Source organism: Runella sp. R5_40 (assembly GCF_057652295.1).
In genome coordinates, this window is record NZ_JBYFCH010000011.1 from 1 (window position 1) to 57,671 (window position 57,671).

At 46.0% G+C, this 57,671-nt stretch carries 41 protein-coding genes (1 of these 41 running past the window's edge); 25 read left to right on the forward strand and 16 right to left on the reverse strand.

Annotated elements, in window-relative coordinates; translation table 11 throughout:
• Positions 1-279 precede the first annotated feature (279 nt).
• A complete protein-coding gene (locus tag AC23N5_RS18620; protein ID WP_487756741.1) occupies positions 280-1,128 on the forward strand; it encodes an SdiA-regulated/phytase-like domain-containing protein in 849 nt (282 codons plus the stop codon).
• A gap of 212 nt (positions 1,129-1,340) precedes the next feature.
• Here the strand turns inward: AC23N5_RS18620 and AC23N5_RS18625 are convergent, their stop codons facing one another.
• Complete coding sequence (locus tag AC23N5_RS18625; protein WP_183974716.1) at positions 1,341-2,870, reverse strand: flotillin family protein; 1,530 nt, start codon at positions 2,868-2,870, stop codon at positions 1,341-1,343.
• A 57-nt stretch (positions 2,871-2,927) separates the two neighbouring features.
• Entirely contained in the window at positions 2,928-3,497 is a 570-nt protein-coding gene (locus AC23N5_RS18630) for a serine protease (protein ID WP_487756742.1), read from the reverse strand.
• A gap of 203 nt (positions 3,498-3,700) precedes the next feature.
• Between AC23N5_RS18630 and AC23N5_RS18635 the strand changes: the two genes are divergently transcribed.
• The gene (locus tag AC23N5_RS18635) at positions 3,701-4,723 is read left to right on the forward strand and encodes a sterol desaturase family protein (RefSeq protein ID WP_487756743.1); all 1,023 of its coding nucleotides are present in this window, start codon (positions 3,701-3,703) and stop codon (positions 4,721-4,723) included.
• 474 nt (positions 4,724-5,197) lie between these two features.
• On the opposite strand, the gene alaS is transcribed toward AC23N5_RS18635, so the two are convergent.
• On the reverse strand, positions 5,198-7,849 hold the full coding sequence (gene alaS, locus AC23N5_RS18640) for an alanine--tRNA ligase (RefSeq protein WP_487756744.1): 2,652 nt from the start codon (positions 7,847-7,849) through the stop codon (positions 5,198-5,200).
• A gap of 166 nt (positions 7,850-8,015) precedes the next feature.
• On the opposite strand from alaS, the gene AC23N5_RS18645 reads away from it, so the two are divergent.
• Together AC23N5_RS18645 and AC23N5_RS18650 are read left to right on the forward strand one after the other, a co-directional pair.
• Positions 8,016-8,324 (forward strand): hypothetical protein, encoded by a 309-nt coding sequence (locus AC23N5_RS18645; RefSeq protein WP_487756745.1) that lies wholly within the window; start codon positions 8,016-8,018, stop codon positions 8,322-8,324.
• A 142-nt stretch (positions 8,325-8,466) separates the two neighbouring features.
• On the forward strand, positions 8,467-8,880 hold the full coding sequence (locus AC23N5_RS18650; RefSeq protein ID WP_487756746.1) for a DUF3592 domain-containing protein: 414 nt from the start codon (positions 8,467-8,469) through the stop codon (positions 8,878-8,880).
• Positions 8,881-9,127: 247 nt separating this feature from the next.
• Here the strand turns inward: AC23N5_RS18650 and AC23N5_RS18655 are convergent, their stop codons facing one another.
• The 3 genes from AC23N5_RS18655 to AC23N5_RS18665 all read right to left on the reverse strand — a co-directional run bounded on the left by AC23N5_RS18655 (position 9,128) and on the right by AC23N5_RS18665 (position 13,321).
• Positions 9,128-10,294: an AIR synthase related protein gene (locus tag AC23N5_RS18655; RefSeq protein ID WP_487756747.1), complete on the reverse strand. Its 1,167-nt coding sequence runs from the start codon at positions 10,292-10,294 to the stop codon at positions 9,128-9,130.
• A 69-nt stretch (positions 10,295-10,363) separates the two neighbouring features.
• Positions 10,364-11,707, reverse strand: a complete 1,344-nt coding sequence (locus AC23N5_RS18660) for a Gfo/Idh/MocA family protein (protein ID WP_487756748.1) — start codon at positions 11,705-11,707, stop codon at positions 10,364-10,366.
• Between the two features lie 72 nt (positions 11,708-11,779).
• Positions 11,780-13,321 carry a serine hydrolase domain-containing protein gene (locus AC23N5_RS18665; RefSeq protein WP_487756749.1) on the reverse strand — a complete coding sequence of 514 codons (1,542 nt, stop codon included), beginning with the start codon at positions 13,319-13,321 and terminating at the stop codon, positions 11,780-11,782.
• 226 nt (positions 13,322-13,547) lie between these two features.
• Between AC23N5_RS18665 and AC23N5_RS18670 the strand changes: the two genes are divergently transcribed.
• Positions 13,548-14,135: a methyltransferase family protein gene (locus AC23N5_RS18670; protein ID WP_487756750.1), complete on the forward strand. Its 588-nt coding sequence runs from the start codon at positions 13,548-13,550 to the stop codon at positions 14,133-14,135.
• Between the two features lie 64 nt (positions 14,136-14,199).
• Positions 14,200-17,463, forward strand: coding sequence for an ELWxxDGT repeat protein (locus tag AC23N5_RS18675; protein WP_487756751.1), 3,264 nt, complete (start codon positions 14,200-14,202; stop codon positions 17,461-17,463).
• On the opposite strand, the gene AC23N5_RS18680 is transcribed toward AC23N5_RS18675, so the two are convergent.
• Positions 17,460-18,968, reverse strand: a complete 1,509-nt coding sequence (locus AC23N5_RS18680; RefSeq protein ID WP_487756752.1) for a sulfatase family protein — start codon at positions 18,966-18,968, stop codon at positions 17,460-17,462. The genes AC23N5_RS18675 and AC23N5_RS18680 overlap by 4 nt on opposite strands.
• A 63-nt stretch (positions 18,969-19,031) precedes the next feature.
• Between AC23N5_RS18680 and AC23N5_RS18685 the strand changes: the two genes are divergently transcribed.
• Together AC23N5_RS18685 and AC23N5_RS18690 are read left to right on the forward strand one after the other, a co-directional pair.
• Positions 19,032-19,742 (forward strand): SDR family oxidoreductase, encoded by a 711-nt coding sequence (locus AC23N5_RS18685; protein WP_183974695.1) that lies wholly within the window; start codon positions 19,032-19,034, stop codon positions 19,740-19,742.
• A gap of 252 nt (positions 19,743-19,994) precedes the next feature.
• A complete protein-coding gene (locus AC23N5_RS18690) occupies positions 19,995-20,633 on the forward strand; it encodes a porin family protein (RefSeq protein ID WP_487756753.1) in 639 nt (212 codons plus the stop codon).
• A 67-nt stretch (positions 20,634-20,700) separates the two neighbouring features.
• On the opposite strand, the gene AC23N5_RS18695 is transcribed toward AC23N5_RS18690, so the two are convergent.
• Complete coding sequence (locus AC23N5_RS18695; RefSeq protein WP_487756754.1) at positions 20,701-22,557, reverse strand: vWA domain-containing protein; 1,857 nt, start codon at positions 22,555-22,557, stop codon at positions 20,701-20,703.
• Positions 22,558-22,820: 263 nt separating this feature from the next.
• Here AC23N5_RS18695 and AC23N5_RS18700 point away from each other — a divergent pair, with 263 nt between their 5' ends.
• Positions 22,821-23,402: an RNA polymerase sigma factor gene (locus tag AC23N5_RS18700; protein ID WP_487756755.1), complete on the forward strand. Its 582-nt coding sequence runs from the start codon at positions 22,821-22,823 to the stop codon at positions 23,400-23,402.
• Positions 23,395-24,612, forward strand: coding sequence for a carboxypeptidase-like regulatory domain-containing protein (locus AC23N5_RS18705; protein WP_487756756.1), 1,218 nt, complete (start codon positions 23,395-23,397; stop codon positions 24,610-24,612). Before AC23N5_RS18700 ends, AC23N5_RS18705 begins: the two co-directional genes overlap by 8 nt.
• 14 nt (positions 24,613-24,626) lie before the next feature.
• On the opposite strand, the gene AC23N5_RS18710 is transcribed toward AC23N5_RS18705, so the two are convergent.
• The gene (locus tag AC23N5_RS18710) at positions 24,627-25,331 is read right to left on the reverse strand and encodes an SDR family NAD(P)-dependent oxidoreductase (protein WP_487756757.1); all 705 of its coding nucleotides are present in this window, start codon (positions 25,329-25,331) and stop codon (positions 24,627-24,629) included.
• Between the two features lie 69 nt (positions 25,332-25,400).
• Here AC23N5_RS18710 and AC23N5_RS18715 point away from each other — a divergent pair, with 69 nt between their 5' ends.
• A complete protein-coding gene (locus AC23N5_RS18715) occupies positions 25,401-26,354 on the forward strand; it encodes an aldo/keto reductase (RefSeq protein WP_183974685.1) in 954 nt (317 codons plus the stop codon).
• Here the strand turns inward: AC23N5_RS18715 and AC23N5_RS18720 are convergent.
• The 3 genes from AC23N5_RS18720 to AC23N5_RS18730 all read right to left on the reverse strand — a co-directional run bounded on the left by AC23N5_RS18720 (position 26,324) and on the right by AC23N5_RS18730 (position 29,117).
• Positions 26,324-27,592 carry a sterol desaturase family protein gene (locus AC23N5_RS18720; RefSeq protein WP_487756758.1) on the reverse strand — a complete coding sequence of 423 codons (1,269 nt, stop codon included), beginning with the start codon at positions 27,590-27,592 and terminating at the stop codon, positions 26,324-26,326. The two genes, AC23N5_RS18715 and AC23N5_RS18720, sit on opposite strands and share 31 nt — an antisense overlap.
• A 98-nt stretch (positions 27,593-27,690) precedes the next feature.
• Positions 27,691-28,752, reverse strand: a complete 1,062-nt coding sequence (gene arsS, locus AC23N5_RS18725; protein WP_487756759.1) for an arsenosugar biosynthesis radical SAM (seleno)protein ArsS — start codon at positions 28,750-28,752, stop codon at positions 27,691-27,693.
• 29 nt (positions 28,753-28,781) lie between these two features.
• Positions 28,782-29,117, reverse strand: coding sequence for an arsenosugar biosynthesis-associated peroxidase-like protein (locus AC23N5_RS18730; protein ID WP_028525823.1), 336 nt, complete (start codon positions 29,115-29,117; stop codon positions 28,782-28,784).
• A 112-nt stretch (positions 29,118-29,229) separates the two neighbouring features.
• Between AC23N5_RS18730 and rnr the strand changes: the two genes are divergently transcribed.
• Positions 29,230-31,566, forward strand: a complete 2,337-nt coding sequence (gene rnr / locus AC23N5_RS18735; RefSeq protein ID WP_487756760.1) for a ribonuclease R — start codon at positions 29,230-29,232, stop codon at positions 31,564-31,566.
• 392 nt (positions 31,567-31,958) lie between these two features.
• Here the strand turns inward: rnr and AC23N5_RS18740 are convergent, their stop codons facing one another.
• Positions 31,959-36,932, reverse strand: a complete 4,974-nt coding sequence (locus AC23N5_RS18740; RefSeq protein WP_487756761.1) for a hypothetical protein — start codon at positions 36,930-36,932, stop codon at positions 31,959-31,961.
• Between the two features lie 96 nt (positions 36,933-37,028).
• Between AC23N5_RS18740 and AC23N5_RS18745 the strand changes: the two genes are divergently transcribed.
• A complete protein-coding gene (locus AC23N5_RS18745) occupies positions 37,029-38,303 on the forward strand; it encodes a DUF2851 family protein (RefSeq protein ID WP_487756762.1) in 1,275 nt (424 codons plus the stop codon).
• 85 nt (positions 38,304-38,388) lie between these two features.
• A complete protein-coding gene (locus AC23N5_RS18750; protein ID WP_183974672.1) occupies positions 38,389-39,855 on the forward strand; it encodes a M20/M25/M40 family metallo-hydrolase in 1,467 nt (488 codons plus the stop codon).
• 55 nt (positions 39,856-39,910) lie between these two features.
• Here AC23N5_RS18750 and AC23N5_RS18755 read toward each other — a convergent pair whose 3' ends face one another.
• Positions 39,911-40,546 (reverse strand): DUF1361 domain-containing protein, encoded by a 636-nt coding sequence (locus AC23N5_RS18755; RefSeq protein WP_028525827.1) that lies wholly within the window; start codon positions 40,544-40,546, stop codon positions 39,911-39,913.
• Between the two features lie 409 nt (positions 40,547-40,955).
• Between AC23N5_RS18755 and AC23N5_RS18760 the strand changes: the two genes are divergently transcribed.
• From AC23N5_RS18760 to AC23N5_RS18770, 3 genes are all read left to right on the forward strand, one after another.
• Complete coding sequence (locus tag AC23N5_RS18760) at positions 40,956-44,132, forward strand: SusC/RagA family TonB-linked outer membrane protein (RefSeq protein WP_487756763.1); 3,177 nt, start codon at positions 40,956-40,958, stop codon at positions 44,130-44,132.
• Positions 44,133-44,188: 56 nt separating this feature from the next.
• Positions 44,189-45,613 (forward strand): SusD/RagB family nutrient-binding outer membrane lipoprotein, encoded by a 1,425-nt coding sequence (locus AC23N5_RS18765; RefSeq protein WP_487756764.1) that lies wholly within the window; start codon positions 44,189-44,191, stop codon positions 45,611-45,613.
• Between the two features lie 114 nt (positions 45,614-45,727).
• Positions 45,728-46,627, forward strand: a complete 900-nt coding sequence (locus tag AC23N5_RS18770) for a DMT family transporter (protein ID WP_183974665.1) — start codon at positions 45,728-45,730, stop codon at positions 46,625-46,627.
• Between the two features lie 13 nt (positions 46,628-46,640).
• Here AC23N5_RS18770 and AC23N5_RS18775 read toward each other — a convergent pair whose 3' ends face one another.
• A complete protein-coding gene (locus tag AC23N5_RS18775) occupies positions 46,641-48,356 on the reverse strand; it encodes a hypothetical protein (protein WP_487756765.1) in 1,716 nt (571 codons plus the stop codon).
• Positions 48,357-48,402: 46 nt separating this feature from the next.
• Positions 48,403-49,584, reverse strand: coding sequence for a GlmU family protein (locus AC23N5_RS18780; protein WP_487756766.1), 1,182 nt, complete (start codon positions 49,582-49,584; stop codon positions 48,403-48,405).
• 126 nt (positions 49,585-49,710) lie between these two features.
• On the opposite strand from AC23N5_RS18780, the gene AC23N5_RS18785 reads away from it, so the two are divergent.
• The 8 genes from AC23N5_RS18785 to nqrF all read left to right on the forward strand — a co-directional run.
• Positions 49,711-51,201 carry a tagaturonate reductase gene (locus tag AC23N5_RS18785; RefSeq protein ID WP_487756767.1) on the forward strand — a complete coding sequence of 497 codons (1,491 nt, stop codon included), beginning with the start codon at positions 49,711-49,713 and terminating at the stop codon, positions 51,199-51,201.
• Positions 51,202-51,282: 81 nt separating this feature from the next.
• The gene (locus AC23N5_RS18790) at positions 51,283-51,927 is read left to right on the forward strand and encodes a DUF1684 domain-containing protein (RefSeq protein WP_487756768.1); all 645 of its coding nucleotides are present in this window, start codon (positions 51,283-51,285) and stop codon (positions 51,925-51,927) included.
• Between the two features lie 100 nt (positions 51,928-52,027).
• Positions 52,028-53,380 carry a Na(+)-translocating NADH-quinone reductase subunit A gene (locus AC23N5_RS18795; protein WP_487756769.1) on the forward strand — a complete coding sequence of 451 codons (1,353 nt, stop codon included), beginning with the start codon at positions 52,028-52,030 and terminating at the stop codon, positions 53,378-53,380.
• Positions 53,381-53,411: 31 nt separating this feature from the next.
• Entirely contained in the window at positions 53,412-54,569 is a 1,158-nt protein-coding gene (locus AC23N5_RS18800) for an NADH:ubiquinone reductase (Na(+)-transporting) subunit B (RefSeq protein WP_487756770.1), read from the forward strand.
• Positions 54,562-55,263, forward strand: a complete 702-nt coding sequence (nqrC, locus tag AC23N5_RS18805; protein WP_487756771.1) for an NADH:ubiquinone reductase (Na(+)-transporting) subunit C — start codon at positions 54,562-54,564, stop codon at positions 55,261-55,263. The genes AC23N5_RS18800 and nqrC overlap by 8 nt, the downstream gene beginning before the upstream one ends.
• Before the next feature lie 14 nt (positions 55,264-55,277).
• Positions 55,278-55,961, forward strand: coding sequence for an NADH:ubiquinone reductase (Na(+)-transporting) subunit D (locus tag AC23N5_RS18810; RefSeq protein ID WP_487756772.1), 684 nt, complete (start codon positions 55,278-55,280; stop codon positions 55,959-55,961).
• A 30-nt stretch (positions 55,962-55,991) separates the two neighbouring features.
• Complete coding sequence (nqrE, locus tag AC23N5_RS18815) at positions 55,992-56,606, forward strand: NADH:ubiquinone reductase (Na(+)-transporting) subunit E (protein ID WP_487756773.1); 615 nt, start codon at positions 55,992-55,994, stop codon at positions 56,604-56,606.
• Between the two features lie 6 nt (positions 56,607-56,612).
• Positions 56,613-57,671, forward strand: partial view of an NADH:ubiquinone reductase (Na(+)-transporting) subunit F gene (gene nqrF, locus AC23N5_RS18820; RefSeq protein ID WP_487756774.1) — the 5' portion only. It continues 192 nt past the right edge of the window; 1,059 of the gene's 1,251 nt are visible here — the first part of the coding sequence; it begins with the start codon at positions 56,613-56,615; its stop codon lies off the right edge, out of view.

Genomic DNA, 57,671 nt, shown 5'->3' on the forward strand with positions numbered 1-57,671 from the left:
CCCCAAAAAAATGTGTCTTCTTGCGCATTTACAATATTAAAAATAAATTACGTACACTTATGGGGTTAAGGTAGGTTGCTCACAACCCGCCCGAGGAAAGCAAGAAGTAAAAAGCAAAGGACAAACGTGCTAAGGGTTGCTCACAACCCGCCCGAAGAAGGCAAGAGGCAAAAAGCAAAGGGCAAACGTGCGCTCGTGCCAAGGGTTGCTCACAACCCGCCCGAAGAAGAACAAAGACCCGAAACTCCAAACAGGAAACAGTAAACCGAAAAAGAGAAAATGTTTCAAAAACTATTTTGGCTGGCATTTACGTTGCGCGTGGCGATGTGCGACTGTCACCACGAAAGACGAAAAGAAGGCTTCAAACGGGCAAACTCCCGTTATAAAGTAACGCAAGTAGGGCAATTGCCGCCACAAATTCACGAAACTTCGGGGCTGGTGTTAGGGGAAAAAGAAGGGACGTTTTGGACGCACAACGACGGTGGAAACCCCGCCGAAATTTATGAAGTTGACCCAAAAGGAACGTTACTCCGCACGCTTCCGCTGTCACCTTTGGTCAATAAAGACTGGGAAGACATCGCCAAAGACGACCGAGGCAACCTCTACCTCGCCGACGTGGGCAATAACGCCAACAATCGTCGCGATTTGGTCATTTATAAATTTCACCCGCTCACACCCGAGCGCGTAGAGAGTATTCGGGTTAGGTACGCCGACCAACGCGCGTATCCACCCGCCGCCGACTCGCTCAATTTTGATTGTGAAGCGGTGGTTTGGCACCAAAACAAACTCTATTTGTTTTCCAAAAATCGCAGTAAAACCGACCGAATGGTGAAAATGTATGCCGTGCCCGACGCGGCAGGCAGCTACGAGGCCAGCCCCCAAGACAGCGTGTATAGCCACGCGATGGTAACGGGAGCCGATGTGAGTCCCGACGGGAAAACGTTGGCATTGCTCACCTACGGGAAAGTGCTGCTTTTTGACATTGCCCAAGGCATGAATTTAGAACACCCGACGCATTGCCTCAAAATAGCCCGTGCTCAGACCGAAGCCATCGTTTTTGTCAACAACACCGATTTTGTAGTTTCCAACGAACGAAAGGGACAACTGTGGAAAGTGACGAAAAAATAGTCCCTTTTGTCATTCCGTAGGAATTTAAAACGTGGTAGAAGATTCCTACGGAATGACAAAAAGCGTAAATATTACCTCAGATAGCGCGAACGTCTCGTTCGTGATCTTCATTATTAGGCTTCTAGCCTTTTCAATTATTGACTAAAACTCAAAGGCTGGAAGCCTTTGAATAGTCATCACGAGTGAGACACTCGCGCTATCGGACTTTGTCATTACGACTTAGAATCCGTTGGGAGCTGAATCGTTGGAGTTTCGCCCGATTCTTTGCCTTTTAAATAATCAGGAAGGTTCAAGCCTGCCATGTTGAAAAGGTCATTGAGGGGAGGAACCGATTTCATCATGCCAGAGATAAAATTGGCGGTAGATGAGTTCTCACCGTTGCTTCCGCCATTGTCCCAAACCGTCACTTTGTCGATTTTGATATTTTTCACGGCCTCTACTTGAATTTGTATCAACTCAGGAAGTTTTTCAATCAACAACAACTGGAAGGCTTTCGACGGGTCGCCACCTGCGGCTTGCACTACTTCTTTGTACCCTTCTGCCTGTTTGGTCAGGATTTCGTACAACCCTTTTGCTTCGGCCTCCATTTTGGCATAAATCGCGTCGGCTTCCCCTTTGGCTTTTTCGCGGATGCGTTCGGCTTCGGCCTGAGCTTCGATAATGGCGCGTTGTTTGGCGATTTCCGCAGGGACAATCGTGTTGGCCAACTGTGACGAACGTTCGCGTTCGGCGCGGGCGGTTTCTGCTTTTTGTTCAGCCAGATACGATTCCTCCAAAGCCATTGCTTGTTGTACTTTTTCGGCGGCGTTGGCGCGGCGGTTGGCTTCCGCTTCGCGCTCACGGCGGAGGGCTTCGGAGTTGGCGATGGTGATTCGAGCTTCGTTTTCACCCCGAACGGCGATGGAGTTGGCCTCCGAAATTTTAATACGCGTGTCTTTTTCGGCTTCGGCTTTTCCGATGGCTTCGTCGCGGAGGGTGGCCGCAATGACCACTTCTTTGTCCTTTTTGGTTTGCGCAATTTGAATATCGCGTTCGCGCTGGGTTTCAGCAATGCGGGTGTCGCGGTCGCGGTCGGCGAGGGCTTTTCCGATTTCCCCCACTTTTTCTTGTTCGGCCACGCTGATTTTGGCTTCGTTGATGGCCTTCGCAGCGGCTTCTTTACCAAGGGCTTCGATGTACCCCGACTCATCGCGCAAGTCGGTAACGTTGACGTTAATCAATTTTAAGCCTATTTTTTTCAACTCGGCTTCTACGTTTTGGGTAATATTGGTCAAAAACTTGTCGCGGTCTGAGTTGATTTCCTCGATGGTCATGGTGGCAATCACCAAACGAAGTTGTCCAAACAAAATATCCTTGGCCAATTCCTGAATGTCCTGCATCGAAAGCCCCAAAAGGCGTTCGGCGGCGTTGTTCATGCTGTCGGTTTCGGTAGAGATGGCTACTGTAAAACGGCAAGGTACGTCGATGCGGATATTTTGACGGCTGAGGGCGTTGGTCAAATTGGCTTCAATGGAAATGGGTTTTAAGTCCAAAAAGGCGTAATCCTGAATCACAGGCCACACAAAAGCACCCCCGCCGTGGATACAGCGCGCCGACGACGTGCCGCCGTCTTTGTTGGTTCCCGTCCGTCCGTAGATGACAAGGATTTTGTCAGAAGGACAGCGCTTGTAACGCGCCAAAAGGGCGGTAATGGTAGCGAAAATAACGACCGCAATCACCGCGATGGTAATCAATGGAGTCATGGTTGTAAAGAGATTTAGTTAAAAAATGAATGAAAATAGTTTAGTAAAAAGAGAGAATTAGCACAGCTCCACTACCAAGGTGTCGTTGGGCAAAGTAGCAGTCACTTTAACAACCGCCCCCGTGGGAATAGGCGCTGCTTGGTGGGTGACAGCATTGAGCTCGCGAAGCGTATTTTGAACGCTCACGTGCACTTTGCCATGTCCGTTTTGCTGGGCAGGGATGGTCAGATAGACTTCGGCGGTTTTACCGATGGCATTTTCGAGCCGCATCACGTTGTTTTGGTTGAGCTTTTGCAACTGTTTGATAATAAAGAAAAATACCCCAATCAACGCCAATCCCGCCAATGTAGCAACAATGACGAGGACGAACTGATTGGAAATGAGTTCGTAGAAACCAAGCCCCGTCCAGCCAAACCCTAACAAAAAATGAATCAGGTTTCGGAACGAAAACAATTGAAACGGCCCATCGGTGTGCGACACATCGCCGTCGAAGTCGGCATTAAGGCCATCGGAGGCATCGCTTCCCGCAAACGTCATAACGGTTTGAATCAGGAAAATGAGCGACGCGGGCAGCGTAATGTACCACAACCCTTTTACAAAAGGGTCGGCATTCTGAAGGAATTCCATAGCAGGTAGCGTTAAGAGGTTAAGAATCACTTAAAAATAACGGTACAAAGGTAGATTACCAGCGATTGTTGGAAGAAATGATTTTAAGGTCGCGCCTTGGAATCGCGTGACGGCGCCTTGTAAGTGCGTGATGAGCGGTAGGGGGCACAGTAAATATTCCCATCATGCTCCTTATGGTTTTGACTTAGTAAACCAGCCCTCTCATGGAAATTTTGCAAACCCTTTACAAAGAAATTTTAGGCTTTTTAGGCGTAAACGGCATTATCAACATCATTAGTAGTGGAGATTACAGTGCGTTTAGCACCTTAGACGGCATCCTTACGGCCTTGAGGCCAATGATTCCGCTATTGTTGGTGTTTGAGTTTGGGTTAGGCATTGCCCAGAAAAACCCGCAGACCAAGGTCTATCGTACGAACTTTATCATCTATGTTTTCAATCGTTTTATTTCACGCTATATCTCTTTGGGCGTAACGGGCTGGATGATTGCCACTCTACAGCCGTATGCCCCTTTCAACGCCACACTCACCTGGTATTGGCTCCTCTACGGCTACGTAGTGTGGGAGTTTGCCCATTTTATCTACCACTTTTTTGGGCATAAAGTACGGTTGTTTTGGTGTTTGCACGCCACGCACCACACGCCCGAAGACATGAACTTATCGGTTGCTCACGCGCACTTTTTTCTCGAAGCTCCCTATGCCGATGCCATTCGGACTTCAATTTGTATTTTGGCGGGTTTAGATCCTAAGTTGCTGTTTTTCATTATGTTTATCGACGGTACGTATGGCACGTTTATTCACGTAGGAGAGAACCTGTTCAAAGATGGTACATTGGGACTGCAAAAAGTACGTTTCTTTGGCAAATACATCCTTACCCCTTCTGACCATCGGGTTCACCACGCCCGCAATCCGCTGTACATGGATACCAACTTTTGCAATTTCATTAATATTTGGGATAGGGTATTTGGCACATACCAAGTAGAGCGAAAAGACATCCCTATCGAGTACGGTATCACGCGCAAAATAGACTCAGGCAATTTTATGGAAACCTACTTTGGTGAAGTGTGGGAACTTCTGAAAGACATGGCAAGTGCGCCCAGCCTCAAAGCCTTTTTACTCTATCCCATCATGCCTCCAGGCTGGAGCCCCGACGGCAACCACCGCACTGCTACGGTCGTGCGGCAGGAGTATTTGGAAGGGAAGGAAGCGTTGGTAGCTACAAAGGGGTAGTTGTTTTGTAGGAGGGTAATTCTTGCTCGGAGAAGGAGGTTTTTAAGTAGTTGCGCATAAATTTTAGTGTATTAGTAGTTTATATCGCTTCGGCGAAGCGCAACCTTTGTAGTAGTAGTAGAGCCATCCATAAAACCCTCTTGCTTCGGAGAAGCATAACAAAGCAACAAGTTATGCTTCCGCTCGGGCGGCCCCGTCCGAAGCAAAAATTAAAAATCACTTGCTGTTACTACAAATGTTGCGCCTCTACCGAGGCTACTTTGAATTACTCTAAAACTTTTGCTTTATTGCTTAACATCTTCTTTATCACGACTTTGTTTGATTTTATAGGTAAAATGCTTTTTTGCTTGTAGTTGGTGGGGGGTAGGTTATGGTATTTGGGGTCTTGTCTTTAGTCCAAAAAACAAAAACCCCCGCCCTCATTCATGCGAACAAGAGCAGGGGTATTAGTATATTGAGAAATAAAGAGAGTCGTTACACGATTCCTTGAGCCTTCGCCAAAGCTGCATCTAAGCCGCTGGCGTCGGAACCACCTGCGGTGGCAAAGAAAGGCTGACCACCGCCACCGCCTTTTACTTCTTTGGCAAGCTCTTTTACGATGTTGCCTGCGTGTTTGCCTTGTGCTACTAAGTCGTCAGAAAGCATCACGGCCAACTGAGGTTTACCACCCAACACCGTTCCTAAAACGATGTAGAAAGGCGCTTGTGATTGCTCTTTCAATTGGTAAACAAGCGATTTCAAGGCGTCGGCGTTTGGAACTTCTACGCGGGCGATCAGGCTGGCAACGCCGTTGGTGTGCGTTACTTGGGTCAACAAGGCGTCTTTTACTTGGGCTAACTTCTCGTTTTCGAGGGCTTCGATGCGTTTTTGCAAAGTAGCTTTTTCGGCCAAAAGACCTTCAACGGCTTTGACAACGTCTTTTTGTCCCTTGAACATATCGCGAAGGGTATTCGTAATGCGCAATTCTTCGTTCAACAACTCAAAGGCTTTTTCGCCCGTTACGGCCTCTACCCGACGTACCCCCGCCGAAACAGACCCTTCGGAGATGAACTTAAAGAGCGAGATTTCGCCCGTAGCAGGTACGTGCGTTCCCCCGCAAAGCTCGACCGAAAAGTTGGGGTCAAACTCTACCACGCGCACAAAGTCGCCGTATTTTTCGCCAAAAGTGGCCGTTGCACCCATTTTGATGGCCTCGTCGATGGGGATGTTGACGTGGGTTTTGAGCGCAATGTTTTCGCGGATTTTACCGTTGACAATGGCTTCAATCTGCGCGAGTTCTTCGTCGGTTACTTTGGCAAAGTGCGAAAAGTCAAAGCGAGTCACTTCGTCGTTTTGGTACGAACCTTTCTGAACAATGTGCGTTCCCAACACCCGACGCATAGCCGCCAACATCAAGTGCGTCGCCGTGTGGTTCCGCATGATATTCTGACGACGATGAGCGTCAACGCGAGCGATGAGTGAGGAGTGAGGAGCGGTGAGTAGTTCATCTAAATTCTTATCCCTCGAAACATGAATGAATAAATCATTCTCCTTTTTGGTATCAACGATGTTGATAATTCGTAATTCCCCATTCGTAATTCGTAATTCGCCTGTATCTCCCACTTGTCCTCCCATTTCGGCGTAGAAAGGCGTGCGGTCGAGTACGATGTGGTATTCTTCGCCAGCTTTGGTTTTTACTTTGCGGTATTTGATGAGTTGAGCGGTTGCTTCGAGGGTATCGTAGCCCAAAAACTCAAAGTCGCTTCCTTCGCTTATTTCTACCCAGTCGGTGGCTTCTTTGGCAGCGTCTTGGCGACTGCGGTTCTTTTGTTCGGCCAATGCTTTTTCGTAGCCCGCTTCGTCGATTTTGTACCCTTTTTCTTTGGCCAAAAGCGCCGTTAAATCCACAGGGAAACCGTAGGTATCGGAGAGTTCAAAAACGATGTTTCCATCAATGACGCCTCCCGTTGGGCTAAGTGACTCGAATCGCTTGATTCCCAATTCCAATGTCCGCAAGAAGCTCTTTTCTTCTTCCAACACCACGCGCGTCACAAACTCCTCCTGCGATTTAAGCTCAGGGAATACATTTTTGAATTGTTCGGCCAAGACAGGCACTAACTGACTCATAAAAGGTTCAGTAAAGCCCAAATACGAGTAGCCGTAGCGAATGGCGCGGCGCAAAATGCGACGAATTACGTAACCTGCTTTGGCGTTGGACGGAAGCTGTCCGTCGGCAATGGCGAAACTCACCGCCCGAAGGTGGTCAGCGATAACGCGCATGGCGATGTCGGTATAATCGCTGGTGTTGAGTGTTCCGCTTACGCCGTATTTTTTACCGCACATTTTCTCAATGACCTGAATGGTATTTTGAAAAATATCGGTGTCATAGTTCGATTGTTTTCCTTGAATGGCCATGCAAAGGCGCTCAAAGCCCATCCCTGTATCCACGTGTTTGGCAGGAAGCGTAATCAACGACCCGTCGGCCTTGCGCTCAAACTGCATAAAGACGTTGTTCCAGATTTCAACCACTTGCGGGTGGTCGGCGTTGACGAGTTCTTTGCCAGGCTTTACATCCACTTCGGCTTGGTCGCGGAGGTCGATGTGGATTTCTGAACACGGGCCACACGGGCCTACGTCGCCCATTTCCCAGAAATTATCTTTTTTATTTCCTAAAATGATTCGCTCTTCGCCGCCTAAAATGGCTTTCCAAATATCCCACGCTTCTTGGTCAAACGGTACGCCGTCTTTTTCGTCTCCTTTGAATACTGATACGTAGATGCGGTCTTTGGGAAGTTTATAAATGCCAGTGAGCAGTTCCCACGACCACTCCAAGGCTTCTTTTTTGAAGTAATCCCCAAACGACCAGTTGCCGAGCATTTCAAACATCGTGTGGTGGTAGGTATCAAAACCTACGTCTTCCAAGTCGTTGTGTTTTCCACTCACGCGCAAGCACTTTTGGGTATCGGCGATGCGCTTGCTCGGAGGAGTTCCGTTGCCCAAGAAAAAGTCTTTGAATTGCGCCATGCCCGAGTTGTTAAACATGAGCGTGGGGTCATTTTTGGCAACAAGCGGTGCCGACGGCACGATAAGGTGTCCTTTACTCTTAAAAAAGTCTAAAAAAGCTTGGCGGATTTCGTGAGAAGTCATCTTCGATTTACGTTTAATAGTCGATAGTCCACAGTCGATAGTCCTTAGCTGTGAATTGGGCTGCAAAATTACGGAAAAATGCCGTAGCTTTCAGATTGTGCTTTGATTTTGATTAACTTGCGTAAAAGATACCCAACTGTTTCTGTTCAACCTATTACTTCCTGCCATGAAAAAACTGCTATTTATTCCCCTTATGTTTGGTGTGCACGTGCTTTGGGCACAGCAACTGCAATTGAAAGTTCCTTCTAAGCAATTACCACCGATTAAGCAGGCGACTCCTGTGCCTATGTTTCGCTATTCTAGTGATTCTACGGTAGCCTATTCGCGGGTGGACAATATGCCTGTGCTCATTGCGCAGTCAGGCGATGCCATGCCCAATGCGATGCCTATCACTCCCCAAGAAGAGGAGAGCAAATACCGCTACCGAATGCCCAATCCGTTGAAGAAAAATGTGCTACCCCAAAAACCAAAATAAGGGTTACTAAGTAATAGCCCGTTAATAGTTAATCGTTATCTGTTAATTGTAAAATTCAGATTATCAGCTAGCTAAGCCTGTTTTTAGAGCAACAAATAATAGAAACTAACTTTGCCTGAGTACTTAATCGGTTGTGTGTGCGATGAACAAAAAGTCAAATCGGATAGGTGGAAGTATTTTTGCAATCATTGGGCTGCTGCTGATGATTGGGGCTTGGATGTTATTTCAAAACGACCAGAAATTTGCAAAAGAGGCTGCTTCGGCCACGGGGACAGTGGTGGAGTCGGTGTATGTAAAATCGCGAAAAGGGAAAGGTTCTTATTATCCCGTTGTTGAATTTCAGACGGCGGAAGGCCAGCGCATGACCTTTCGGTCGGATACGGGCAGGGGCCGCCCTGATTACGAAAATGGCGAACAAGTGCCTATTTTATACGAAAAGCAAAACCCTGCGAATGCTAAAATCGCAGGGTTTTGGGAATTATGGGGACTATCGGCTGTTTTGGCCGTATTTGGGCTTATTTTTATGGGAGTAGGGTTGAAAATTAGTAGGAGTTAATCCTATCAATGATGTCTTTTAAAAGCCCGATAAGCGTTTTTCTAGTTTTCATCTGTACATTGAGGAGTGTTGAAATTTTATTTTCAACGTTAGCTAAGTTTGACTACCGTTTTACCCGCTGATTGGCGCAGATTGAGGGCCGCAGATTTTCGCTAAAAAAGGACTTGATGAAGACGTTTTTCAGCGGAAATCTGCGTTTGTATTAGTCAGCGGCCTTCTGCGGGCGAAATAAAAAACAATGTCCTAGCTATTCATAAACAAACTCCCCAAACTCGCTCTGAACCGTTACTTTTTTGCCTTCGTTGGCTTCCACGTAGCCGATAATTTGGGCTTCGATGCCAAACGATTGCGCAATCTCGATGACGCGTTGGGCGTGTTCAGACGAAAGATACACTTCGAGGCGATGCCCCATGTTAAACACTTTGTACATTTCTTGCCAGCTCGTTCCACTTTCGGTTTGAATCAACTTGAAAAGCGGAGGAATGGGGAATAAGTTATTTTTAACAACGTGCAAATTCTCAATAAAATGCAATACCTTGGTTTGGGCGCCACCGCTGCAATGCACCATGCCATGAATGTGCGGACGGAGTTCATCCAACAACGTTTTGGCAAAAGGGGCGTAGGTTCGCGTAGGTGAAAGAATCAATTGACCCACGTTGACAGGCGTATTTTCAACGGCATCCGTAAGGCGTTTTGAACCGCTATACACCAAGGAACTGTGGACTTCGGGGTCAAAACTTTCGGGGTATTTTGGGGCAAGGTAAGAGTCTAACACGTCGTGACGGGCGGAAGTAAGTCCGTTGCTGCCCATACCTCCGTTGTAAGTGGTTTCGTAGGAAGCCTGTCCAAACGATGCCAACCCGACAATCACATCGCCCGTTTGGATGGTATCGTTAGAAATCACGTCCGAACGTTTCATGCGTGCAATTACCGTGCTGTTGACCGTAATGGTGCGTACCAAATCGCCTACATCGGCTGTTTCGCCGCCCGTGCTATAAATCTCAACGCCGTGACTACGAAGCATTTCCAGTACTTCTTCGGTGCCGTTGATGATTTCGGCGATGACCTCGCCAGGGATTTTGTTTTTGTTGCGGTCGATGCTCGACGAGATAAGCATCGGACCCGTTGCTCCTACGCAAATCAGGTCGTCGGTATTCATCACAATCGAGTCTTGCGCTATGCCACGCCACACCGATAAGTCACCTGTTTCTTTCCAATACAAATATGCCAGCGAGGTTTTGGTACCTGCTCCGTCGGCGTGCATGATGGTGCAGTAGTCGGGGTCACCTGCCAAAATATCAGGGACGATTTTGCAGAAAGCTTTGGGGAAGAGTCCTTTGTCGAGCTTAGCAATGGCGCGGTGTACGTCTTCTTTGGAGGCCGACACCCCACGTTGTAGGTAACGTTCTGTCATGGAGTTGAAAAACAAAATGAGGCGCAAAGTTACCAACTTTACGCCTCATTTTCTAACCCTATCGGGGTTTTACGCTTTCGGTAGTTGCCAACCGTTATTGTAATGGGCTTTGATGAGGGCGTTGGCTTCTGCGTCGTTTTTGAATGCGCCTGTTGTCGCATCCCAATACACTTTCCGACCTGTTTTATAGGCAATGTTACCCATGTGGGCGTTGATAGCCGCCACGCTTCCCGTTTCGATACCGCATTTGAGCAGCTTGGGGTTGTTGTCTTTGATGGCCTGTACAAAGTTTTTGGTATGTTCGTTGAGGTAGTCACCGTTGCGCGCTTGGTCAGGAATATCCTCAATTTTATAGACTTTAATGCCGTTTTTGGTTTGTGTTTCGGGGTGCAGCGACCAGCCCCCGCGGTGGAGCACCAAGGTGCCGTTGTTGCCAATAAACGCAATCCCTTCGGTAAGGCCATAATTCCCGCCGTCGATGCCCGTGGCGTGTTCCCAAAGCATGTTAAAGCCTTCGTATTCATACACCGTTTGGAGCGTATCGGGGGTTTCAGAAGCATCGTCGGGGTAGGCGAGTTTTCCACCCGAAGCCATGACGGATTTGGGCGCTTTGGCGTTCATGGCATAGAGCGCAATGTCGATTTCGTGGACGCCCCAATCGGTCATTAGGCCACCTGCGTAGTCCCAAAACCAGCGGAAATTAAAGTGGAATCGGTTGGGGTTGAAAGGCCGTTTTTTGGCGGGGCCGAGCCACATGTCATAATCAACACCCGCAGGAGGTGCGCTGTCGGGCTTGACGGGGACGGGCTCCATCCAACCTTGGTACGCCCATACTTTTACCAAACGAATATTGCCCAATTTACCCGATCGCACGTACTCGATGGCTTTTTCATAGTGCGAGCCGCTTCGTTGCCATTGCCCAATTTGGATAATTTTACCCGCGCGTTTGGCCGCAGCGAGCATGATATTACATTCTTCGATGGAATTAGCCAACGGTTTTTCGCAATAGACGTGTTTTCCCGCCGCCAATGAATCGGTCAACGCCAAGCAGTGCCAATGGTCGGGCGTACCTACAATCACCGCGTCGATGTCCTTGTTTTCAAGCATTTTGCGGTAATCTTTGTAGAGCTGAGGGCGATTGCCACGGGCGGTTTGTACATCGGCTGCGCGCTGGTCGAGGACACTTTGGTCCACGTCTGCCAAGGCCACGCACTCGACCTCGCTCATCTGGAGGTGGGAGCGTAAATCTGACCACCCCATGCCTTTGCAGCCAATCACTCCCAATTGTAATTTATCATTGGCAGAGACTCGTTTGCGTTGGCTTGCCAGCAATTCGAGGGGGGTAAATGAGAATAAACTTGCTCCAGTAGCCACCGAAGCCGAACGAATAAAATCTCTGCGGGAGGTTTGCATAGGGGTTGTGCGTTTTACTATGCAAAAGGATAAGAATGGGTAGAATCTAATGTTAACTTGTTCATATAGGTATTATTTCTTCACCTCCCCAATATGATACTCCTGAATCAATGGCGAACTTTCGGGCGTAAGCGTAAACGACACCCAGAGTGTTGCTTTTTCTCCTTCGATAAGGTAGCGGCCGCGCAGTTGATTTTCGGGAACAATTTCTTTTACACTCACAATCTTTCCTGCTTTTTCAAACAAAGCCGATGCTTCTTTTTTGAGGGCTTCCAAAGAGTAATCCGCAAAGAAATTTTCGGCAAATAGCCCGCTGCTTTCGGCATTTTGCCAGTTAGGAAGGAGTTGGGTGAGTTGTTGTTGGCGTTGTTTTAGAATGTCGGAGGCGGGTAGCTGACGAGGTTTTAGCTGGGCACTTACAATGAGCGTATCCAAGATTTGGAGGTTAATCGGGACGGTGGGGGCGTAAGTAACGTTGGCAAACGCAACCACTCCAATGCCGTATTGAGGCAAAATGCGCCAGTTGCTGCCAAAACCAGGCAACCCACCGCTGTGACCTACGTATTCGCGGCCTTCGCAGTCGCGCAGCCAATTGAGGCCATAACAATAAGCCGACACCGTAGCGCACGGGCGACCCGTCGCGTATTTGAACTGCGGAGAAAAGCCACTGATGTTCCAAGGCTGGTGCATTTCCCGAATCGAACTCCGTTTCAATGGGCCGTTATCGACGTCGTTTTTGGGAGGCCAAGCCGCCAAATGTAGTGCCATGTATTTGCTAAAATCGTCGATAGACGTAATCAAACCGCCCATTGCTCCCCATGCGCCGTCATGGAGGAGGGCTTCTTCTGTCCATTGGCCGTCGCGCCAGCGGTAGCCGTGGGCGAGTTTGTCGGCGGGGACTTCGGCATATTCCCATTTGGTATGGGTCATGCCGAGGGGTTGGAAGATGTTGTCGTTGATGAACTGTTGGTAGGTTTTTCCCGATACTTTTTGGATAATATAGCCCAGTAGCGTAATACCCAAGTTGCTGTATTCGTAGGCTACTCCTGGGGTATTTGAAAAAGCAATGGGGTTTTTAATCAATTGCAACAACTCTGCGTTGGTATCGGCCAATTGGCGGTCGCCCCAAGGGTTGTCTTCAGGAAAACCTGCCGCGTGCGTGAGCAAATGACGAATCGTAATGGCGGGGGCATCGGCCGTGAGCAATTTCGTATTCTTCATTTCAGGAATGTACTTGTCGGCGCGGTCGTCCAAGTCGAGTTTGCCCGCATCGCGCAATTGCAAAATCGCCATGGTCGTGAAGCTTTTACTCATCGACGCAATGCGGAAAAGCGACTGCGTTGTGGCGGGCGTTTTTTTGCTAAGGTCGGTATAGCCCGCCGTCCCCGTGTGAATCAGTTTGCCATCGACCACCACTCCGTACGTAAACCCAGGGAAATGATTTTTTTCGGCGTATTCTTTGTAAATTTTGTCAATGGTAGGCAATACCGATTCGATTTTCTTCATTCTGTCGGGATCGGTGAATACGGGCGGTTTGTAGGATTGGGCTAGGACTGATAGTTCACCAAAACAATAACTCAATAAAAAGAAGCCAAGGAAAGATAGTTTTTTCACAGATTTTCGTGGTTAGCGTTGGACAGGCATCGAAAATAGTGATAACTGCTGAAACTACGCTATGCTTCTACCAATTTTTGTCGTTCAATGGCCTTGCTCTCCCTTTTTAGCACACGGATTGAACGGATGTAATGGATTTTTACGGATTAAAATGACAAATTGGGCACAAATCCGTATCAATCTGTCCAATCCGTGTTTTCCGTGTGCTATTTATAATACTAATAATATGAACCCCTACCTACTACAATCCTTCCTTTGGTTAGCTTATGGGCTACTGCACAGCGTATTAGCTAGCCACCAAGTCAAGCGTTTTTTTGAACAAAAATTAGGGAGTGCTTTTCGCTACTACCGCTTGATGTACAATGGGTTGGCATTTGTATTGTTGATAGGGCTGTTGTGGTACCAACGTTTATTCCCTAAAGAACGCCTCTGGGCTTTTGCATGGTGGGCTGACATCCTAGCAGAAGCGGCCAAAGGCCTGGGTATAATCATTGCTTTATGGGCATTGCGAGGGTACGATTTGCGTGAATTTTTAGGACTTTCAGCGCCTGCTTCATTGGCTACTCCCAACGAATTCCGCACGGGTGGGCTGCTGCGTTACGTACGGCATCCGTTATATACGGGGACTATTTTGTGGGCATGGGGCGTATTTGTGGGGGAAGCTAGCCCCCAAGCCTTGATTATGGCCATTTGCATTACGGTCTATATTCGTATTGGTATTGTGTATGAAGAACGAAAACTTGTGCGCGAATTTGGTGACGCCTACGTGGAGTATCGTCGCCGAGTAGCGATGCTGTTTCCGAAATTATTTTAGTCAATTATTTCTATGAGATTACTTTGATACAAAGTATATTTAGTGCGTTAAAACTACAACTAAAATGCGCTTAGTTACACTTATATTTATAATTGCTGGGCTAAATACTTCGAATCACTTATTTGCTCAGCCTACAATTCGCCTTGTAAAGGACATTGCTTTAGGGTCTAATGGCTCTGAACCTCAGTTGTTTACTGTGTCCAATAATCAGTTGTTTTTTGCAGGAGCCAATGGAACTCAAAAAACGTTTAATAAACTATGGAAAAGCGATGGAACGGAACAAGGAACTACCCAACTAACTCCTACGCAAAATATTTACGTAATCCAGCAAGCTGCCAATGTTGGTAATTCTCTATTTTACTGGGCAAGTGGTATGCCGACTGGCGGGCTATTTAAAACGGATGGAACTGAGGTAGGTACTCAACGACTATTAACAAATGACTATAATCCAGAAGGCTACTACCATGGAGCAAGAAACCTTTTCAACTTTAATGGAAAGCTTTTTTTTGTAGCGTCTCATTATAAATTAGGGGATGAACCTCACATATCAGATGGAACCACAGCAGGTACTTTTTTATTAAAAGATATCGCCAAAGGGGACAATGTTTCTTCTGGCGTATCTGGTATCACGCAAGTAGGGAATCTTCTCTACTTTACCGCTTTTGATGAATTGGGAAACGAATTATGGTGTACCGATGGTACTTCCGAAGGAACTCGCTTGGTCATTGATTTGAACCCAGGGGCTGAATCATCTATTGAGTTTGGTAGTTCATATTCGATTGCCTATAAAGATACGTTGTTTTTCACGGCTTCAACAACAAATAGTTATTCTAGTTTATACAAAACAAGCGGGACTTCTGCAAGTACAAGTTTGGTAAAATCATTTGCGTACGGAATTATGAATAGCTCATTATTTGTACACAATGGCTTTATGTATTTTCTGGCCGATACTAATAACACAGGCTATAAACTTTGGAAATCGGACGGAACGGCAACAGGAACAGTTCAGTTAACTTCTCAAGGAAATCGGTTTTATACATCTAAATTTATTTCAGTTAATGATTGGCTTTATTTTGTTTATAGTACACCTTCAAACGGGGCAGAACTTTGGAAGACCGACGGTACAGCAGCTAATACAACGCTGGTGAAAGATGTCCGAACGGGCAGTGCCAATGCTTTTGAAGGAACTATAAACCTAGCGACTATCAACGGTACACTGTTTTTTACGGCCAATGACGGTACCCATGGAAAAGAACTTTGGAAGAGCGACGGAACAGCCAATGGTACTCAATTGGTGAAAGATATTAACGTAGGAGTGAGTGATGCCGTATTTGACAAACCTATCGTCTATCAAGATAAACTCTATTTTATATCGAACGATGCCGATGATTTGACTCGGCAAGAGTGTTGGCGAAGCAATGGAACCGCAGAGGGGACTATCATGGTGAAAAACATAGATTCGTCCCTTGGGCTGTTTGATATTCGCCCTGAAATTGTGTTTCAGAATAAGCTGTACCTCAGTGCTAAAGATGACGACAGTGGTAGTGAAGTATGGCGAATAGATGGGAATACAATAAGCCAATTGAAAGAAGTTAATACTACTCCCGCCGACGCTAATCCTAATCAAGAACAATGGGCATCCAGTAAGCAAAGATTTATTGGGCTAAATAATACACTTTTTTTTAGCGCTGATAACATTCGTTATGGAAGAGAGCTTTGGATGACCAAAGGGACGGAGGCGACTACCCGAATGGTAAAAGACTTTACCAAAAAGCCCACTTCTCTTTGGTATAATTCTACCAATACAGATAGTTATTTTAATGGAATGATTGTCTATAAAAATCACCTTTATGTAATGGTTAATGGAAATCAAGTATGGAAGATTGATGAAGAGGGAAACTCCCAATTAGTACTTCAAAATTCCAGTAGTAATGGTACTTTTAGGGCATTTTTTACCCTATTTGAAGGCGACTTATATTTTAAGTTTGGTTTATATGGTAACCAACTTTGGCGTACTAACGGAACCATGTGCACACAAATACAGTTTTCTACTAATGGCTTTTGGGGTTTATATGCCAATAATGACTTTATAGTTTTATGGACTTATAATGCTAAAAGTATACTTGAGTTATGGAAAATTGAAACCAAAAATGCTATCCCCAAAAAAATTAAAGAGTTAAATGGCCATTCGATGGATATTGATAATTTTGGTGTAGTTGGGGATTTAGTCTATTTTAGTTCTTTACATCGACCGACTCCAAACGAAATGGAATATCATATCTGTAGAACTGATGGTACGGAACAAGGGACTTTTTTTCTAACGGCCCCTGATGGAAATGTAGCTGATGGATTATCAGGAAAAATGCTCAATTTTAATGATAAAGTATATCATGTTTTAAATAACGGTAGTGGTCAAATTTGGTCAAGAGATAGTACACTACAAGGTGCACAATTAGTTATTACATTAGATGTTCCTCTAAGCCAACGTAGGCATTTCGATTTGTTTGATATTGTGAATGGACACATTATTTTTCATTTTTGGATTGAGGATCAGCCTGGCTTTAGACCTATTTATCGTTCAGACGGTACCCAAAAAGGCACTTCTCCTATATCTGAGGATAAATTTTCAAGTATTTACAGTACGTTTACCCACAATCAAAAGTATTATTTCTTCACTACTTCTGAGCTATGGGAAATAGATGCTACTCCTAACGGTATTCGACCAATAGCAAATCGTTCCATATCGGGAGTAATCCAACCTTTAGGTGGGTCTCAACAAAGTCACAATGGTAAGTTCTACTTTGCGGCCATTAGCCCTCAATATGGTACAGAATTGTTTGTTCAGGAAGCCGAAGTATTGCCTTCTGTAGCCATTAAAGATAACCCCGAAAGAGGCCAATACATCAAATACCAAGCAACGGGAGCCATAACAGCCACTAACCAACCAACGAGTTATTCTACCAACAGTTATCAATCGAATACGTCAGTGACACTCGAACCTGGTTTTGAAACCCAGCCTTACGCCATCTTTACGGCTGAAATAGCTACTCCGACTCTTAATCAGGCTGCCGCCCCTGAAATTCAGGAAACTCCGAAGCAGGTTTCAAACGATGTAACAGTTCCCTCTATTTCGCGCTATGAGATTGAACCTGTTTTGGCCAAAATTCAAAATTCAGAAATTTACAGAGCATTCAAATACCCTGATGCAAACAAACCAATGCCCAGCATTAGTATTTCTAAAGAGAAACTTGATACGGGCCTGACTCGCTACACCTTTGTAGTCATTTCGGATGGGAAAGTACTTCAGGAAAGCGTAGAGGGGTTTTAAAATTTCACCCCTGGCCAAGAGGTACTTTCAACGTACGGCTGGGGCGTTCCTGCGGTGCTGCGTCCGTCTTGAATGTATTTGCGGAGCAAGGCTTTGAGTTGCGTTACTTTGTCTGGGTATTGGGCATAAAGGTTGGTTTTTTCGGCAGGGTCGTTTTTCAAATTGTAGAGCTGTACCGTGGGTAAACCTTCGTAGTCCTTGCCAGGTTTGGGGTAACTCCATCCGCCCGATCCTGCGTCCAAAATCAGTTTCCACTCGCCTTGTCGAATGGAAAACAACCCTTCTACCGAGTGGTGAACGGTGGCTTCCCGCAAAGGTTTCGTTGGGTTTTTGCCAAACAAAACAGGCCCCAAGTCGTAGCTGTCTTCGCCCGCATTTTGGGGGAGTTTTCTGCCCTGAATCCCCGCACACGTCGCCATAAAATCGGTTAAACAAATTGTTTGGTCTGACGCAGTGTTGGGCTTAATATGCCCCGCCCACTTGGCAATAAACGGCACCCGATGCCCTCCCTCGTAGCTGTCGGCTTTGTAACCCCGAAACCCATTGCTGGCAAAATGCCCCGCTTTTTCCATGAGTTCGGTACCCGCGTAAGGCGCGCAGCCGTTGTCGGACGTAAAAATGATGAGCGTATTTTTGTCCATCCCTTGCTGACGGAGTGCCTGTTGGATTTGCCCAACGACGTCGTCCACCATCAGCACAAAATCACCGTATTCGTTTAGCCCCGATTTGCCTAGCCATTGCCCGTTCGGCAAAATGGGCGTGTGTGGTGCCGCCAGTGGCAGATATAGAAAAAAAGGTTGTGCAGACGTACGGTTACGGATAAATTCCACCGATTTTTGAACAAACCGCTCCAAGACCTCCTCGTGCTTAAAATCGGCGCCCGTAGGCCCTTTTCGCCACCATCCGTACTGTGTTTTGGATTCCGTTTCGCGGTTGGGTTGGGCGGTGACGCGGCCATTTTCAACATACACATAAGGAGGGATGTCGAGGGAGGCGGGAATGATGTAAGAATAATCAAAGCCGTATTCGTTCGGCGATTGTTGGACGGGTTGAGAAAAATCAACGGGTACAACGGGGTCGTTTTTGGGTGCCCAATTGAGCCCCAAATGCCATTTGCCAACGCAGGCAGTTTGGTAGCCGTTTTGTTTCAAAAAGGAAGCCACCGTCAGTCGTTTATCTTCAATAAGTGCCGAATCGTAGCTCCAAGTAACCCCCTTTTTGAGCTTGCTACGCCACGAATACCGCCCCGTCAGAATCCCGTAGCGCGTGGGAGTACACACCGCCGAGCCTGAGTGCGCATCCGTAAAGCGCATTCCTTCCGCCGCCAGTTGGTCGAGGTGCGGAGTTTTAAACTTAGCGTTTGGATTAAATGCCGATACGTCGCCTTGCCCCATGTCGTCGGCCAAAATATAGATAATGTTGGGTTTGGTAGCAGGCGCTTGCATGAACCATTGGGGTAAAATACCCAGACCAACGACTAAAAACAGGGCGATTCGGGATTTCATTTGAGGGAGATGGTGTTGTTGAGAAACGAACAAATAATTACGATACACGAAAAAGAAAGAACCATGAAAGAAATACTAAGAACGGCCCTGATTACGGGAGGAACGAAGGGAATTGGTCTGGGTGTGGCCGAAATGCTCATCAAAGAAGGGTACAAAGTAGCCATAACGGGCCGCAACGCAGAAACGGTAGAAGCAGCAGCGGCACAACTCAATCAATTGCAAGAAGGCGCGGCGTTAGGAGTCGTAGCCGACGTGAGAAACTTTGATTCTCAGCAAGCAGCGGTGAATCAGGTGTTGGAAAAATGGGGGCGTCTTGATGTGCTTGTTGCCAACGCAGGGGTAGGGCATTTTGCTCCCATCGAAACACTGACTCTCGAACAGTGGCAAGAAACGATTGACATTAACCTAACGGGTGTTTTTTACAGTACCAAAGCGTCGTTGGCCGCCCTTACGGCGTCAAAAGGCTATTTGATTACGATTGCGAGTTTGGCAGGAACCAACTTTTTTGCCAACGGATCGGCCTACAATGCCAGTAAATTTGGCTTAGTAGGTTTCACGCAGGCGGTGATGATGGACGTGCGTAGCGCTGGTATCAAAGCAACGACGATTATGCCAGGTTCAGTAGCCACGCATTTTAATAATCACGAACCTTCCGAAAAAGATGCGTGGAAGATTCAACCCGAAGACATTGGGCAAATTGTGGTGGATTTGTTAAAAATGAACCCCCGCACGCTGCCAAGTAAAATCGAAGTTCGCCCGACGATGCCGAAATAAAAACGTGCCCGAGGTTTCTTAAAACCTCGGCAGTCGGTTACTGATAAAATGTGGCTCAGGTTACTAAAACGTGGCTCAGGTTACTAATAACCTGAGCAAGGGGTTTCTCAAAACCCCGTTAACCGAAAACTCCCCACAAACCAGCCCAAAAATGAGGAAAATTTTCCCCGTTTCTGGGCTGGTTTTTTTCTTAGAACAAGTGGAACGAGGTTTTTGAAGGAAAAGTACAACCACAAAAACTCACTCACAACCATGAAAAGAAGTGCTTATTTCCTCTTAATGATTGCCTTGATTTCAGCAGGAAGACAGGCAACAGCCCAAGAAAACGTCTCTTTTGGCCCGATTGTAGGGGTAAATTTTTCGAGATTGACCAATCACCCAATTTATAACGACTGGAAAGTCGGCAACTCGGCGGGTATTTTTATCAACTATAGTGGAGAAAGCCGTTTAGGAGTCAATGGACAACTGTTGTATTCGCGAATTGGGGGCGAATCGGGGAACGGAGCCTCAAAAGGCCACCTCGATTACATCCAAATACCCATCATGGGAACCTATTATCTCAATGGCCGAGGCAACGCACTTCGTCCCAAATTGATGGCAGGGCCTTACGTTGGATTTTTGGTCAAAGCTGTCAATGAAAGTAACGTAAACATCAATCCCGAAGGGGCAGCACGGGCTTACAAAGGCGTAGATGCGGGAGCCGCTTTGGGCGCAGGGCTCAACTATTCCATCAAAAATAAAGTATGGCTCAACGCTGATTTGCGTTACAACATTGGCCTTACCAACGTGATGGCGAATGCTTCTGATGTACACAACCGCTCGTGGGGACTCAATGTCGGCGTAAGTTTTCCACTGGGCAACTACTCTCCAAGCACAGGGAAGTTTAGATAGGTTAGGTTATATATAGTGGCTGGAAATGACCCGTAGGCAGGCGATAAGCCCACCTACGGGCATTTTTTTATTCGTCTTTTTTGGCAACTGTTTTGGAGGTATCCAGCGACTGAGCCAATTTGACCAAGCGCACAAACTCGGCGCGATAGCCTTCTGGGTCTTTGACAATAGCTCCTTTGGCAAGGTCAATAACCTGATCATAAGAAGCTTCTCCCTTAAATTCGGAACCGCGAAGCAATAGCCCCCATTCGGCAACCGCTGCCGCAAAACGGAAGTTATTGGAGGTGTTGGCCAAAGGCGTAGCTGCATTACGTACAGGTACTTCAAAAAGGCGGCTTGTCTCACTATCGGGTTGTTTGTAGCGTAGTTTGATGGTCACCAGTTCGTCCGAAGAAGTGGCGACTTCCGCACTTTTTTGGTATTTTAAGTCATCTACCTTATTCAAATAAGCGCTTTCCACTCCTGCGGGAATGATTTCGTACAAGGCCGTTACGGTATGGCCGCTGCCCATTTCGCCCGCGTCTTTTTTATCGTTGTGGAAGTCTTCGTTGTTCAACATTCGATTTTCGTAACCGATGAGGCGATAACCTTTGACAAACCGTGGATTAAATTCCAATTGGAGTTTTACATCTTTGGCAACGGTAAAAAGCGTTCCGCCAAATTCGTGCACAAATACCTTTTGGGCTTCTTGTAAATTGTCGATATAGGCATAATTTCCGTTTCCTTTATCGGCCAAGGTTTCCATTTTGTTGTCTTTGTAATTGCCCATTCCAAAGCCCAAAACGCTCAAATAGACGCCGCTTTGACGTTTTTCTTCGACCAATCGTTGCAATTCGCCCTCGCTCGAAACCCCCACGTTGAAGTCGCCATCGCTGGCCAAAATGACGCGGTTATTTCCTCCTTTGATAAAATGGTCTTGGGCAATTTTATAGGCCAATCGGATGCCCTCGCCACCCGCCGTTGAGCCTCCCGCTTGAAGATTGTCTAAGGCATCTTTGATGGTAGAAGTCTGATTGCCAGGGGTAGAGGGGAGCACTGTTCCTGCCGCTCCTGCATACACCACCATAGCCACGCGGTCGCTGGGACGAAGCTGATTGACCAATAATTTGAAGGCTTCTTTGACCAAAGGCAATTTGTTAGGCATTCCCATCGACCCCGATACATCCACCAAAAACACCAAGTTTGACGCAGGCAGGTTATCGCTAGGAATGGTTTTGGCCTGTAGCCCGATGTGAAGCAATTTCAAGCCTTTGTTCCAAGGCGAATCCGATAGTTCGGTTTGAATAACTACTGGGTGTTCGCCTTTGGGCTGCGGATAATCGTAGTCAAAATAGTTAATCATTTCCTCAATCCGCACCATGTCTTTCTGCGGAAATTGCCCCAAATTCAACAGTCGGCGCACGTTGCTGTAAGCCGCCCGATCTACGTCAATCGAAAACGTGGTGAGCGGGTTGTTTTTAGGATTGTGAAAACCGTTTTCGTTGATGCCCTTGTATTCTTCTGCATTGAAGTCCATTTGCATGGCGGGAGGAGGCGTACCCATCAAGGCAAAAGAGGAGGCAGGCGCAGCCATGCTCTTTGCCTCGCGCTTACTGAGGCCAGTCACCACGACCTCTTGCAAGGCTTCGTGAGCTACTTTGAGCTTGACATTCACCACCGAATCTTTGCCGATGGTTCGTTCGATGGTTTGGTAGCCAACAAAGCTAAAAACCAGTTTGTCACCCCTGCGAGCGGCCAGCGAATACCGCCCGTGGACGTCGGTAGTAGTGCCTTTGTTTTTTCCTTTAACAGCAATTGTTACGCCTGAAATGGGAGTCAACAGCCCTTCTTCGAGCACAGTACCCGTGACCGTAACGGGCGTAGATTGAGCGCAAGCAAACAACGTAAATACGCTTAAAATCAGGCAAAAAAGATTTGTTTTCATGGTTGTGATTTGTTAGTTTCAACCACTAGATGCAGCCACCAGCCCGATTCCATAAAAGTTTTTGAAATTTTTTTGTGGAATTTTCTCTATTCGTTCATCTAAAGATAAACTACATTCAATGATGATGTCAGGGTTATATCTTTTTCGGTTTTTGAGGGGCGTAGCCCTAACATCATCGTAGATATAAAAACGGTTCTAATACAGAAAGGGGCGTTAGCCCTGGTATCTTGTTAATTTTCAATACTTAAAAAAGCAGCAAGGACTTGTTCTTAAAACTATTTCGTCGAAAAGCAGATTTCTCCGATACTGACTACCTCTCGGAGTATCGCCGAACGGGCAATTTGACCGAGTTGGGTGAGTTGTACGAACGGCACATGGACATGGTCTTTGCGGTATGTTTCAGGTACTTGCGCGACGAAGACGATGCCAAAGATGCCGTCATGCAGGTGTTTGAGCAGTTGATAGAAGAGTTGAAAACGAGCGAAGTGCACAACTTCAAAAGCTGGTTGCACAGCGTAACGCGCAATCATTGTTTGATGCAACTGCGCGCCAAACGCGTGGTAGTGGGCGACGAGGGGCTATTTGAACACGAAGCCTACGAAACCTTCGTGGTACAAACCTCCGAAACCGACGCAACGCTTGAAACGCAATTGTCGGATTTGGGCGATTGCCTGCAAACGTTGGCCGTAGAACAGCGCAAAAGCGTAGAACTGTTTTATTTCCAACAACTTTGCTACCAACAGATTGCCGAGCAAACGGGATTTGCGTTAACAAAAGTGAAAAGTTATCTCCAAAACGGAAAGCGTAACCTAAAACTGTGCATGGAGGGCAAACAACATGGCTAAATCAAAACAACCTACTTCGCCTTTGATGCCCCAACTGCGCCAGTACGTAGCAGGGACACTGACTCCCCAAGACCAGCACAAGGTCGAGAAAGAAGCATTACAAAACCAACAGGTCGATGATACGTTGGAGGGACTCCAAGCCATGAAAAACGCGGGCGTGGACGAGTCGGCAGCGCTGTTGGATGTTCGTAGGCGGCTTCAACAACGAATTTTGCCCCAAAAACGCAGGTTAGTGCCGTATTACTATGCCTCGGCTGCTGCGGTGGTTATGGCCGTGGGGTTGGGTTGGTGGTTGGTACAGCGGCAAGAGTTACCCGAATCAACGGCTAAAACAACGGCAGAGACGGTATTACCGTCGGCTCCCGTACCTGAAAGTGCGCCTATTTTAGAAGAAAACTCGCCAACACTTTCTGCCAAACCCAATACCCAAAGGCTTGCTCAAAAACCAGTCGAAGAACAAGTGGCCGCCGCGCCTCCTACCCAAGAAATGTTGGAAGCTGCTCCTGCCGAGAGTAGTGCCGCAAGCATAGTAGCAGAAAAAAAGGCGGACGAAATCGCCGCAGTTCCTGCGCAGGAATTGGCTACGAGGCCCGCGCAGGCAAAAAGTCGAGTTGCATCGGCTCCTGCGGCGGCGTTACCAGCCGATACGTTTACGCTACGCGGAAAGATATTGGATGCCGAAACGCGAGAAGCACTGGCAGGAAGTATCATTGCGGTGATGGGACGCAACCGAGGGACTTCTTCGGCCAACGATGGAACGTTTTTTTTACGAGGAGTACGTCCCAATGACAATGTAAGTGTCGGTGCCGTCGGTTTTGTCCCCGTCCAAATCACGGTGAAAGATTCACTTTTAGCCCCAGTTTTGTTAAAAGCAGAGCAAAATGCACTAAGTGAGGTAGTGGTCACAGGCGATAGCAAACGTACCCAAAAGTCCAAATCAACTCAAACCCAAAAAGCGTATTCCGATTACATACAGCAAGCAGTACAAGCATTTTTGGAAAAGAACCCCCAAGGCCCTCGCGGACGAGTAGTGGTCGAATTTACAGTAAACGAGTTGGGGGAATTAGGTGATTTTGAAAATAAAAACAGAGCGAATAATCAGCTGTTTGAGGAAGCCGTTCGCATCCTCAAACAGGGAGAAAAATGGACGCCGACCTATAAAAAAGGAAAGCCACAATCAGATAGAAAGCGCCAAGTTTTCCAGTTTTAGCACAAATGGGACGATTACTTCAATCGTCCCATTCCGCCATCTACGTTGAGAACCTGTCCCGTAATCCAACTGCCTTCGTCCGAAAGCAATAACTTCGCTACGGCGGCCAAATCTTGGGGCGTACCCACGCGTCCAATCGGGTGGCGTTTGTTGGAAGCCTCTCGTTTTTCATCGCTCGATAACAACGAGGCTGCCAACGGCGTGTCGGTTAGCGATGGTGCGATGGCATTGCAACGGATTTTGGTGGCGGCCAACTCCGCCGCCAACGAACGAGTCAATCCTTCTACCGCTCCTTTGGCCGTGGCAATCGACGCGTGAAAACCCATGCCCGTTTGAACGGCAACCGTACTAAAAAGCACAATGGATGCCCCGCCTGCTTTACGAAGTCGGGCAAGGTTGGCCTGAATCGCGGCGACGGCTCCTAAGACATTGACGTTGAAATCTGCCTGAAAATCAGCCAACGAAAACCGCTGAAAAGGTTTGAGATTGATACTGCCTGGGGCATACACAAGGCCGTGAAGGGTATCGGGTAATGCGTCAAAATGACCTTCAACGGGCTGGGTGACATCCCACGTACTATGTTGACTTTGAATACCCTGCGGTGCGCGGCGTGAAGCCGTAAACAACGAGGCTCCTTCGGCTTGAAGGATTTGGGCAATGGCAAGGCCAATTCCAGAGCTTGCCCCGATGATGAGAATGTTTTTTCCTTGAAATGACATTAGAAAAAGGAGTTTGCTATATTTAACTCGTAGCGCCAGTGGATGGTTTTAAGATAACTTACTTTTGAAATGAACTACTTAACTTTTGAAAACGGAGACAAAATGCCCGCCTTGGGGCTTGGGACGTGGAAATCGGCCAAGGGAGAAGTATATACAGCCGTAAAGACCGCTATTGAGATTGGCTATCGGCATTTTGACTGCGCTTTGGTGTATGGCAATGAGCAAGAAATCGGTCAGGCGTTTGCGGATGCAATGAACGAAGGAACGGTAAAAAGAGAAGACCTCTGGATTACGTCGAAACTTTGGAACAACAGCCACGAAAAACAACATATTTTGCCTTCCATCAACACCACTTTAAAAGATTTACAGCTCGATTACCTCGACTTGTACCTCATTCATTGGCCCGTGGCGCTCAAACGAGAGGTAGCTTATCCCCAAACAGGCGAGGACATGCTCAGTCTGACGGACGTTCCTCTTTCAGAAACTTGGGCAGAAATGATTGTTTTGAAAGAAATGGGTTTGACGCGCCACATCGGGGTGTCCAATTTCAGCATCAAAAAACTGGAAGAGGTAACTGCCGCCACGGGCGTTCGTCCTGAGGTGAATCAGCTGGAACTGCATCCGTTTTTGCAACAGTGGCCCATGGTGGACTATTGCCGCGAGCACGGCATCGTTTTGACGGGGTATTGCCCCTTAGGCTCGTCAGACCGACCTGCCAATCGGATTGTGGACGGCGAACCTAAATTATTTGAAAATGAAGTAATTCGTACTTTGGCGCAGGCACGCGGGTGCTCGGCCGCGCAGTTGATGCTCGCGTGGGCAGTCAATCGGGGAACGTCCGTGATTCCAAAGTCAGTCAACGCAGGACGCTTGCAAGAAAACTTAGCCGCCGCCGACATTGAGCTAACCGAGCAAGAAATGAAAACCCTGCGGGAGTTAGACTTGCAGTATCGTTACATCAAAGGCAATTTTTGGTGCTTAGAAGGGTCTGATTATACATTGGAAAGCCTTTGGGATGAATAAAAAGTAAGCGACCGTGCAAACAACGCCACCACAATGCTCGAAAGTACAAAGTAACTCGCCAGTACTACGGTGCCCCAGGGCATGGTTTCTGACATTCCGAACCAGCCGTTTTGGTAAATCAAAAACAACCCAATGGCGTTTTTGAGCGCTTCCCACGCCCAAGCGTAGGGATTTTTATCCATGAGTTCGGTATAGGCAAAAACGCACAAAAACAAGAAACCACCATACACAAAAATGTTGGGCGTACCTATTTTGGCAATGTTGATAAAGAAGTAATTGATGAGAGCAAAAGTGAACAAAAACTGAATCCATGTCCAAGTTCGTAGTGTTACCGAAGCCTCAGGAGCGTATTTTTGGAAGTGGTACGGGTCGTCGATTTTGTAAACGGGATAACGTTCGATGACGTCGGCGGGGCGCCATCCTGTTGGCATAAACCAAATTCTAGCTTTATCCTTCCAGCTCTTGGTGCGATAGGCGTCTTTTATCAATAGCCACAAGTGCTGGAAATTGATTTTGATGGGATTCCACGTCTGAACGGGCCGCGTGATGCCATAAACAGGCGGTACGTCGGGGAGTTCTTCTTGAAACGTACCAAAGAGTTTATCCCAAATGATAAAAATCTGCCCATGGTTTTTGTCCAAATAAATGGGGTTCATGGCGTGGTGTACGCGGTGGTGCGAGGGCGTCACGATGATGTGCTCTAAGATGCCCATTTTGCCAATGTAAATGGTATGGTACCAAAACTGGGCAAACAAATGCAGCGGCGCGACAATCGCAATGACTTTTGGCTCAACGCCTAGCAACGCCGCAGGAAGCAAAAATATCGTAAATAAATTGACAAACGACGAAATGCTTTGGCGCAAGGCACAGGCCAAGTCAAACTCTTCGCTGCTGTGGTGAATGGCGTGTTTGTTCCAAAAAAAGTTGATTTGATGGCTCAAGCGGTGTACCCAATAGCCCGAAAAATCGAGGGCAATGAAAGCGATGATATAGACCCAAATCGTAGATTGTACTTTGTACAGCGCCCAATGTTCGACCATATAGCCGTAAGTCAGAATCGAAACACTAATGCCCAGCACATCTTTGATGATGTTGGTGTAGCCAGAACTAAGGCTAGAAAGTACGTCCATGGTGCGGAACGGGTGCTTTTTTACTGCCCATCCGTACAGTTTTTCGAGTAAAACTAAGCCCAAAAAAATGGGCATGGCAATGAGAAGAATGCGTCCGTAGGTTTCCATTGGGTGATTTTTCTAACAAATTATGCAAGCATACTGTTTTTAATCACAAATGTAAGAAATTGTTGACTTTTTTCAAGAGTCAACAATTTTTGGGCAATTTAAGCCACTTCGCCACCGCAACTACTGCCCGCCCCTGCGGTGCAGGCGTAGCAGTGCTGGTTGATGACGATGTCTCGTTCGGTAAGTTGTTGAAAATCAAACTCCTTTAAGTGTTTCGCCGAGCCTGTTACTTTTAAATCCAGCATTTGGTTAAAATCACAGTCGAACAAGTAGCCGTCCCAGCCAATCGACAAGGTGTTGCGGCACATGACGTTACTAGCCGCTACGGGATTAAACGCATTGACGAGCTTTTCCATGTACGAACCGTAGTTGCCACTCACCAACAAGTAGTCTAAAAAGCGACTGATGGGGATGTTGGTGATGCAAAAAAGGCTGTTGAAGTCAATGCCAAATTTGGTTTTTAGTGCCCGCTTAAATTCGCGCTCCAGCCCCGCTTGTCCGCTTGGTAAAAAAGCGCCCGCAGGGTTATAGACCAAGTTGAGGGTCAAGCCCGAACCTTCTTGTCCATACCCAACGGCATTGAGGAGCTGAAGCGCTTTGATAGAATCTTCAAAAACGCCATTGCCGCGCTGAGAATCAGTGCGGTTGGCGGTGTAGAATGGCAACGAAGAAACCACTTCCACCTGATGCTGTTTGAAGAAATCGGGCAGGTCGTGGTACTTAGGGTTGGCCAAAATGATGGTAAGGTTGCAGCGAACAATGATTTTTATTTCCTGACTAATTTCACGAATTTGCTCCACAAACCACCGAAAATGAGGGTTCATTTCGGGGGCTCCTCCCGTGAGGTCAACGATTTTGAAGGGGTGCTTTTTCAAGGCATCCAAACACAACTGCATGGTGTCTTGCGTCATAATCTCCTTGCGATCGGGACCTGCGTCCACGTGGCAATGTTTACACACTTGATTGCACATTTTCCCCACATTGATTTGAAAAATATCAATTTGCGTGGGTTTCAACGGAAACAAACCGATGGGTGCGAGTTTTTCCTGAAATAAGGGAAAGTGATGCCCTAGTTTTTCCGAATCGTTCAGTACATCAAGCTGGTACTGGGTGTTTCCGAGTTCGTGTTTTTGTGCCTTGAGAGATTTGACGGGATTCATGAAAATGGGGAGAATAAAACCTGCAACAATTACATCGTGACTTCTTTCGCCTTGTTAATCATTTGGGTACTGTGTACCAAGGTAATACCTGCGGCCATCACAGCACTTACGTGTACGGCTTCCATCATTTCGTCTTCTGAGCAGCCTTTTTCGAGGGTGTCGGTGGTGTAAGCGTCAATGCAATAGGGGCATTTGAGCACGTGGGCTACGGCCAAAGCAATGAGTGATTTTTCGCGAGAGGTGAGAGCGCCTTCTGCAAATACGTCGCCGTAGTATTTGAAGAAATCTTGCGCTAAATTTTTTGCACCAAAATCGCCAATGGCGCCAAATTTTTTAAGGTCTTCAGAGTTGTAGTACGATGCCATAGTTTAAAATGTCTTGGGTGTTTACTTATTTACGCAAATAGAGGTGTTTTGGTTTGAAAAACTAGGGAAATGCAATGATTTTCGGAAAAAAATGGTTAATTTGAGTAGAAGTATGAAAAGTATGAAGAAAAAATCACAGAAAACGCGTAGCCCCAAAAAGAAACAAGGGGGACGTACGCATCGACAAATAGTCTCGTTTTTGGATGAACTCAAATCCGAGATTGCTACTTTTTTTGAAATCAATACCGAGCGACCTTTTGAATTGCATGAACTTCACAGTCATTTTGATGCCGATGACCCAAAACTTCGGCTTATTTTCAATGGATTGCTCGATGAGCTTGTGGAAGAAAGTAAAGTAATCCGAACGAAAGAAGGGCTGTATGCGACCAACGAAAACGCAAATGTGTTTATCGGGAAAGTCGAACACGTCAATAAAAACTATGCCTTTATCGTACTAGATATCCAAAAATCAAGCGAGCAGCCTAAGTTAGAAAATACCGACATTTGGGTGGATTCCGACGATTTGCGGGGAGCAATTGATGGCGATACCGTTCGGGTAAAACTTTTGAGTGATTACCGAAGTGGACGCCGCCGCGAAGGCCGAGTGGAAGAGGTTTTAGAGCGTGGACGGGTCGAATTGGTCGGAGAAGTAGAACTTTGGCCTAAATACGGCATTGTGGTGTTGGACAACCGTCGCATTTATGATGATGTGTATATTCCTGAGCCCAAACTCAACAATGCGCAAGACGGAGACAAGGTGTTGCTGAAAATTACGCAGTACCCAACGCGCTCGCGTCGTATGGAAGGAGAAGTACTGGAAGTATTAGGCAAAGCAGGAGCTCACGAAACCGAAATGCACGCGATTTTGGCGGAGTTTGGGTTACCTTATAAGTTTCCTGAAGATGTAGAAGCGGAATCAAATGCGATTTCGGAAGTGATAGAAAACGACGAAATAAAGCGTCGTCGCGATATGCGTGCCGTGACTACGTTTACCATTGACCCCGCCGATGCCAAAGACTTTGATGATGCACTTTCGGTTCAGTTGTTGGAAAATGGTCATTTCGAAATCGGGGTTCACATCGCGGACGTTTCGCACTACGTACGTCCTAACACGGCGTTGGAGCGGGAAGCGTATGCCCGTGCTACGTCGGTGTATTTGGTGGATAGAACGGTGCCTATGTTGCCCGAAAAACTATCCAATAACTTGTGTTCATTGCGCCCCAATGAAGATAAATTGACGTTTTCGGTAGTGTTTGAGTTGAACGAAAATGCCAAAATCATCAACGAATGGTTTGGCCGTACGGTGATTCATTCTGACAAGCGTTTTACCTACGAGGAAGCACAAGACGTACTCGAAGCGACCGCGCGCGGAGAAGAAGACGCAGGGCCTTTTGCCAAAGAACTTACCTTGCTCAATCAGTTGGCCTACAAACTTCGCGATGAGCGTTTTGCCAAAGGAGCAGTCAATTTTGAAACCACCGAAGTGAAGTTTAGGTTGGACGAAAATGGCAAGCCGTTGGGGCTTTACACCAAAATCCGTAAAGACGCCCACAAGCTGATTGAGGAATTTATGCTGTTGGCCAACAAGCGCGTACCCGAATACATTTACCGAAAATCGAAAAACAAGGAGCAGCCCAATACCATGGTGTATCGGATTCACGAGGAGCCCGACATGGAAAAACTACGGATGTTTGCCGCCTTCGCGGGTCGGTTAGGCTATAAAATGAAGCTCGACGATGAAAAAGTCGTGGCCAAGTCGCTCAATCAATTGATGTCGGATTTGGAAGGAAAACCCGAACAAAATGCACTCGAACAATTGGCGATTCGAACCATGGCCAAGGCGCGGTACAGCACCGAAGATGTCGGCCACTTTGGCTTGGCTTTTCGTCGGTATTCGCACTTTACGTCGCCGATTCGCCGCTACCCCGATATGATGGCGCACCGTTTGTTGCAGCATTATTTGGACGGAAAGCCATCGCCCGACCGAGCCGAATACGAGCCAGCGTGCAAGCATTCGTCGTCGAGGGAGCAATTGGCCGCCAATGCCGAACGGGCAAGTATCAAGTACAAGCAAGTGGAATTTATGGCCTCGATGGACCCTGAGCGCGTTTGGGACGGGATTATTACGGGCGTTACCGAATTTGGCTTGTTTGTCGAAATTACCGAAACGGCATCGGAAGGATTGGTCAGAATGAACGACCTGAACGATGATTTTTACGAACTAGACAAAGAAAACTACCGACTAGTCGGAAAGCGCACGCAGCGTTTTTACACGTTTGGGGATACGGTGAAAGTAAAAGTCAAAGACACCAATATTTCGCGCCGAAGCATGGATTTGACGTTGGCAGAAACTACTTCCAATGTTGTTTCGGCATTGCCTGCGCGTGGCCGTGGTAGAGGAAGTGTGAAAGAAAAACGTCCTCGAACGAAGGAAAGACGCCGCAAATAGCTTTTTAAGTAGTTGGGCAAAAGTTTTAGTGTGTTAGTAGTTTATATTGCTTCGGACAGGGCCGCCTGTGCGGAAGCGCAACCTTTGTAGTAGTAGAGGGGGCATCCATGAAACCCTTTTGCTTCGGACAGGGCCGCCTGTGCGGAAGCATAACTAGATGCTTTGTTATGCTTCTCCGAAGCAAAAATTAAAAAAAACTCCTGCTGCTACTACAAATGTTGTGCCTCTACCGAGGCGGCTTTGAACTACTCTAAAACTTTTGCTTTATTACTTAAAACAGCCTCGGAGAGGCGAAACCTTTGTAGCCCTGGAAAAAATAAACCTTCCAAGTTTTCAAAACTTAGAAGGTTTTGCGTTTGTTCCGCCCCGAGCTACCCTCGGGGCGAGTTTGTTTAGAACCCTTCCTTCTCTTCTTCCTTCTCTTTCTTTTTCGTTGGGGTTTTGGCAGGTGCCGTTTGCGCTACTTTAGCACCAGGTTTTGCTTTAGGGTCAGTAGCTGTCGTTTTTGCTGCCGTTTTGGTATCTTTTGCTTTCGGATCCGTTGTTGCTTTAGTGTCTTTGGTGGTAGGTTTGGTAGTCTTATCTGCCACTTTTACTTCCTCCTCTTCAGGCTCTTCGGCAGGTGTCGTCGTTGTTGCTTTTTGAGTAGCAGCAGGCGTTGATTTTGACGCAGTCGATGGCGCAGTGGTTTTCGCAGGAGCACCTTTTGCAGGGGCTTTGGTATCTTTGGCCAACGGTTTTTTCACTTTCGGACGGTAGTACGCCGTAAAACGATCCACAAACAAGTCACGTTCTTCAAAGCCAATTGGCAGAATAGAACCGTCTTTTTTATCTTTTGATTTCACCGAAATCAAATCATTAATTTCCTGCACCGACGACACAACGGCAAGTTTGTCTTGTTGCCAATCAAAATAATACCACACATCTTCGGATGCTTCGATGTAGATACTTACTTCGTCGCCACGGGCATTTTTACGAATTTCCACCATACCTTCTAGCTCGGCGTTGATGTCGGTATTGCCAAGGTTGGAGACCCCAATTTTACCCACACTGTAAAACGCATTTTGAGGCGCCGACCAGCGAAGATTGACATTCGATAAAACGAGTGTACTGTTGAATTTAGGCGAAGCATCAAACAGCGGCTTGTACGCAGCGGCACTGCGACTAATGTAGCCGTCGGTGGCTTTGCGGCCAATGAGGGCGGCCAATTTATTGCCCAACCGCTCGATACTCGGTTCGGCGGGGTCGCTGTTTTGTTCGTCTAAGTTGGTTTGAACAAGGTTTTCTGCCGCTTTGGTAATAATCTCACGGTTTGCAGGGAAGTTGAGCGACATGAGGGTATTGAAACGATACGTACTGCTGTCGATATTGGCCTGTACTCCCCCCGAAATCATAAAGAGCTGTTCGGCTTCTTTGGTACTGCGGTCGTTGATGAGGTTGATTTTACCCGAATACGAAATGGTGCCTTTGGTGTCGTTGAAAGTATAAGCATTTTCTTCATCGACTAGCTCATCGGCGGTTTTGGTTTCGGGTGTCACACGAAACGCTTTTAGTTTATCATCAAAGCGTAAAAGTCCGTAGGCTTCAAAGATAATCTGGTCGTTACGCGCTTCTTTGCCCGATAAAAACGTTGGGTACAATCCATCAGTACCTGCCCGATAATGCAACCCAACCGAAATAGGCATGTCTGCTTCGTTTTTGAGGGCAGGTGTCACTTTGAGGGCTACGTCTTTGGTCGGGGTTTCTTTAAACGGAATCCAAGAAGCGACCAAATCGGGGCGTTTTTTGAGAATTGGCTTGACATATCCATCAAATTGTAAGTTCGGCTCGGGGGCGAGCATGGTCATAGCGCCTTTGTATTGCAGGCGAGGAGCGGCCACAAAGTTGTCGAGCTCCACAATTTCGGCCTTGGCCACGGTGTAAGAAGTCTTTTCTTTGGAAGGCGCAGTGCGGTTGCTTCCCGACGACGCTGCTACGCCTTGGCGCAGACTAAAGTTCCCCATCTTGACAGGAATGGTGTCGTTTGAGACGGTAGTATAAAGGTAAGTGGCGTCGCCCGTAAACTTCGTGCGTGATTCAATCTTGATGTTACCGTTTTTGAGTCGGTGGTATTCGTTGAGGGTATCAAGGACCAAGCGCGCATTTTTGAAAGGTGTCATTTCGCCGTTGCGGTGAATCACCACAAGTCCTTTATCGGGCAATACCTTCGCGTCAGCAGATTTGATAAATGGAACACCGCCAATGTTGAGGGTCATTTTTTCGATTTCATACAAGGCCGAAGAACCGTTAAACGTCAACCCTGCTTGTTCGGGAGCAGTGGAGGTAAAGGTGGAAGTGGCCACATCGCCTTTCATCGCAATGGTTTTGGCGTTGATGTTCCACTGAGCGCGGTTGATAGAGGTTTGATATGAGGCAAATGGGAACTCCATAAGCGGGTTTTCCAGGGTATTTTTACTGGTTGAAATACCGACTAATCCCTTTACAAGGTTAAAGTCCACGTCCACATTAGAGCCTAACAAAACGGGGCGGGTGGCATTGGTGGCCGAGATAATTTTGTACTGCGATTCGCCCGCAAAAAAACCTTCTTTGTTAAACTTGATGTCTTGTGATGTAAGCTCTGAGTCGTCGCGGCGAAGTAATCCTTTTCCGTACAAACCCGTCGAACGAAGCACAATCCGCCCGTCGAGTTTGGTGGTGCCGTTGTAAAAATTAAAGGTATTTCCCTTGGTCGTCAGCGACATACTGTCGGCTTTTGGGGTCCAGCGTAGGGTGAAATTTCTCAAATCCACCTTAGGGAAATACGCCTTACCAATGGTTGCCTCTTTGACTTCGGCCTGCGCGCCGTTGGCAATCAACGAATCTGACATAAACAACAGGCTCTCGGTAGGAATACGCGCGCTCAAGTGGGTAATTTCGCCTTGCGAACGTAACCCTTGTTTATCCATCACAAGCTCTTTGGTAAACTTCACGACGGTATTGGTGCCATATACTTTATAGCCCGTAGCTGGCGGGGTATAATTGAAGCCCAGCGAGTTGTCGGGCATGGAGCGGAGTTCGGCTTGGAAGGTAGGGAAAATACCGTTGGAGTTGAACGTTCCGATGAATACAATGTCTTGAAGACCAAGGCTATCGTAGTCGAGCGACGGAATTTTAAAGAAAACTTTGCGGTCGTATTTGAAATTTCCACGGTCAGGTTGATCAAAATAAACCGTCATCCCTTCGGGGACGTGCAAGCGCGGAAAAATGGAGTTTTTACGGCCCCCCGATTTATTACTAGGGTCATTTAGATAAATCCGTCCTGATTTTTCATACACAATATCACCACCCACTTCGGTATTGCTTCCTTTGTCGTAGGCTGATTTTGGCACGAACGTGATGTTGTCAATTTTGTTCAAATCAACAAAAAACTTATCGTAATTAAACATCAAATCGCGGCCATTGAAGCGGAAGTTGGCCGAAACCAACAAACCATTCATGCGAAAATCGCGGTTTTTGAGCACCTTGATTTCTTTGTCCGAAGGCGAAGCGACGATTTTGAGCGAGTCACTAATGGTAAATTTATCGACTCCTCTAATGGTCAATACATTGTCTTTGAGGTCGATGCTGGCGTTGGCGATGTCGTTGTTGGCAGGGTACAACGACGAGACTTTGAAGTTGTCAAAATCGGTTTGTTTGTTGTTAGCCATCACGTACAAAGCTCCTTTATTGGTAAAGCGGAAAAGACCATTTTTAGGGTCGATGGACAAAAAGCCGTCGTAGTATAGTTGCATAAAAGCCGAGCGTACGGCGTTCATGTCGCGTTTGAAAAACTGGGCAACTTCTTCGGGGGCAAAGCTGGTTACTTTTTGTTTGGTAACGTAGTTTGACGCCATTTGCAGCGGGTGAAAACCCGACTGCTCGTTCATGGCACGGAAGCGTTCGGGTTTGAAATAGCTAAACGACTCGAACGAAATGGGAACGACGTTTTTTCCCGAAATACGCAAAAACTCAATTTGATTTTTGGGGAAGTTCCAGCGAAGCATTTCTGCGTCGATGTACATTTTGTGGTACGAATCGGAATAAGGCGTATAGTGAAAGCCTGATTTGACCGAAGCGGGTTGCGTTTTGACTGTCCCCGTGGCTTCGCTGTACGAAAGCTGAACGCCAGGGTGATGCAGCGAATCAGTGCCCATGTAGCTAGTGAAGGTAGCGATGGGGGAGGTAATCAACGAATCGGTGATGTCGAAGTGGCGGCTGCTCGATTTGAACGCCAATTTTCCGTTGTAATTGACCATCACCGTTGAGGGGGATTGGCTCAATGAAGCGCTGGTCATTTTTTGTCCCACCAACGAAATACCCCCTTGGTACATGATATTTTTGCTTAATCCTTTGATTTGGGCATCGTTGCGGTACGAAATAAAACGAGGATAGGGCGAAGGTTGGCCTTTGGTGCGTCGTTTGCTTTCGTATTCAAATACCCCTTCGACGGGAGCATTGAGCTTGGCGCCGTACTGGAGTTTGGCGTCGTCGGTCACGAGTTTAGGAAGTCCTACATTAAAGCTATAGGCACTCAGGTTGACAAAGATATCGGGTGCGCCTGCTGTTTCCCAGCTTACTTTTCCACCCATGCCAACCCAGTTTCCTTCGCGAATGGCCAATTTTCCGCTGGTTTGCAGAATAGGCACCGAGTCGTTGGCGGTGAGCATAACGAGGTTGGTGTTCTTGAATTCAATAATGGCTCCCGAAACGTCAGGTAGAGGTTTTTTCTCGTAAGCAGGCAGCAGGGTGACGGCGTTTGAAGTATCGGTTACGGCTCCCCAACCATCGTTGGTTGCGCTGTTTTTTGCCGACTCTACGGTCTTGATAAGCTCAGAATTAGCGTCACTAAAACGGAAACTAAACGTTCCTTCGAGCGCATAAAGGCGATTGAAATTCGAAGTATAAATCAGGCGATTCTCAAACAGATTGCGAGCTGTCTCAAAATACTTTAAAGTCGCTTTGGTATCGTAGGTATCTACGGCCTGGGTGGTGGTGGTTAGGTAGCCATCTACTTCGTTAGGATTGGCGTGTGTTCCATTAAAAGCCGCGTAAAGACTGTTGAAAAACTGCTCAAAATGAGGTGTGGTAGGTTTATATCCTTTCGCTACCATGCGTTTGGTAAGGGTAACGATACTTTTTTGGTGCGCTTGCGTCAAACGACTGTCCAGCCAAAGGGTTTCGAGGTTTTTGGCGGCTTTGAGATAGGTAGGGTTGCCGCTTGCAGCCATCATTTTCTGCACGTCGGCTATAAACTGCGCAGGGTCGTCAGAAAGTTTGACGACTTGAGCGTGAAGAACCAACCCTGTAAGCCATAAAAAAACGATGAAGTAGGGCGTAAAACGTTTCATAGTATCTGCGGAATTTGTCGAAACCAAAACTAGGTATAGAACTATCAATATACCTATTTAACTCAATTTAATTCAAAATTATTTCAATAAAGCGCTATGTCCGAAGATTTTCTGTACTTCTTGTGGCAGTTTCAGTATTTTGACGCTGCTCACCTCACAACTACGGCGGGAGAATCGCTCCAAGTACTGGCCATTGGACAACGAAACGCCAATGCAGGCCCCGATTTTATCAATGGGCGCGTCATTGTAGAAAATATCGAATGGGCAGGAAGTATCGAAATGCACTTGCGAAGCTCAGACTGGCACCGACATGCCCATACCACCGATCGTGCCTACGAGAGCGTTGTTTTGCACGTAGTTTGGGAAAACGATACGGATATTTGTCGGCACGATGGCACGGCAGTTCCTACCTTGGCTTTAAAAAACATTACCTCTCCCAAACTGTTGCACAAATATCACGTACTGATAGGAAGCAAAGAAACGATTCCGTGCGAAAACCAATTGGAAGCTGTTTCGAACTTGCAAAAACGCATGATGCTCGACCGCGCGGCTACGCAGCGTCTTGAGCGTAAAGCGCAGGGTGTATTGGAGTTGTTGACCCAAAATCACCAAGATTGGGAAGAAACGACGTATCAATTGTTAGCCCAAAACTTCGGTTTTAAAGTCAATGCCGAACCGATGCTTCGGCTGGCGCAGGGATTGCCCCTGAAAATCCTTCACAAACACCGCGATAACCTTTTTCAATTAGAAGCCCTGCTGTTTGGACAAGCGGGACTTTTGATGCCCGCAGACGAATACGCACTGTCTTTGCAGAAAGAATACACGTTTTTAGCAGCGAAATACAGTTTAAAGTCCACCCAACTGCAGGCCCACGAATGGAAGTTTTTGCGGTTGCGTCCCGCTAATTTTCCCACGGTTCGGTTGGCGCAGTTGGCGGCGTTTATTCAGCAACAACCCAGCCTATTTTCGCTCTTTATTCACGGGGAAAATGTCAAAAAACTGGAGGCTGTACTCCGCGTCAAGCAGTCGGACTATTGGCAGACACATTATCACTTTCAGAAAACAACGGCAGCGAAAGTAGCTACCTTAGGAAAAGCATCGGTCGAAAATATTGTTGTCAATACGGTCGTTCCTTTAGTAGCAGCTTATGCTGAAGCAAAAGATAATCTAGATTTTATGACCAAAGCAACCGAATTATTGGAACAACTTCCTGCCGAAATAAACCACCTCACCGATAGGTGGCATCAGATGGGGATAGAATCAAAAACAGCCTTTGATTCCCAAGCTATTATCGAACTCTATACCCATTTTTGTGTAAAAAAGGGATGTTTGCAGTGTGCTATTGGTACATCGTTGCTGAAATCTCCCTGACCGTTAGATAAATACTTAGATTCTTTTTAAACCAAACACTTACTATTTTTGTATTCTTTAAAGTTGTAAAACTATACAAGCCCCCATGTATCGCCACCTTTTTCCTTCCTTTTTGGTCAGTGCGAGTTTTTGCGTAATTGTTGCATTTCGAGACAACAGCGAATTTGTCTCGGCGTTTCAAAAAATTAACAACGAAACCCTGAAAAATAGCCAAGCGTACGAAACCCTCGGCGATGCTACTTCGACCATCGGACATCGTCTGACGGGAAGCCCAAACGGAGCCAAGGCAGAACAGTATGCGTTTAATCTTCTCAAAAAATACGGCTACACAGATGTTAAGTTCCAATCGTTTGAGGTAGAATCGTGGATGCGTGACACCGTGACGTTGGACGTAGTGCCCAACAAAAGTGATAATTTCAGGACAGTGCCCGTGGTGGCGTTGGCGCATTCGCCCGTTCGTGCCAAAGTGAGCGGGGCAATAGTGGACGTAGGCAATGGCTTGGAAGAAGATTTTGAAGCGGTCAAAGACATTATCAAAGGCAAAGTAGCGCTAGTAAATATTGGATTGGTCAACGGAAAAGCAGGGCAAAAGAATTTGCACCGTTCCGAAAAAACGGCTTTGGCCATCAAATATGGCGCAAATGCGATTATCACCGTCAACCAAGTGGTAGGGAATGTGCTTTTGACAGGGACGGCCTCGGTGACGGGGGCGTTGATAGGTATTCCTGCCGTGAACATCTCGCGTGAAAGTGGCGAAGAAATTCGGAGTTGGATGAAGGTGGACAACGACCTCCATGCCATTGTGGATATGACCAACGTGAGTAAAAAAATAAAAGCAAGGAATGTCATTGCCACGATTCCAGGCAAAAGCGACGACCGAATCGTGATTGGAGGGCACCTTGATTCGTGGGATTTGGCAACGGGCGCAGCCGATAACGGCCTAGGGTCATTTACGATTATGGACATTGCTCGTACGTTTAAAGCCTTAAAAATCAAGCCTAAACGGACGATTGATTTCGTGTTGTTTATGGGGGAAGAGCAAGGCTTGCTAGGTTCGAGGCAGATGGTGAAAGAATTGGCCAAGGCCAAACAGCTTGAGAAGGTCAAGTTTATGATGAACCTCGACATGACCAACAACGTGTTTGGAATGAGCGTGGGAGGGCGCGACGAACTGATTCCGTTCTTCCAAGCGGTGGGGGAACAAATCAAAAAAGTGGACGATACCTACTCAAACATCGTTAGCAGCCGCGCAGGACTCCATTCAGACCACCAACCGTTTATGTTGGAAGGCATTCCGACGGGAGCACCTGCGGGACGTCTCGGCGCTAATGTCTATGGGTGCTATCACGCTGATTGTGATAAATTTGATTTGATCAATCGCGATGAAATGGTCAATGGCGTTCGTTTTTCGGCCATGCTGCTTTATGCTTTGGCCAATGCCAACGATTTACCCGCCCAAAAACTAGATACCTACAAAACCCGCGATTTAATGGTGGCTCAAGGGCTCAAAAAAGAGTTGGTTCTTGGCAAAGATTGGAAATGGACGGACTGATAAGTGTGCCAAGGGTTGCTCACAACCCGCCCGATAACCCCAAACAGGAAACACATTACTCAGCTTTAGAGCGTGCCAATACCCAAAATGCCCCATAGGTGGACAACATCACGAAGGAAAATGCCAGCGTGAGTTGTAGTGCTACAGGGTTGTGTAGTAGGTTATTCCCAATATACCGAACCAACGATAAAGGATGAGTAGCCACGTGCCAGCTATTCCAACGACCAAACCTCCCCAAGTAGATTCCATAACTTGCGACGACCAAACTCCCCCCAATAAGCAGCCAACTTGTGATTCGGCTGTAATAATCCTCCAAAAGTGCATGGATTTTCAGGACAGAATAAAAGCCCGTTAGTAGTCCTGCCAACGCAAACGAAAAACTCATCAACGCATCGTACCAAATCAAATGGTCGGGGGAAGCCCTCAGGTGAATTAGGTCGGTGATGAGGTAAGGAGCATTGGGAAAAAACAACAGCCAAGCTGCTGCTCCTAAGAGTACTCCCCGTTGGTGGATAAAACGGTGCTGAGCCAAATCTTCTACAATACAAGCGATTCCGAACGGAACCCAAGCCAGAAAAAGATTCCACGTAAGGAAAATTCCTCCAAAGTTTTCGGTAAACGTAACGCGGCCACAAAGCAAAATGATGCTTATGAGCGACACCGCAGCGAGTAGATGGTTTTTGTTTTTCATTTTTATAAAAAAGAACTTTGAAATACAAAGTAAAATAAACCAATCAACTGTGTCAATAGGAAAGCCCATTTTTATTTCGCTGAAAAGATGACTAAAGTCTTTTTTTTAGGGTGGAGATGACTTGATATTTGTTTAGGGCAAGAAGAAGAGAAAAAGCCATTATTGAAAAAGTACTAAAACCAAAATAGAAATGTAAGCTCTTTGTGAGAGAGTAAAACGAACAAAGAAAGGTTTTAATAGCTATTTTAATGGCAAAACGTCATTAAAGAGGGGGTTTTGGTAGATAGATTTGGGGGTTTTGTAGATATGCAAAATAACTTTAATCTAATTTTCATCTCGGCAGATAGTATCTTCTTTAGATTTACCCGCGGAAGTATTTCTTAATCTAAACTAAAAAACAAGTAAAAGTATGAAACAAAGGTTTACACTGCTGGCCGCAGTGGCGATGCTATTTTGTGGCCTCACGTTGTTTGCCCAAGACCGCTCGATTTCGGGTAAAGTAACTTCCGACGACGGGTCAGTTTTGCCAGGAGTGAGTGTAACGGTACGTGGAACAACACGTGGAACAACCACCGACGCAGACGGAAACTACAAAGTGTCTGCCCCAAACAATGCGCAATTGGTATTTAGTTTTATTGGCTTTACCAATCAAGAAGTAACCGTAGGGAAACAAAATGTTATCAACATCAAGCTTGTTTCTGACGTTTCTCAATTACAAGAAATAGTTGTAACCGCATTAGGTATTTCTCGTGACAAAAGGGCTATCAATACTGCTGTCCAAGAAATTAAGGCGGACAAACTAACCGCCGCTCGTGACGCAAACGTAGCCAACGCGCTTGCAGGTAAAATTGCAGGGGTACAGGTACTTGGGCAGTCGGGAGCGAAGTTTGGTACGCCTGACATCCGTGTACGTGGGGTCAATAGCCTTACAGGGGGTAGTCCGCTTTATATTGTTGACGGAACTCCCACGGACATCAATGCCGTAAACATGGATGATGTGGAAAACCTCTCAGTACTCAAAGGCCCTGCGGCGACAGCCCTTTATGGAAACCGTGCTGCGGGTGGGGTAATTTTGATTACTACAAAACGCGCTAAATCTGGTGAAGCACGTTTGGACATTAACCACAGTACGACACTTGACATGGTTGGCCTTCTGCCTAAGTATCAAAATGAATACGGTGGTGGATACTCGCAAGATTGGGAAATTTTTAAGTTTAACCCTGCCATTCACCCTGCTTCATGGTCGTCGTTTGATGGACAAAAGATGTTAGATTATTCTGCCGATGAAAGCTGGGGTCCCAAAATCGATGGTTCTCCTCACCGTTCTGCGTGGTCGTGGCAGCCTGGTCCTGAGTTTGGGCAGCTTACTCCTTTTGTAGCTAATCCTAACAACGTTCGCGACTTCTTTGAAAAGCCAGTAAGCCATAACTCAAACATCTCTTTCTCAAAAGGAGGTGATAATTACCAAACGCGTATCTCTTATACCCACATTATCAATAACGGTATTGTTCCTAATAGTAGCCAAACCCGTGATTTTGTGAGTGCTAAAAACTCTCTGAACATATTCAAAGGATTAACGGCCGATTTGAATATCAATTATTCTGCTACTAGGGGAGTAAATATTCCTGCGGATAACTATGGCTCAAGTGGTGGAAGTAACTCAACAGGACTAGGTGGGGCGATTTTGAATGGATTTAACCAAACCATCGGTTCTTTCAACCAGTGGTTCCAGCGTCAATTGAGCATTGAAGATTTAAAAAATTACAAAAATGCGGATGGTACTTACCGTAGTTGGAATATTGGTGGACCATTGGATGCGAAACCCAAATACTGGGATAGCCCTTATACACAGGTGTATGATAACACCAATAGCCGCCGTGACACTCGTATTTTTGGTGATTTTGGCCTTAAATACAAATTTACAGATTATTTGAAATTGTCTTTGGTTGCGCGCCGTGACCAACGTCAATACTTCCAAGAGGGGCGTATTGCTGCTGGTACTTTGAATGAAGGTGGAAAAGGAGGGTACTCAAACCTCGTACTTAATTCTCGTGAAAATAACTACGAGGCTCTTTTTAGCTTTGACAAAACCTATGGAAAACTTTCGGTAGTTGCCAATGCGGGTGGTAACATTCGTTACAACCTCTCTGAGTATTTCATTCAGGCAACTGTAGGTGGGCTTACTACTCCTGGTTTTTACAACATTGCTGCTTCTAAAGACCGCCCAAGCGTATCTAACATAAAAGGAGAACGTCGTATCAATAGCTTGTACGGAAACGTGAGCTTAGGGTATAATAACATTTTCTTCTTAGAAGGTTCATTACGCAACGACTGGTCATCTACCTTGCCCAAAAACAACAATTCTTATTTGTATCCTTCACTTTCAGGAAGTGTTGTGTTCTCGGATTTGTTGCCTAATAGCGGTTTCTTGTCGTACGGTAAGATTCGGGGAGGTTATGCACAAGTTGGAACAGACATTGGACCCTATAATACCATGTTGACTTATGGTACTGGGAATCCATTTGGTTCAAACCCTACTATGTATCTTCCAACTACGCTACCTAACGAAAACTTGAAACCAGGCTTGTCTTCTTCGTACGAAGGAGGTATTGACTTGAAGTTTTTCCGTAATCGTGTTGGGTTAGAGTTTACTGTTTATCAAAACAACAACAAAGATCAGATTATTCCTTTGGCAGTGGCTCCTACGAGTGGTTATAGCAATGCAATTATCAACGCAGGTTTGATTCGGACAAAGGGCTGGGAGATTCACATCAATGCCACTCCTGTAAAAGGAACCAAATTCCAATGGGAAACGGATTTGAACTTTGATCGTAGTACTTCAAAAGTTATTGAGTTGGCACCAGGTTTGACGAATTACCAACTAGGCTCATCGTGGCGAGGTCTTACTATCAATGCGCGTGAAGGCGAAGAATGGGGGTTGTTCTCAGGTAGTAAAATACGCCGAAACGAAGCTGGACAGCCTATTTTGGATGCAAAGGGACTTTATCAGTTCGATTTGAATCAGCCTTTGGGTTCGGTATTGCCGAAATTTAAAGGTGGTTTCTTAAACAACTTTACATACGGAAACTGGAACATGAGAGTCAACACTGACTTTATTGTTGGTGGTAAGTTCTTCTCTGTTACCAAAATGTTTAATGCCTATGCAGGTTTGGCTGCTGAAACAGCTGGACTTAACGAATTGGGCAAGCCAAAACGTGACGCTGTTGCTGACGGTGGTGGTATCTTGATTGATGGAGTTGGCCCTGATGGAAAAACACCTAATACAGTTCGTGCAGAGACGCAGGCATTGTACGAAGACCGTTTGTTTGCATTGCATGATTACTGGATTTTTGATCAAACATTTGTGAAGTTGCGTGAAGTATCAATTGGTTACAACTTCCCTAAAGCAGTTTTAGGTAAAGCCATTAAGTCGGCCAATATCTCGCTTATTGCCCGAAATCCACTATTGATTTACAGTGCTGTAGGTGGTGGAATTGATATTTCAGAAGCAGAGAGCTACTGGACGGAAGGTGGTCAGCTACCTCCAGTACGTTCGTTTGGTATTAACCTCCGTTTGGGCTTGTAATATAAAGCCTAAAGATGAGTTTGAACTTCAGTGCAATTTTCAAAAAGAATCATTTTATGAAAAATACAATTTTAAAATCAATTCTTGGAGCAGGGTTACTATTCTCTGTGACTTCATGCAGTGATTTTGGGGATATGAACGTCAGCCCTAATAGTCCTGCTAATCCAAATACGGCTAGTTTGTTGACAGGGGTTTTGCGAAATGTGGGAAGCACTACAACAAATATTATGCCTGCCTTGTATGCGCAGCAGTTTGGAGATGTGACTTACATAGAAGAGTCGCGGTACAAAACGGTACAGGTAGATTATAATGCACTGTACACTGGTCCACTTAGTAACTTGCAGTATATCATTAAGTTAAATACTGATGATGCTACGAAGACTACCGCTGCTGCTAATGGTTCTAATCCCAATCAGGTAGCAACTGCCCGCATCCTGAAAGCCTACTTTTTGCAGTACATCACTGATCGCTGGGGGGATATTCCTTACTCTGAGGCACTGAAGGGGGTTGCTAATTTTAGCCCTGCCTTTGATTCTCAACAGGCAATTTACAATGATTTGTTTAAAGAGCTTAAAGAGGCGCAAGGTCAGTTTGATGCTGGTAAAACTGTAGTGGGTGATATCCTTTTGAGTGGAAATGTAGCGAAATGGAAAAAATTCGCAAACTCACTACGTCTGATTGCAGCTTTACGCTTGTCAAAAGTAGATCCTGCTAAAGGAAAAGCAGAATTTGCGGCTGCCCTGACCGATGGAGTGATTACTTCTAACGCTGATAACGTGAAATATTCTTATTTGTCGGAAGCCAATAATGAGCACCCGCTTTATAATAACTACATCACTACAAACCGTAAGGACTATGCTGTGAGTAGTACGTTTGTGAACACATTGGTGAAATTGAAAGACCCACGCTTACCAGCAATGGCAGAGAAAAACATCAACGGAGAGTACCGTGGAGTACCTTACGGTGTGTTTCCTGTTACTTGGAAAGCGCAAGATGTATCTTTGGCAGCGCCTTCAATTCGTCAACAGAATTCTTCTGTTAACGTAATTACGTATGCTCAGGTATTGTTGGCACAAGCCGAGGCGGCCGCATTGGGATGGACTACAGGAAATGCCAAAGATTTGTATGAAGCTGCGATTAAGGCGTCGCTGGAACAGTGGGGTGTTTATAATGAAGCAGACTACAAAGCATACATTGCCCAAACTGATGTGGCTTATACTGCTGCTAAAGCCATTGAGCAAATTAGTGTACAACGTTGGATTACATTGTTTTATCAAGGAAGTGAAGCATGGGCAGAATGGCGTCGTACTGGCTTCCCAGCGTTAACTCCTGCTGCTAACCCATTGAATGGAGGAAAAGATATTCCTCGTAGAATGGCTTATCCTGCTACAGAATCAACCCTTAATAAAACTAACTACAACGCTGTAGTGGCAAAGCAAGGTAAGGATGACCAATACACCCGTGTATGGTGGGACAAATAAGAGTTATAGAACGCACATAAAAAGCTAGAAGGGCTGCCTGAAAAGTTTTTCACCAGATGATAATGGGGAACTTTTGGGCAGCTTCTTTTATTTAAGAGCATAATACCAACACTGATGAACACCTCGCCCAAACCTACCCTCTTCGATTACTTACACCTACACTTTTTGGTCATTATTTGGGGCTTTACGGCCATTTTAGGGAAATTAATCAACGCCGATTTGTCGCGGGTTAGTCTGACGTTCTTTCGGACACTTTTAGCGGCCATTGGCTTGGCTTTGGTGCTTACGCTACGCAAAGAATGGAAAAAAGTAGCGCCCCAAGACCGTAATAAAATGCTGGGCGTAGGCGTGATTATGGGCGTTCATTGGTTGACGTTTTTTGCCTCTGCCCACGTATCAAGTGCGTCGGTATGTTTGGCAGGAATGTCCACTACGTCATTGTTTACGGCTTTGTTGGAACCGTTGTTTAGCCGTAAACAAGTACGACCGTTAGAAATTCTAATGAGCCTGTTGGTTATGTTGGGGCTTTACCTGATTTTTCGTTTTGAGTTTGACCAATCGTGGGGCTTGGGCTTGGCGCTGATTTCGTCCTTGCTGGCCGCCTTGTTTACGATTGCCAATAGCCGTTTTGTCAAAACCCATCCTGCTTTGGTCATTACTTTTTATGAAATGAGCGGTGCCACCATGGGGATGTTTCTTGGGCTAGTGGGTATTGGAATGGTGAGCGGCCTTACACAAGCACAGGTTGTTCCTCAAAGCATGGATTGGCTGTGGTTGGGGATTTTGGCCAGTGTTTGTACCGTTTATGCGTATTCGGCAGGCGTGCATTTGCTGAAAAAAATGTCCCCTTTTACCCTCAATCTTACCATCAACCTAGAACCTGTGTATGGCATGGCGCTGGCGTATTTTATTCTCAATGAGCGCATGACCGCAGGTTTTTATGCAGGAACGGGCGTTATTTTACTGACAGTAATTTTGTACCCGATACTCAACAGCCGTTTTTCTAAAGGATAATCGCTGTCTTTATCTATCTCTTAAAAACCTTTGGCCAAATCTTGCTCCATCCTTCGCGGTCGCCAGGAAGGGGGGCGTCGCGTTTGATGTACCTGCCTTGGGCATCCAGAATAACAGCATAAGGAGCTCGTGTTATTTCCCATTCCGCTTCTAAAAATTCGTTTTGGTCTTGGGTAAGTTTTCCGTGCAGTCCCCTAGATTTACGTTTGACCACATTTTCAACCCACACGTTAGTGCTCTCTTTGTATTCTGACAGATAGACAAAATTAAGCTGCCCTTTCGGCAAAGACGCCTCTAGCTGACGGGCTTCGGCGAGGGCGCGCATTCCGTATTCGTCGTTGGTCCAAAAGAGTAAATAGGCGGGTGTTCCTCGTACTTTTCTTTTGATTTCATCCCAAAACTCACGCCCGCCCATGTAGATTTTTTGGTAGAGCGTAATGCCATTTCCCAATTCTGCCTCGAAATTTCCTTGGGTTTGCAAATCTATAATGTCGTGTGCTTCATTGATGGCGGTGGAGTCGTTACACTCGATGTGATGCAGTTCGTCCAACGATTTTTGGTAATAGGGCGAAGTCAAGGTAGGGCGAATGTGTTGGTACCAGACCATTTTATTTAAAATAGGCGCGGTGTAGAGATGTCTGACATAAAACGTCGCATTGAGGTAATCGACTCCTCTGTCTCCAAAATAGAAGCTATATTTTCGGTTTTCAAGTTCAAACGTATTGATTACCTCTAACGTATCGCGTTTTTTGCTGAAAAGGGTATTGAGCATCGTCAAATCCCGCGTTTTGGCCGAGCCACCCAGTGATATTTCCAGTAGCTTGCTTTTTTGTTCTTCGGAGATGTCGGGAATGTAGGTAAGAATGAGTGACGCAACTTTGGCAACAGGCAGTGTATTGATAGAGAGGGCAGGGGTGGTCAGCTGCGCGTGGGCGCTGAATTGCTGAAAAAAATCTGCGCGTGCAAAAGTAAGCAAACTCGATTGGTCTAAGTCGGCAACGGTACCAATCGGCTTTCCTTGAGGCCCCATGCGGGTTGTTCGTTGCTCAGTCTCGGTTGAAGAAATCACCCAAAGTGAATTTGGCACACGCTGTAGAGTTTGCTGCAAAAAAGAATACAATTGCGCTTTGGCGGTATTTTCAATTGAAGAAACCACCCATTCTTCTAGCAAGGGAGGAGCTTTAGTAAAGGCTGGAAGAGAGCGAAAAAACGCAATTTGTCGGTTACTTTCGGTATCTAAGTGCTGCCAGTATTTGCCTGCGTCAGTGGTGTTTGTCGTTGTGGCAGGGTTGGCTTCCAGCCACTTTTTGCGTTGGATATAAAACTGAGCGTGCAAATTATTCACCTCGGCATTGACTCCTGCAAAGCGGAGCGGAATGTCACTTTTGACCAAAGAATCGGCATAAATCGTCACTTCGACAATGCCTTTACTTCCCAAGAAGGGCATCACGAGGTTGTTATACGTCAAATAACACTCTTCCTTGGGAAAAATAAGGGGCATTTTGAGTTCAAAGCTACCGTTGGGTTGCAAAGGGGCAGCCCGTATGATTTCGTGGTTGGGTTGTAAAATATTGACCCGTGCGACCACCACCTCCGACGCTTGTCGATAAAGACGTGCCGTAAGGTTTTCGATTTTTCCCCGCACCACCAAGGTGTCAGTTTGAGCATAAGTGTTTTGGATGGACAAAAATAGCACGAGGGCTGAGAAAAAATACCAACGCAATTTCATAGGAATACTGAACGAATATGTTGTTATGGCTCTAAAAATAGTTGACTCAAGAACGTACCCGAGTCTGCTCAAATATACTTCTTAAAATGTCTTGTTCTATTTCTCCAAAACGAACGTTTCGTCTGCTAACTGTTTCGTAGGCCACTTGAATGGCTTTTTCGAGACGGTATTCGGTTGTGCCTTCGGTAGCGCCTCCCCACGAAAACGAAGGGATGTGCTTTGACTGAAATCCTGCCCCAAAAACGTTGGCATTGACCCCGACAACTGTCCCCGTGTTGAACATGGTGCTGATGCCCGCTTTGGTGTAGTCGCCCATAAACAAACCACAAAACAAGCGCCCCGTGTCTTCGAGGGTATGCGTGGCGTAGCTATACAGCTTTACGTTGGTATAATCGTTTTTGAGGTTAGAGTTGTTGCAGTTGGCACCTAGGTTGCACCATTCACCAAGAACAGAATTTCCCAAAAAACCGTCGTGGCCTTTGTTGCTATAACTAAAAAGAACAGAGTTGCTGATTTCTCCTCCTACTTTACAGTGAGGCCCAATGGTCGTGTTCATGCGCATTTTTGCTCCCCAGTTGACGGTCGCGCTTTCTCCCAGTGAAAATGGGCCCATGACCACACTGCCTTCGCAAATGGTTGCATTTTTGCCAATATAAATGGGGCCATTTTCGGCGTTCAAAATCGCCGCACGTACTTTGGCTCCTTCTTCGATAAAAATACGCTCAGGGGCATAGCAATGCGTGTGTGGGTCGTTCAGTGGTTGGGAAGTTCGCTGGTGGGTGATGGCTGCAAAATCAGCGTTGATTTGCGCACCGTTTTCCACAAAAATGTCCCATACATGTTGAATAACCGTAATAGGTTCGGGAAAAGGAATGACCGAAAGCTCGGTCTGCGGCTGTACCACTTCAAACGGCGAACGGTAGGCAATTGTAATGCCATTGGAACCCACTAATACTTGTCCTACTTGTAATTTTTCAACGGCATTGGCGATGGCAACGGTGGCACAAACAGCACCGTTGAGGAAGGTATTGTCGTGGGTGGTAATGAGCGGAAATTTATACTGAAGGTAAGGTTCGGTCAAAAAAGAAGGGGTTTTACCAAGGTAATGCACCCATTTTTCGGTCAAAGTCATAATTCCACAACGTACGTCGGAAACAGGACGGGTGAACGTGAACGGGAGCAAATGAGGGCGGATGGCCGCGTCGTCGTACAAAATAAAATTGGTCATAAATCAATAAAATCTATTAGAGTTTGTAAGCCTTTGGTAGCCACAAAGATAAGTTTTGCGCAAAATTTATTAGGTTTGCCAATACAAACATTTTTAACCTACCAAACTGCTCAATCTTTTAGAACCATGCCTAAATTAACCAAACAAATTGTTGATAACGAAACCCAATATAGCCTTGACTTGCCCGTAAAAGTACTCCAATTTGGTACGGGTGTGTTGCTCAGAGGGTTGTGTGATTATTTGATTGACCAAGCCAATAGACAACACGTTTTCAACGGACGTATTGTGGTGGTGAAATCTACCGCAGGTCTATCCGACGATTTTGCCGAGCAAGATGGTTTATATACGGTATGTGTGCGTGGGGTGGACAGCAACGGCGAAACCATCGACGAAGCCGTGACAGTGGGGGCAATTAGCCGCGTAGTATCGGCACAAGACAATTGGCGCAGTATTTTGCAAGTGGCTCGCAATCCGCACCTCGAAGTAATTATCTCGAACACGACCGAAGTGGGAATTCAGTACGTGGAAGAAAATATTTTTCAAAACCCACCTCAATCGTTTCCCGCCAAATTGACGGCGTTTTTGTACGAACGCTTCCGCACCTATGGTGGAAAAAGAGACAAAGGCGTGGTCGTAATTCCGACGGAGTTGATTACCGACAATGGCCTTAAACTCCGTGAGTGCGTCGAAAAACTTTCTGCTTATAATGAGCTTGGTAAATTGTTTAATAAATGGTTAAAATACCACGTTAAGTTTTGTAACTCCTTGGTGGACAGAATTGTGCCAGGGAAGCCCGATGCAGCGACTCAAGCGCAATTGGAAGCAAAACTTGGGTACGAAGACAGCCTATTGACGGTAGCCGAACCGTATTATTTGTGGGCCATTGAGGGCGACGACCGCGTGAAAAAAGTACTATCGTTTGAGCAATTGTTTGATAATGTGATTGTTGACGAAGATATTTCCTATTACCGCGAGCGCAAGCTTCGCATTCTTAACGGAAGCCACAGTGCTTCTGCTCCGTTGGGGTATTTGAGCGGATTTGACATTACGTATCAGTGTATGCAAGACCCTGCGATGTCGAAATACTACGAAAGTGTTATTTACGATGAAGTGGTGCCAACCTTGCCTTTTGAAGACCAACTAGCGGAGTTAAAAGTATTTGCGGGCGACATCTTGAGTCGCTACCGTAACCCGTTCATTCAACAAAAGTTGATTGGTATTACGCTCCAACAAACCTCGAAAATGAACGCTCGTAACGTAGCCACTATTCAGCGTTATTACAAGCAATTTGGCACCGTACCTAAGCACTTTGCGTTAGGTTTTGCGGCTTATTTGCTTTTTATGAAAGCGGTAAAGAGCGAAAACAACCAGTATTTTGGACAGCGTGGCGAGAGCTTCTACCTCATCAACGACGACCAAGCGGCCTATTTCTCTGAACAATGGCAAGGTGTGACGGTAGAAACGGTGGGAACGCTAGTAAATGAGGTGTTGAGCAATACAAAAATTTGGGATACTAACTTGACCAAATTGGCAGGTTTTGCCGAAACGGTCACCGAGTTGTTGACCGAAATGATGACCAACGGGGTCAAAGCAACGCTCGAAAAAGCGATTTTGTAAGTATAAATTTATAGATAGACTACTTGCGACGGCATCGCCTCAAGCGATGCCGTCGCTTTGTCTCATTAATTTTAAGCCAGTATGTTTAAAAACAAATTTGTCATCGGATTGATTGTAGCGGTTATTGTTGGGGTCATTGGCTACACATTTTTGGGAGAAGAAACAACCGTGTCTGAAGCAGATTACGCGGCAGAAATGGCGCAAGAGCGCAAAGACAAAGACAAGTTTTTCCGCGATTCGGAGGAGTCTCCTTTTCGTAAAACGGGCGATTTTAAAGGCATTAATTATTTCTCTCCGAGCTCTATTTATAAAGTAACTGCCACGGTGGTGCCTTACCACGCTACTGATAAAAAAGTCAACGTGCCAATGACCGATGGCACAACGGTAGCATACGAAAAATACGGCTTTGCGGAATTTACATTGCCAGGCGAGAGCGCCGCTGCCGACCTTAACGTCTATCGGTTGCTGATTTATAAACACGAATCAGGGCTGTCGATTCTGTTTCGTGACGCCACTGCTCCCAAAGAAACTTACGGCGGTGGACGTTACTTAGATTTCAAACTGGAAGACGTGAACGACGGTAAGTTGGCCATTGATTTTAACAAAGCTTATAACCCTTACTGCGCGTATAATCACGAATATTCGTGCCCTATTCCTCCCAAAGAAAACACCTTACCTGTGCGGATAGAGGCGGGCGAAAAGCTTTATTATCAGGCAAATGAGTAATTTTTGCCTGATAAAGTAAAAATTTGTATTTTTTTTGGAAAATATTAGGTTTTTCAAAAAAAAGCCATTTATTTGTATTATTAAAAGAATAAATGGTATTATGGGAAAGACAGTTACCATTAAAAAAGGCTACGATATTAAGGTAAAAGGCGTGGCGGATCACCGAATCACTAGCCTTCCTTTTTCAGATGTCATTGCGTTAAAACCGCAAGATTTTCCCTCGGTCATCCCCAGGTTATCAATAGAAGTAGGGCAAGAGGTTTTGGCAGGTCAGCCCTTATTTCATGATAAAAATAATCCCAGAATTCGATTGCCGTCGCCCGTCAGTGGTGAAATAGTAGAAATTGTACGCGGCGAAAAACGCCGTATTTTAGAGGTACGTGTGATGCCTGATCGCACGACCAAATATGTCTCCTTCCCTCAAACAAATCCCCAAGGACTAGCGCGCGAAGCCATCATCGAACAACTCCTAGAAAGTGGTTGTTGGGCTTATATTCGACAACGCCCCTATTCGCTCATCGCCAACCCTGACGATACTCCCAAAGCCATTTTTGTATCTTGTTTCGACTCGGCGCCGCTGGCACCTGACGTAGGGTATTTGATTGAACAAGAGCGAACGAGCTTTTTTACGGGTCTTCAAGTATTAGAAAAACTCGCTAATGGGCATTTGCACATCTCGCTTCGTGCAGCCCCCGAAGAAAAACTTACCGACAGCGATTTTAATGAAATTCGCCACCTTCATCATTTTAAAGGGCCACACCCTGCGGGTAATGTAGGCGTACAGATTCACCACATTGCACCCATCCAAAAAGGAGATGTGGTGTGGTATGTAAATCCCCAAGATGTTATCATCATAGGACGCTTGTTTTCTGAAGGTAGGTATCGAGCCGACCGTACGATTGCATTAACAGGTAGCTGCGTTGCACAACCGCAGTACTATCAGGTAATGACAGGCCAAAAGATAAGCTCAATTGTGGACGACAGAATACAGACTGACAATAGCCGTTTGATTCAAGGAAATATACTGACAGGGAAAAAAGCGCCATCCAACGATTTTTTGTCTTTTTATGGCAATCAGCTTACGGTTATTCCCGAAGGGGATACTCCTGAGTTTTTGGGGTGGCTGCTGCCTGGTTTTGAGAAGTTGAGTTTGTCACGAACGTTTTTCTCTTGGCTAAGTCCCAAGCGAACCTATGAGCTTGATACAAACCAACACGGCGAAGAGCGGGCTTTTGTGATGACAGGGCAATACGACAAAGTACTCCCAATGAATATCTATCCTGTTCATTTGCTTAAAGCTATTTTGGCAAAAGACATTGATAGGATGGAGCAGCTAGGAATTTATGAAGTATCGGAAGAAGATTTTGCGCTGTGTGAGTTTGTGTGTACTTCTAAAATAGAGGTACAACGTATTATATCTGAAGGATTAGAATTTATTCGACGCGAAGGATAATAAACATCTCCTAAACCAATCCTGATTTACCGTGAAAATAGCTCGACAACTTATTAAAGCCGTTAAGCCTTATTTTGAAGAGGGCGGGCGGCTGGAAAAGTTTCATCCTGCGTTTGATGCGCTGGAAACTTTTCTTTTTGTCCCAGGGCATACAACGTCTCATGGGGTACATATTCGAGATGCAATCGACCTAAAGCGTACTATGTTTACGGTCATTATTGCTTTGCTCCCTACGCTATTTTTTGGGATGTGGAACGTAGGCTATCAGCATCATTTGGCCTATGGTATGGAGGCATCACTGCTAGATAACTTCATGTTCGGTTTCTGGAAAGTCTTACCTATTGTCATTGTGTCTTATGGCGTAGGGTTAGGGGTCGAGTTTATTTTTGCCATTTTACGAAACCACCAAGTCAGTGAAGGTTATTTGGTAACGGGCTTGCTCATTCCACTTACCATGCCCGTTACTGTGCCACTTTGGATGGTAGCTTTGGCAGCGGTTTTTTGTACGGTATTTGGGAAAGAGATTTTTGGGGGAACAGGCATGAACTTTATGAACCCTGCCTTACTGGCACGGGCGTTTTTGTTTTTTGCTTTCCCCGCTTATATGTCGGGCGATATTTGGACTGATTTGTCGGCCGAATCAGGCCATGCCCTTATTGATGCTTATTCAGGCGCGACCAACTTGGTTACTTTTGATGCCAATTATACAAAACTCCCTTCGGCTGCGGATATGTTTTGGGGGTTTGAACAGGGTTCTATTGGCGAAACAAGCACTTTTGCTTGCTTGATTGGGGCATTGGTTTTAATCATCACAGGGATTGGTAGCTGGCAAATCATTGTTTCTTGTTTTGCGGGGGCTTTGGTGATGGGGCTGATACTGAATGGTTTGGCACCTGCCGACATTCCGACCCATGCCATGCACACCCCTGCCTATTATCATTGGCTTATGGGAGGATTTGCTTTTGGGGCTGTGTATATGGCCACCGACCCCGTGAGCGCCGCCCATACAGAAAAAGGCAAGTGGATTTATGGGTTGCTGATTGGGGCTTTTACTGTGATTTTGAGGGTGTTTAATCCCGCCTATCCAGAGGGGGTTATGCTGAGTATATTGCTGATGAATGTATTTGCTCCTTTGATTGACCATATTGTATTAGAACAACACATTAAAAACCGTAACAAACGTGCATAGCAACCAATACACCCTGATGTATGCCTCCGTCTTGTCGGTTATCACGGCAATTGTACTGGCAGTGGCAGCGGTAGGGCTCAAGCCTGCCCAAGAGGCAAACAGTGCCCTAGATAAAAAGTCTAACATCCTTCGTGCAGTACGCCTGAGTTTTAGTGAGCGTTCTCAAATCGAAGATACGTATGCCAAAGGTATCCAAGAAATGGTACTCAACGCGGCAGGAGAAGTGGTGAATGATGTCAAAGTGAGCGAGATAAACCTAAAAACTGAAGCAGGAAAAACACCCCAAGAACGACGTCTTCCTTTGTATGTATTTACGGAGCAAACGGGAAAAAAATACTACATCGTACCAATGCAAGGAGTGGGGCTTTGGGGGGCGATTTGGGGGTATCTTTCCATTCAAGATGATTTCAGTACGGTGTATGGTGCTTTTTTTGACCATAAAAGTGAAACGCCAGGTTTGGGAGCAGAAATCGCTGAAATGCCATTTCAGGAACAATTTCAAGGAAAACAAATCATGGAAGAAGGGCAGTTTGTCTCTGTCAATGTAATCAAAAAAACAGATAAGTCAGATTTCGGGGCAGAACATCGGGTCGATGCCATTTCGGGGGGAACTATTACCTCAAAAGGCACAAGTAATATGATAAAAAATGGGTTAGAACCCTATTTGGCTTATTTTGAGAAACTTAAAAAATAAACAAAGCAAACACGATGAGTACTCAAAGCAGCACAGAAGCTCCGTCTGTTAGCAAAAAGAAATCAGAAGGGGTGTTTTCAAAGAAAAACCTACAGATTTTGAGGGATCCACTCGACGACAATAACCCTGTGACAGTACAAATATTGGGGGTTTGTTCGGCCTTGGCGGTAACAGTCCAGATGAAGCCTGCGATTATTATGGCGCTAGGGGTCACGGCGGTTACAGCGTTCTCTAACCTTATCTTGTCCCTCATTAGGCATACAGTACCAAACCGGATTCGCATCATTGTGCAGTTGATTGTGGTAGCTATGCTAGTGACTATCGTTGATCAGTTGCTGAAAGCTTATATGTTTGATGTCAGTAAAAAACTATCAGTATTTGTAGGACTTATCATTACCAACTGCATTGTCATGGGACGGCTAGAAGCATTTGCGATGGCCCAGAAACCTTGGCCATCGTTTTTGGATGGTATTGGTAATGGCCTTGGGTACGGGGTGGTTTTGGTGCTGGTTTCGGCTGTTCGGGAGTTGCTTGGGGCGGGGTCTTTGCTTGGTTATAAGGTTGTTCCACAGTGGCTTTATGACATGGGCTATGTCAATAATGGCCTCATGATGCTTCCACCTGCGGCGCTACTTTTGATAGGGGTCATCATTTGGTGGCAACGAAGCCGCAATAAAAAGCTGATAAATGTTTCTTAATCTTGAGGGTTTACTAATTTCATTTCGACCATGCAACATCTCCTGAATCTTCTGATAAAAACTATATTCGTTGAGAATGTCATTTTTGCCTTTTTTTTGGGCATGTGTTCGTATTTGGCCGTTTCTAAAAAGGTAAAAACGGCCTTTGGATTAGGACTAGCAGTTATTTTTGTGATGCTCCTAACGACGCCTCTCAATTACCTGATTCTACGTTATATGCTTTCGCCTGGGGCATTAGGATGGATACATTCATCGCTTCAAAGCGTTGATTTGACCTTTTTAGCATTTATCCTTTTCATTTCTACCATTGCAGGAGCTGTACAATTGGTCGAGATGATTGTCGAGAAATTCTTGCCTGCGCTTTATACTTCATTGGGTATCTTCTTACCCTTAATTACCGTCAACTGTTCTATCTTAGGTGCATCGCTATTTATGCAAGAGCGCGAATATAATTTTGCGGAGACGGTGGTGTTTTCGTCGGGAGCAGGTATTGGCTTCTTCTTGGCGATTGTGTTATTGGCTGCCATACGCGAGCGTTTGCGTTATTCTAATGTCCCCGAGCCCCTTCAGGGGTTAGGTATTGCCATGATTATCACGGCCTTAATGGGTTTAGCTTTTCTAAGTTTTTCAGGAATTCAACTTTAAAATGCCATGCTACCTATCCTTTCTGCCAGTGTTGTTGTTTTTATATTCGTCGTTTTAATATTGGCGTTTCTCATTCTAACGGCCAAAGATCGCCTACTTCCTCAAAAGGAAATAGGAATTATTATCAATGGAAATCAAGAACAACCACTGATGGTGCAGCCTGGGGCATCGCTGTTGGCTACATTGGCAAGCCGAAACTTATTTTTGGCCTCTGCGTGCGGTGGCGGTGGAACTTGTGCCATGTGCAAATGCCAGGTTTTTGCGGGAGGCGGAGAGGTGTTGCCTACTGAAACCAATCACTTAAACCGACGACAAGTGCAAGAAAAAGTACGGTTGGCGTGTCAAGTGAAGGTAAAAGAAGACATGGAGATTCGTATTCCTGATGAGGTCTTTGGTATCAAAAAATGGGAGTGTACGGTGGTGTCAAACGAGAATGTTTCGACTTATATTAAGGAATTTGTAGTAAAACTACCCGAAGGAGAATTGCTCAAGTTTCATTCAGGAGATTATATTCAGGTGGATGTACCCGAGACAACGATTGATTTTAAATACCAACTTCATAACATCCCCAACAGGTTTATTGACGAGTATGATAAATTCAAAATCTGGGATTTAAAAACCAAAATAGACGAGCCACTTTTTCGGGCATATTCAATGGCAAACCACCCTGCCGAAGGGAATATCATTATGCTGAATATTCGTTTGGCTACACCTCCTTGGGATAGGGCACGAAATGCTTTTATGGATGTCAATCCAGGGGCTTGTTCGTCGTATATTTTTTCTCGTAAGCCAGGCGATAAAGTAACCATCAGTGGGCCTTATGGAGAGTTTCACGTTAAGAATACCGAAAAAGAAATGATATACATTGGAGGTGGAGCTGGGATGGCCCCCCTTCGCTCGCACGTTTTTCACTTGTTTCATACCCTCAAAACAGGCCGTAAAGTATCTTACTGGTACGGTGCAAGAAGCCGTCGTGAAATTTTCTATGAAGAACATTTTCGGGCTATTGAGCGCGAATTTCCTAATTTTCGCTTTGAAATTGCGCTCTCAGCGCCGCTCCCTGAT

Excerpts from the sequence above, each read along its gene's own strand:
- AC23N5_RS18740 (WP_487756761.1), bottom strand. The coding sequence starts at position 36,932 with ATGAAACGTTTTACGCCCTACTTCATCGTTTTTTTATGGCTTACAGGG.
- AC23N5_RS18630 (WP_487756742.1), bottom strand. The coding sequence starts at position 3,497 with ATGGAATTCCTTCAGAATGCCGACCCTTTTGTAAAAGGGTTGTGGTAC.
- AC23N5_RS18810 (WP_487756772.1), top strand. The coding sequence starts at position 55,278 with ATGAGTACTCAAAGCAGCACAGAAGCTCCGTCTGTTAGCAAAAAGAAA.
- arsS (WP_487756759.1), bottom strand. The coding sequence starts at position 28,752 with ATGAATCCCGTCAAATCTCTCAAGGCACAAAAACACGAACTCGGAAAC.
- AC23N5_RS18710 (WP_487756757.1), bottom strand. The coding sequence starts at position 25,331 with ATGTCATTTCAAGGAAAAAACATTCTCATCATCGGGGCAAGCTCTGGA.
- AC23N5_RS18775 (WP_487756765.1), bottom strand. The coding sequence starts at position 48,356 with ATGAAATTGCGTTGGTATTTTTTCTCAGCCCTCGTGCTATTTTTGTCC.
- nqrE (WP_487756773.1), top strand. The coding sequence starts at position 55,992 with ATGCAACATCTCCTGAATCTTCTGATAAAAACTATATTCGTTGAGAAT.
- AC23N5_RS18780 (WP_487756766.1), bottom strand. The coding sequence starts at position 49,584 with ATGACCAATTTTATTTTGTACGACGACGCGGCCATCCGCCCTCATTTG.
- rnr (WP_487756760.1), top strand. The coding sequence starts at position 29,230 with ATGAAAAGTATGAAGAAAAAATCACAGAAAACGCGTAGCCCCAAAAAG.
- AC23N5_RS18750 (WP_183974672.1), top strand. The coding sequence starts at position 38,389 with ATGTATCGCCACCTTTTTCCTTCCTTTTTGGTCAGTGCGAGTTTTTGC.
- AC23N5_RS18680 (WP_487756752.1), bottom strand. The coding sequence starts at position 18,968 with ATGAAATCCCGAATCGCCCTGTTTTTAGTCGTTGGTCTGGGTATTTTA.
- AC23N5_RS18635 (WP_487756743.1), top strand. The coding sequence starts at position 3,701 with ATGGAAATTTTGCAAACCCTTTACAAAGAAATTTTAGGCTTTTTAGGC.
- AC23N5_RS18660 (WP_487756748.1), bottom strand. The coding sequence starts at position 11,707 with ATGCAAACCTCCCGCAGAGATTTTATTCGTTCGGCTTCGGTGGCTACT.
- AC23N5_RS18730 (WP_028525823.1), bottom strand. The coding sequence starts at position 29,117 with ATGGCATCGTACTACAACTCTGAAGACCTTAAAAAATTTGGCGCCATT.
- AC23N5_RS18715 (WP_183974685.1), top strand. The coding sequence starts at position 25,401 with ATGAACTACTTAACTTTTGAAAACGGAGACAAAATGCCCGCCTTGGGG.
- AC23N5_RS18650 (WP_487756746.1), top strand. The coding sequence starts at position 8,467 with ATGAACAAAAAGTCAAATCGGATAGGTGGAAGTATTTTTGCAATCATT.
- AC23N5_RS18795 (WP_487756769.1), top strand. The coding sequence starts at position 52,028 with ATGGGAAAGACAGTTACCATTAAAAAAGGCTACGATATTAAGGTAAAA.
- AC23N5_RS18620 (WP_487756741.1), top strand. The coding sequence starts at position 280 with ATGTTTCAAAAACTATTTTGGCTGGCATTTACGTTGCGCGTGGCGATG.
- AC23N5_RS18645 (WP_487756745.1), top strand. The coding sequence starts at position 8,016 with ATGAAAAAACTGCTATTTATTCCCCTTATGTTTGGTGTGCACGTGCTT.
- AC23N5_RS18720 (WP_487756758.1), bottom strand. The coding sequence starts at position 27,592 with ATGGAAACCTACGGACGCATTCTTCTCATTGCCATGCCCATTTTTTTG.
- AC23N5_RS18770 (WP_183974665.1), top strand. The coding sequence starts at position 45,728 with ATGAACACCTCGCCCAAACCTACCCTCTTCGATTACTTACACCTACAC.
- AC23N5_RS18705 (WP_487756756.1), top strand. The coding sequence starts at position 23,395 with ATGGCTAAATCAAAACAACCTACTTCGCCTTTGATGCCCCAACTGCGC.
- AC23N5_RS18670 (WP_487756750.1), top strand. The coding sequence starts at position 13,548 with ATGAACCCCTACCTACTACAATCCTTCCTTTGGTTAGCTTATGGGCTA.
- AC23N5_RS18760 (WP_487756763.1), top strand. The coding sequence starts at position 40,956 with ATGAAACAAAGGTTTACACTGCTGGCCGCAGTGGCGATGCTATTTTGT.
- AC23N5_RS18675 (WP_487756751.1), top strand. The coding sequence starts at position 14,200 with ATGCGCTTAGTTACACTTATATTTATAATTGCTGGGCTAAATACTTCG.
- AC23N5_RS18790 (WP_487756768.1), top strand. The coding sequence starts at position 51,283 with ATGTTTAAAAACAAATTTGTCATCGGATTGATTGTAGCGGTTATTGTT.
- AC23N5_RS18655 (WP_487756747.1), bottom strand. The coding sequence starts at position 10,294 with ATGACAGAACGTTACCTACAACGTGGGGTGTCGGCCTCCAAAGAAGAC.
- AC23N5_RS18690 (WP_487756753.1), top strand. The coding sequence starts at position 19,995 with ATGAAAAGAAGTGCTTATTTCCTCTTAATGATTGCCTTGATTTCAGCA.
- AC23N5_RS18785 (WP_487756767.1), top strand. The coding sequence starts at position 49,711 with ATGCCTAAATTAACCAAACAAATTGTTGATAACGAAACCCAATATAGC.
- AC23N5_RS18685 (WP_183974695.1), top strand. The coding sequence starts at position 19,032 with ATGAAAGAAATACTAAGAACGGCCCTGATTACGGGAGGAACGAAGGGA.
- AC23N5_RS18745 (WP_487756762.1), top strand. The coding sequence starts at position 37,029 with ATGTCCGAAGATTTTCTGTACTTCTTGTGGCAGTTTCAGTATTTTGAC.
- AC23N5_RS18695 (WP_487756754.1), bottom strand. The coding sequence starts at position 22,557 with ATGAAAACAAATCTTTTTTGCCTGATTTTAAGCGTATTTACGTTGTTT.
- AC23N5_RS18765 (WP_487756764.1), top strand. The coding sequence starts at position 44,189 with ATGAAAAATACAATTTTAAAATCAATTCTTGGAGCAGGGTTACTATTC.
- alaS (WP_487756744.1), bottom strand. The coding sequence starts at position 7,849 with ATGACTTCTCACGAAATCCGCCAAGCTTTTTTAGACTTTTTTAAGAGT.
- AC23N5_RS18625 (WP_183974716.1), bottom strand. The coding sequence starts at position 2,870 with ATGACTCCATTGATTACCATCGCGGTGATTGCGGTCGTTATTTTCGCT.
- AC23N5_RS18755 (WP_028525827.1), bottom strand. The coding sequence starts at position 40,546 with ATGAAAAACAAAAACCATCTACTCGCTGCGGTGTCGCTCATAAGCATC.